Annotated in this window: 49 protein-coding genes, 11 tRNA genes, 3 rRNA genes and 2 other annotated features (2 of these 65 only partly in view); of the genes, 60 read left to right on the top strand and 3 right to left on the bottom strand. The window is 47.1% G+C overall.

The features are described 5' to 3' along the window. The 53 genes from cobA to yajC all read left to right on the top strand — a co-directional run. Positions 1-710, top strand: partial view of a uroporphyrinogen-III C-methyltransferase gene (gene cobA / locus ACM1ND_RS20605; RefSeq protein WP_023989963.1) — the end only. It extends 847 nt beyond the left edge of the window; only the last 710 of its 1,557 coding nucleotides appear in the window; the start codon falls outside the window, past its left edge; it ends in the stop codon at positions 708-710. Between the two features lie 47 nt (positions 711-757). After that, positions 758-1,756 carry a porphobilinogen synthase gene (hemB, locus tag ACM1ND_RS20600; protein ID WP_023989962.1) on the top strand — a complete coding sequence of 333 codons (999 nt, stop codon included), beginning with the start codon at positions 758-760 and terminating at the stop codon, positions 1,754-1,756. Between the two features lie 30 nt (positions 1,757-1,786). Continuing rightward, complete coding sequence (hemL, locus tag ACM1ND_RS20595; protein ID WP_034095084.1) at positions 1,787-3,091, top strand: glutamate-1-semialdehyde 2,1-aminomutase; 1,305 nt, start codon at positions 1,787-1,789, stop codon at positions 3,089-3,091. Continuing rightward, complete coding sequence (locus tag ACM1ND_RS20590; protein WP_023989960.1) at positions 3,088-4,002, top strand: RluA family pseudouridine synthase; 915 nt, start codon at positions 3,088-3,090, stop codon at positions 4,000-4,002. Before hemL ends, ACM1ND_RS20590 begins: the two co-directional genes overlap by 4 nt. Positions 4,003-4,128: 126 nt before the next feature. Then, complete coding sequence (locus ACM1ND_RS20585) at positions 4,129-5,457, top strand: LysM peptidoglycan-binding domain-containing protein (RefSeq protein ID WP_076160839.1); 1,329 nt, start codon at positions 4,129-4,131, stop codon at positions 5,455-5,457. 71 nt (positions 5,458-5,528) lie between these two features. Then, positions 5,529-5,813, top strand: a binding site (T-box leader). A 53-nt stretch (positions 5,814-5,866) separates the two neighbouring features. Continuing rightward, on the top strand, positions 5,867-8,533 hold the full coding sequence (locus ACM1ND_RS20580) for a valine--tRNA ligase (RefSeq protein WP_076160842.1): 2,667 nt from the start codon (positions 5,867-5,869) through the stop codon (positions 8,531-8,533). 36 nt (positions 8,534-8,569) lie between these two features. After that, positions 8,570-9,946: a bifunctional folylpolyglutamate synthase/dihydrofolate synthase gene (locus ACM1ND_RS20575; RefSeq protein WP_023989957.1), complete on the top strand. Its 1,377-nt coding sequence runs from the start codon at positions 8,570-8,572 to the stop codon at positions 9,944-9,946. Positions 9,947-9,952: 6 nt separating this feature from the next. Then, complete coding sequence (gene murC, locus ACM1ND_RS20570) at positions 9,953-11,332, top strand: UDP-N-acetylmuramate--L-alanine ligase (protein WP_013311605.1); 1,380 nt, start codon at positions 9,953-9,955, stop codon at positions 11,330-11,332. Positions 11,333-11,499: 167 nt separating this feature from the next. Then, entirely contained in the window at positions 11,500-12,720 is a 1,221-nt protein-coding gene (locus tag ACM1ND_RS20565) for an SPOR domain-containing protein (RefSeq protein ID WP_023989956.1), read from the top strand. Positions 12,721-12,841: 121 nt separating this feature from the next. Then, entirely contained in the window at positions 12,842-13,084 is a 243-nt protein-coding gene (locus tag ACM1ND_RS20560) for a DUF4321 domain-containing protein (RefSeq protein ID WP_023989955.1), read from the top strand. 22 nt (positions 13,085-13,106) lie between these two features. Continuing rightward, positions 13,107-13,715, top strand: a complete 609-nt coding sequence (locus tag ACM1ND_RS20555) for a Maf family protein (protein WP_023989954.1) — start codon at positions 13,107-13,109, stop codon at positions 13,713-13,715. A gap of 13 nt (positions 13,716-13,728) precedes the next feature. Further along, positions 13,729-14,421: a RadC family protein gene (gene radC, locus ACM1ND_RS20550; RefSeq protein ID WP_025722728.1), complete on the top strand. Its 693-nt coding sequence runs from the start codon at positions 13,729-13,731 to the stop codon at positions 14,419-14,421. A gap of 105 nt (positions 14,422-14,526) precedes the next feature. Further along, positions 14,527-15,561 carry a rod shape-determining protein gene (locus tag ACM1ND_RS20545; protein WP_013311600.1) on the top strand — a complete coding sequence of 345 codons (1,035 nt, stop codon included), beginning with the start codon at positions 14,527-14,529 and terminating at the stop codon, positions 15,559-15,561. A gap of 55 nt (positions 15,562-15,616) precedes the next feature. Beyond that, positions 15,617-16,438: a rod shape-determining protein MreC gene (gene mreC / locus ACM1ND_RS20540; protein WP_023989952.1), complete on the top strand. Its 822-nt coding sequence runs from the start codon at positions 15,617-15,619 to the stop codon at positions 16,436-16,438. Beyond that, complete coding sequence (mreD, locus tag ACM1ND_RS20535) at positions 16,438-16,968, top strand: rod shape-determining protein MreD (protein WP_023989951.1); 531 nt, start codon at positions 16,438-16,440, stop codon at positions 16,966-16,968. Before mreC ends, mreD begins: the two co-directional genes overlap by 1 nt. Positions 16,969-17,050: 82 nt before the next feature. After that, entirely contained in the window at positions 17,051-17,713 is a 663-nt protein-coding gene (minC, locus tag ACM1ND_RS20530) for a septum site-determining protein MinC (RefSeq protein ID WP_013311597.1), read from the top strand. A gap of 3 nt (positions 17,714-17,716) precedes the next feature. Then, positions 17,717-18,514: a septum site-determining protein MinD gene (gene minD / locus ACM1ND_RS20525; protein WP_013311596.1), complete on the top strand. Its 798-nt coding sequence runs from the start codon at positions 17,717-17,719 to the stop codon at positions 18,512-18,514. 340 nt (positions 18,515-18,854) lie between these two features. Continuing rightward, the gene (locus ACM1ND_RS20520) at positions 18,855-19,700 is read left to right on the top strand and encodes a peptidoglycan DD-metalloendopeptidase family protein (RefSeq protein ID WP_418026520.1); all 846 of its coding nucleotides are present in this window, start codon (positions 18,855-18,857) and stop codon (positions 19,698-19,700) included. Further along, the gene (locus ACM1ND_RS20515; RefSeq protein WP_023989949.1) at positions 19,693-20,571 is read left to right on the top strand and encodes a M50 family metallopeptidase; all 879 of its coding nucleotides are present in this window, start codon (positions 19,693-19,695) and stop codon (positions 20,569-20,571) included. The genes ACM1ND_RS20520 and ACM1ND_RS20515 overlap by 8 nt, the downstream gene beginning before the upstream one ends. Positions 20,572-20,619: 48 nt before the next feature. Then, the gene (locus ACM1ND_RS20510) at positions 20,620-21,804 is read left to right on the top strand and encodes an Rne/Rng family ribonuclease (protein ID WP_023989948.1); all 1,185 of its coding nucleotides are present in this window, start codon (positions 20,620-20,622) and stop codon (positions 21,802-21,804) included. A gap of 98 nt (positions 21,805-21,902) precedes the next feature. Then, positions 21,903-21,990: a sequence feature (ribosomal protein L21 leader region), on the top strand. 13 nt (positions 21,991-22,003) lie between these two features. Continuing rightward, positions 22,004-22,315: a 50S ribosomal protein L21 gene (rplU, locus tag ACM1ND_RS20505; protein ID WP_013311592.1), complete on the top strand. Its 312-nt coding sequence runs from the start codon at positions 22,004-22,006 to the stop codon at positions 22,313-22,315. Between the two features lie 13 nt (positions 22,316-22,328). Beyond that, on the top strand, positions 22,329-22,667 hold the full coding sequence (locus tag ACM1ND_RS20500; protein ID WP_013311591.1) for a ribosomal-processing cysteine protease Prp: 339 nt from the start codon (positions 22,329-22,331) through the stop codon (positions 22,665-22,667). Positions 22,668-22,672: 5 nt separating this feature from the next. Further along, the gene (rpmA, locus tag ACM1ND_RS20495; protein WP_013311590.1) at positions 22,673-22,990 is read left to right on the top strand and encodes a 50S ribosomal protein L27; all 318 of its coding nucleotides are present in this window, start codon (positions 22,673-22,675) and stop codon (positions 22,988-22,990) included. Positions 22,991-23,135: 145 nt separating this feature from the next. Then, positions 23,136-23,873 carry a Spo0B domain-containing protein gene (locus ACM1ND_RS20490; RefSeq protein ID WP_418028043.1) on the top strand — a complete coding sequence of 246 codons (738 nt, stop codon included), beginning with the start codon at positions 23,136-23,138 and terminating at the stop codon, positions 23,871-23,873. Positions 23,874-23,886: 13 nt separating this feature from the next. Beyond that, positions 23,887-25,197, top strand: a complete 1,311-nt coding sequence (gene obgE, locus ACM1ND_RS20485; protein WP_418026519.1) for a GTPase ObgE — start codon at positions 23,887-23,889, stop codon at positions 25,195-25,197. Positions 25,198-25,354: 157 nt separating this feature from the next. Next, positions 25,355-25,792, top strand: a complete 438-nt coding sequence (locus ACM1ND_RS20480) for an ACT domain-containing protein (RefSeq protein ID WP_013311587.1) — start codon at positions 25,355-25,357, stop codon at positions 25,790-25,792. Positions 25,793-25,835: 43 nt separating this feature from the next. After that, positions 25,836-27,122, top strand: a complete 1,287-nt coding sequence (locus tag ACM1ND_RS20475) for a homoserine dehydrogenase (RefSeq protein WP_023989944.1) — start codon at positions 25,836-25,838, stop codon at positions 27,120-27,122. 27 nt (positions 27,123-27,149) lie between these two features. Further along, positions 27,150-28,118, top strand: coding sequence for a homoserine kinase (gene thrB, locus ACM1ND_RS20470; protein WP_053325963.1), 969 nt, complete (start codon positions 27,150-27,152; stop codon positions 28,116-28,118). Continuing rightward, on the top strand, positions 28,115-29,014 hold the full coding sequence (gene pheA / locus ACM1ND_RS20465; protein ID WP_023989942.1) for a prephenate dehydratase: 900 nt from the start codon (positions 28,115-28,117) through the stop codon (positions 29,012-29,014). The genes thrB and pheA overlap by 4 nt, the downstream gene beginning before the upstream one ends. 17 nt (positions 29,015-29,031) lie before the next feature. Then, on the top strand, positions 29,032-29,916 hold the full coding sequence (gene ilvE / locus ACM1ND_RS20460; RefSeq protein ID WP_023989941.1) for a branched-chain-amino-acid transaminase: 885 nt from the start codon (positions 29,032-29,034) through the stop codon (positions 29,914-29,916). A 159-nt stretch (positions 29,917-30,075) separates the two neighbouring features. Further along, entirely contained in the window at positions 30,076-31,686 is a 1,611-nt protein-coding gene (locus tag ACM1ND_RS20455) for a LysM peptidoglycan-binding domain-containing protein (protein ID WP_023989940.1), read from the top strand. 489 nt (positions 31,687-32,175) lie between these two features. Next, a 16S ribosomal RNA gene (locus ACM1ND_RS20450) occupies positions 32,176-33,731 on the top strand. Positions 33,732-34,093: 362 nt separating this feature from the next. Then, positions 34,094-37,018 (top strand): 23S ribosomal RNA (locus ACM1ND_RS20445). 151 nt (positions 37,019-37,169) lie between these two features. Continuing rightward, positions 37,170-37,286, top strand: a 5S ribosomal RNA gene (gene rrf, locus ACM1ND_RS20440). Together the 16S, 23S and 5S rRNA genes with 11 tRNA genes alongside form the textbook arrangement of a ribosomal RNA operon. 19 nt (positions 37,287-37,305) lie before the next feature. Then, positions 37,306-37,381, top strand: a tRNA-Asn gene (locus ACM1ND_RS20435). A gap of 3 nt (positions 37,382-37,384) precedes the next feature. Next, positions 37,385-37,476 (top strand) — tRNA-Ser (locus ACM1ND_RS20430). 17 nt (positions 37,477-37,493) lie between these two features. Beyond that, positions 37,494-37,565: transfer RNA gene (locus tag ACM1ND_RS20425), tRNA-Glu, on the top strand. A gap of 10 nt (positions 37,566-37,575) precedes the next feature. After that, a tRNA-Val gene (locus ACM1ND_RS20420) sits at positions 37,576-37,651 on the top strand. A 29-nt stretch (positions 37,652-37,680) separates the two neighbouring features. After that, a tRNA-Met gene (locus ACM1ND_RS20415) sits at positions 37,681-37,757 on the top strand. A gap of 26 nt (positions 37,758-37,783) precedes the next feature. Then, positions 37,784-37,860, top strand: a tRNA-Asp gene (locus ACM1ND_RS20410). A 28-nt stretch (positions 37,861-37,888) separates the two neighbouring features. Further along, a tRNA-Lys gene (locus ACM1ND_RS20405) sits at positions 37,889-37,964 on the top strand. Between the two features lie 35 nt (positions 37,965-37,999). Next, a tRNA-Gly gene (locus ACM1ND_RS20400) sits at positions 38,000-38,074 on the top strand. Between the two features lie 5 nt (positions 38,075-38,079). Next, positions 38,080-38,156, top strand: a tRNA-Arg gene (locus tag ACM1ND_RS20395). A gap of 12 nt (positions 38,157-38,168) precedes the next feature. Continuing rightward, a tRNA-Leu gene (locus tag ACM1ND_RS20390) sits at positions 38,169-38,248 on the top strand. 7 nt (positions 38,249-38,255) lie between these two features. Next, positions 38,256-38,329: transfer RNA gene (locus ACM1ND_RS20385), tRNA-Pro, on the top strand. Between the two features lie 114 nt (positions 38,330-38,443). Next, on the top strand, positions 38,444-39,148 hold the full coding sequence (locus ACM1ND_RS20380; RefSeq protein ID WP_071642557.1) for a BofC C-terminal domain-containing protein: 705 nt from the start codon (positions 38,444-38,446) through the stop codon (positions 39,146-39,148). 230 nt (positions 39,149-39,378) lie between these two features. Further along, positions 39,379-39,882 carry a crossover junction endodeoxyribonuclease RuvC gene (gene ruvC / locus ACM1ND_RS20375; protein ID WP_013311580.1) on the top strand — a complete coding sequence of 168 codons (504 nt, stop codon included), beginning with the start codon at positions 39,379-39,381 and terminating at the stop codon, positions 39,880-39,882. Further along, positions 39,879-40,493 carry a Holliday junction branch migration protein RuvA gene (gene ruvA / locus ACM1ND_RS20370; protein ID WP_023989938.1) on the top strand — a complete coding sequence of 205 codons (615 nt, stop codon included), beginning with the start codon at positions 39,879-39,881 and terminating at the stop codon, positions 40,491-40,493. Before ruvC ends, ruvA begins: the two co-directional genes overlap by 4 nt. Positions 40,494-40,543: 50 nt before the next feature. Then, on the top strand, positions 40,544-41,551 hold the full coding sequence (gene ruvB / locus ACM1ND_RS20365; RefSeq protein WP_075154643.1) for a Holliday junction branch migration DNA helicase RuvB: 1,008 nt from the start codon (positions 40,544-40,546) through the stop codon (positions 41,549-41,551). Positions 41,552-41,779: 228 nt separating this feature from the next. Continuing rightward, complete coding sequence (locus tag ACM1ND_RS20360; RefSeq protein ID WP_075154642.1) at positions 41,780-43,873, top strand: SpoIID/LytB domain-containing protein; 2,094 nt, start codon at positions 41,780-41,782, stop codon at positions 43,871-43,873. Positions 43,874-43,880: 7 nt separating this feature from the next. Beyond that, positions 43,881-44,909, top strand: coding sequence for a tRNA preQ1(34) S-adenosylmethionine ribosyltransferase-isomerase QueA (queA, locus tag ACM1ND_RS20355; RefSeq protein WP_028542424.1), 1,029 nt, complete (start codon positions 43,881-43,883; stop codon positions 44,907-44,909). Positions 44,910-44,929: 20 nt separating this feature from the next. Continuing rightward, a complete protein-coding gene (gene tgt, locus ACM1ND_RS20350; protein WP_013311575.1) occupies positions 44,930-46,069 on the top strand; it encodes a tRNA guanosine(34) transglycosylase Tgt in 1,140 nt (379 codons plus the stop codon). 34 nt (positions 46,070-46,103) lie between these two features. After that, the gene (gene yajC, locus ACM1ND_RS20345; protein ID WP_075154641.1) at positions 46,104-46,439 is read left to right on the top strand and encodes a preprotein translocase subunit YajC; all 336 of its coding nucleotides are present in this window, start codon (positions 46,104-46,106) and stop codon (positions 46,437-46,439) included. 88 nt (positions 46,440-46,527) lie between these two features. On the opposite strand, the gene ACM1ND_RS20340 is transcribed toward yajC, so the two are convergent. After that, a complete protein-coding gene (locus ACM1ND_RS20340) occupies positions 46,528-46,917 on the bottom strand; it encodes a TIGR04086 family membrane protein (RefSeq protein ID WP_075154640.1) in 390 nt (129 codons plus the stop codon). A gap of 206 nt (positions 46,918-47,123) precedes the next feature. On the opposite strand from ACM1ND_RS20340, the gene ACM1ND_RS20335 reads away from it, so the two are divergent. Further along, entirely contained in the window at positions 47,124-47,900 is a 777-nt protein-coding gene (locus tag ACM1ND_RS20335) for a DUF421 domain-containing protein (protein WP_075154639.1), read from the top strand. A 5-nt stretch (positions 47,901-47,905) separates the two neighbouring features. On the opposite strand, the gene spoVB is transcribed toward ACM1ND_RS20335, so the two are convergent. Then, entirely contained in the window at positions 47,906-49,480 is a 1,575-nt protein-coding gene (gene spoVB / locus ACM1ND_RS20330) for a stage V sporulation protein B (protein ID WP_023989931.1), read from the bottom strand. 307 nt (positions 49,481-49,787) lie between these two features. On the opposite strand from spoVB, the gene ACM1ND_RS20325 reads away from it, so the two are divergent. From ACM1ND_RS20325 to ACM1ND_RS20300, 6 genes are all read left to right on the top strand, one after another. After that, the gene (locus ACM1ND_RS20325) at positions 49,788-50,045 is read left to right on the top strand and encodes a post-transcriptional regulator (RefSeq protein ID WP_013311570.1); all 258 of its coding nucleotides are present in this window, start codon (positions 49,788-49,790) and stop codon (positions 50,043-50,045) included. Positions 50,046-50,135: 90 nt separating this feature from the next. Beyond that, positions 50,136-51,392, top strand: coding sequence for a protein translocase subunit SecD (gene secD, locus ACM1ND_RS20320; protein ID WP_023989930.1), 1,257 nt, complete (start codon positions 50,136-50,138; stop codon positions 51,390-51,392). Beyond that, the gene (secF, locus tag ACM1ND_RS20315; protein WP_023989929.1) at positions 51,382-52,299 is read left to right on the top strand and encodes a protein translocase subunit SecF; all 918 of its coding nucleotides are present in this window, start codon (positions 51,382-51,384) and stop codon (positions 52,297-52,299) included. The genes secD and secF overlap by 11 nt, the downstream gene beginning before the upstream one ends. 199 nt (positions 52,300-52,498) lie before the next feature. Next, a complete protein-coding gene (locus ACM1ND_RS20310; RefSeq protein WP_075154638.1) occupies positions 52,499-53,455 on the top strand; it encodes a cation diffusion facilitator family transporter in 957 nt (318 codons plus the stop codon). Positions 53,456-53,487: 32 nt separating this feature from the next. Then, positions 53,488-55,884 (top strand): single-stranded-DNA-specific exonuclease RecJ, encoded by a 2,397-nt coding sequence (recJ, locus tag ACM1ND_RS20305; protein ID WP_053325960.1) that lies wholly within the window; start codon positions 53,488-53,490, stop codon positions 55,882-55,884. A 69-nt stretch (positions 55,885-55,953) separates the two neighbouring features. Further along, positions 55,954-56,466, top strand: coding sequence for an adenine phosphoribosyltransferase (locus ACM1ND_RS20300; RefSeq protein ID WP_028542428.1), 513 nt, complete (start codon positions 55,954-55,956; stop codon positions 56,464-56,466). Positions 56,467-56,947: 481 nt separating this feature from the next. On the opposite strand, the gene uraA is transcribed toward ACM1ND_RS20300, so the two are convergent. Further along, on the bottom strand, positions 56,948-57,671 hold the 3' portion of the coding sequence (uraA, locus tag ACM1ND_RS20295; protein ID WP_075154637.1) for a uracil permease. 587 nt of this gene lie beyond the right edge of the window; the window shows 724 of its 1,311 coding nt (coding positions 588-1,311); its start codon lies beyond the right edge, outside the window — the gene reads right to left on this strand; the stop codon is at positions 56,948-56,950.

Here is a 57,671-nt window from a genome sequence, read left to right as displayed (position 1 = left end):
CAGTTATTCAGACTGTCGCCCCTTCGGACGAGCCAACCAAACAGGAAATTAAAGAGGCATTTGCACGACTGCCTGAATATGATTGGGTGTTTTTTACCAGCGTTAATGGAGTGGAATACTTTTTCACGCACTTAAAGGAACAGGGCAAGGACGTACGCGCGTTGTTCAAAGCGCGTATTGCCGCAGTCGGACCGGCTACAGCAGCCGCGCTTCGGACGCACGGAATTGCGGCAGAACAGATCGAAGGCCCTTTTCAGGCAGAGGGCTTGCTCGAAGGGTTTGAGCAGGATTTGCAGGCAGGGCAGAATGTATTTCTCCCAAGGGGTGATCTAGCTCGGTCGTGGCTGCCAGAAAAGCTGAGGGAGATGGGCCTTCATGTGACCGAGGCTGATTTGTATCAAACGGTGCTGGCAGCCAACACACAGGATGACGAGCTCCTCAAGCTGCTTGAGGAACGTGCCATTCACGCGATTACGTTTACGAGTTCCTCAACCGTCACCTTTTTTCTGGAAGCGCTCAGACAAATGGGGATCCATGATCCGTTGTCGCTGCTGGAGGGAGTTACGATTGCTGTGATCGGTCCTTTGACCGGTGAGACAGCTACCCAAGCCGGTTTGACTGTGAGTTTTATGTCAGAGAAGGCAACCATTGAAAGTCTGATTCAATCGTTATGTGACTGGAAACGATCAAGTACTCTTATGACATTATAATTTTTTGTTTTTGCTAATGAATGTATAAAAAATGGAGGTTTGTATTCATGAGTGTTCCTTTTACTAGACATCGTCGTTTGCGCCAGTCAGCTGCAATCCGCAGTATGGTGCGTGAGACGGTATTGAATCCCGCTGATTTTATCCAACCGATTTACGTAACATTTGGCACTGGAGTGAAACAGGAAATTAGCTCTATGCCAGGTGTATACCGTTTTTCTCTGGATCGGCTGGAGGAAGAACTGAAAGAGATTAGTGAGCTTGGCATTCCCGCCGTGCTCCTGTTTGGCATACCGGAAACAAAAGACAGTGTAGGGACTTCGGCTTTTGTGGACGATGGTATTGTTCAGGAAGCAACTCGTTTGATCAAGTCTCGTTATCCCGAACTGCTGGTTGTGGCTGATACTTGTTTGTGTGAGTTTACGGACCATGGACACTGCGGTATGGTACACATGCATGAGCATGATGGTGAGGTATGCGGTGAAGTATTGAATGATGAATCTCTGAAGGTGCTGGTACGTACAGCCGTTTCTCAGGCCAGAGCTGGTGCGGATATTATCGCGCCATCTAATATGATGGACGGTTTTGTACAGGCGATTCGGCAGGGGCTGGATCTAGAAGGCTTTTCACATATTCCGATTATGTCGTATTCCGTCAAATATGCGTCTGCTTTTTATGGTCCTTTCCGGGAAGCTGCTGATTCTGCACCGCAGTTTGGTGACCGTAAATCCTATCAGATGGATCCTGCTAATGCACGTGAAGCATTGCGAGAAGCGGAATCTGATGTGCTGGAGGGTGCGGATATGCTGATGGTGAAGCCTTCTCTTTCTTACCTGGACGTGATGCGCACGATTAAGGATCAATTTGATCTGCCTATGGTGGCTTACAACGTTAGTGGTGAATATGCCATGGTCAAGGCAGCAGCTCTTCAAGGCTGGATTGATGAAAAAGCAATGGTGCTAGAGATTTTGACAAGCATGAAGCGTGCGGGTGCAGATATGATTATTACCTATTCGGCCAAGGATGCGGCAAGATGGTTGAAGCAATAAGTCTATTTTCAGAAGATAGGAGTGGTCAGATTGATCGATGAACAACGAACAGTGCGCAAGGATACGAACTCCAAAGTAGCCTTCGATGAGGCAAAACAATACATTCCGGGTGGCGTAAACAGCCCGGTACGGGCTTTTAAATCTGTTGGGATTACACCTGTATATATCGACCATGGCGAAGGATCGCGCGTATATGATATTGATGGTCAATCCTATTTAGACTATGTATGTTCATGGGGACCGCTTATTATGGGGCATGCACATCCCGAAGTGGTTAAAGCTTTACAGGCTGCTGTTGTAAAAGGAACCAGCTTCGGCGCACCAACGTTAGCAGAAACTGAAATGGCCAAGCTCGTTTGTGAACGTGTTCCTTCCATGGATATTGTACGTATGGTTAACTCCGGAACTGAGGCGACTATGAGTGCGATTCGACTCGCACGCGGATTTACGAGCCGTAGTAAAATTCTTAAATTTGAGGGATCATATCACGGTCATGCGGACAGCTTGCTGATTAAAGCAGGCTCTGGTGTTGCGACCTTAGGCTTGCCCGATAGTCCGGGTGTACCTGAAGTCGTGGCCACCCATACAATCACCGTCCCTTATAATGATTTGGCTTCGGTGAAGCTAGCTTTAGAGAAATTTGGCGAAGAGATTGCCGCAATTATTGTCGAGCCAGTAGCAGGCAATATGGGCGTTGTACCGCCACAGCCTGGATTTTTGGAAGGTTTGCGTGAGGTAACCCAGCAGTACGGAAGTCTGCTGATTTTTGATGAAGTAATGACTGGATTCCGGGTTGGACTTCATTCGGCTCAAGGTCGCTTTGGTGTGACGCCGGATCTTACCTGTCTGGGTAAAGTGATTGGTGGTGGACTCCCTGTAGGTGCTTACGGCGGACGTCGCGATATTCTGGAGCAGATTGCTCCATCGGGACCAATATATCAAGCGGGTACGCTTAGCGGAAATCCGCTGGCTATGGCAGCAGGTTATTCGACACTTAAATTGCTGACGCCAGAAGTATACGATCGTCTGGAAGAGCGGGCAGCAAGGCTTCAAGCCGGATTCGAACGTAATGCGAGCGAGCTGGGTATCCCTGTCACGATCAATCGCGTGGGTTCTATGGTTTGTCCATTTTTTACAGAAGAAAAGGTTGTCAATTTTGACACAGCTAAAACGAGTAATCAGGACCACTTCCGCCGTTACTTTACTGAAATGGTGAATGAGGGAGTTAGTGTGGCACCATCTCAATTTGAGGGTATGTTTGTGTCGGGCGTGCATACGGTAGAGGATATTGATGCTACCATTGAGGCGAACTATCGCGCGCTCAAACGTCTATGAGCTGGCAAGGTGGCTGGAAAAGAAGAGGACCGTGGCTGGAAGTCACGCCAGGACGGGAAGTCACAGACGGGGAAAAAAACAGCGCTGATGCTGTAGATCAGTGGTTGCTGAATCGTTTGGAATTACCGGAAAAGCTGTGGCGCAGACTGCGTCATGAAAAAGAGATTGAACTTACAGGGGACCGGCTGCGGCTGGCCCTTTTTCCTGTAATGAACTTTGGCATCACCCCTCGTTGGTATGATTTGAAGGTACTGTATGAAGATGATTTTTGCCTGGTAGTGCATAAACCAGCAGGTATGGCAGTACATCCGGACGGCGCTGTGCAGGATGGTCCGCTGACGTTGGATCATGCTGTCGCATCCTACTATGAGATGAATGGCATACATGCGGCGGTACGGCATGTACATCGTCTGGATGTGGATACGACGGGCCCAGTGCTGTATGCCAAAAATGAATTTGCGTTGCTCAAGCTGGACGAGCAAATGAGAGCTAAGGATATCGGCCGCAGGTATGTAGCTTTGGTACGAGGGAAAGTACCTCCATCGCTGCGAACGTTGGATTGGCCTATTGGCAAGGACAGGCATCATAAGCAGCGCCGCCGTGTATCTCCGACTGGGCAGAAGGCGGTTACCCATATTGAACTTGGGGAAGTATGGGGAAGCGGTTCAAGTGCAGTGAGTCTCGTATATCTGACGCTGGAGACAGGCCGGACGCACCAGATTCGCGTACATCTTAGTCATGCTGGCTACCCGTTGCTTGGGGATGTATTATACGGGGGGCGGGCTACTGATTTTGGCAGGCAGGCGCTGCACGGAGAGCGTCTTATCTTCTGTCATCCGCTGAGTGGCGAAACGATTACCGTGGAGGATGCTTGGCCGGATGATTTTCAAAAGCTGCACAAACAGCTATAAAAGATGGCATGCCTTCTATTTTGGCGCATATACTTGAACCTAGAAACGGTTTGCAATATGGAGTTTCCGTGCGCCTGACCAGAAGTCAGAGGATGTGCGGAGACTGCCCAAAGGAGGATGCCATCCTTGAACAAACAACAGAATGATCAGCCGCAAGGCTTGCGTTTTGATATTTATGAACGCATTCATTTGACGGAGGAAGCTGCCGGGATTGCTGAGTTGGAGGAAATTGAGCTTCTGCCACGCATTCAGGTTGTAACCCACGGCGACCATGCCGCTTTGCGAGGGCATTTGCTGCTGGAGGGCGTGTACCGCACACCTGAACAGATCACGAGCGAGCTTCATCATTTGATCCCTGTGGAAATTACCATTCCGCTAAACCGCGTAGGGAGATTGGAAGATATCTCTGTCGAGATTGAAAATTTTGATGTGGACCTGCTTTCTTTACGTAGTCTAAATATTACAGGCGTTCTTTCTTTGCATGGCGTGGAAAGCTCGCACGCGGAGGAGACGGCGGTTTGGCTGGATGAGGAATTTACCGTAGTGCATGCACCTGAGCATCCGGTTCAATCCCTTTCCGCCGATGGAGAGCATCATGCAGAGGCCTATTCTACCAATGACTCGTCCTCCGATTACGTTACAGATCCTGAAACTTCCTACAGAGTGCCAGCACAACAGGAGTCCGTTTCTTGGGAACAGCCGTCTAAGGACCATGAGGAACAGAAGTCATTGTCGGAACAGCAAGCTTATGAGTCGGCAGTAGATCCTAACCGATTCTATGAGCCTTGGACGGGTAAAGCAGTTGAAGACAGCTCTCCAGAGGTCAAGCATGAGCATGGGTCTCCGGAAGTGTGGGGATTTCAGCAAGAGGAAGCATGGACAGGGGGGAATGAACCTAAAGTATCTTCCGCATCTCCCAATGCAGTATATGACCCTTTGTTGAATGAACCGCATCCTGCCACGGAGTCCGAGGTCTATCTGGAGCCACAGTTGGAGGAGAGTCAAGTAGATAACTTCGACTTCAGGCCTGAAGCGTCAGAACAGGTGAACCACGAGGCCCATGACACCTTTACTGAGGATAAGCCAGAGATGCGTGTGGCGCTTAACAGTAAAAAGGATGAAGGGGCAGACGAGCCAGACCCGGTTGTCTACTCATCATTGCTCCAATCCAGCCGTTCGGTGAAGGAAGCCGAATACCAGCAGCAATTGGAGCAGGAGCCGCAGGATCAGGACCAGAAAGCCGAAGAAGAGCGGGAGAATGCCAAGTGGAAGAACCTTTTTTTTCATACACAAGATGAAACACCTTTTCGCAAGGTGCGCTTATGCATTGTACAGCGCGAGGATACACTGGAAACCATAGCTGACCGTTATCAGCTCAGCACACGCGAGCTTCAACTGTATAACAGATTGGCGGAGCATCATGTGGAAGAAGGACAGGTATTGTACATCCCTTGATCCGGTTGCTGAAAAATGCACAGCGGGTGTTGACTATAGTCAATGGGAAATGTATGATGTGGTATAGTTATTGAAAGACTGAGATCGGGAAGAGTAGGCAGCAAGCCCTTCAGAGAGTGGAATTGCAGCGCTGTGAGGTTCCGCAGGAAGCTACTGGCCGAAGTCACCCGGGAGTCGCCTGTTTGAACGGTTCCTCATTTAATTCCTACGGAAGATAAGAGGTTCACGGTAGAATAAGGCCGGTCCGCAACCGTTATCTGCATAAAGTGTCACACCATGTGTAATGGATCAGTGGATACATACACTAGGGGTGAAACAAAGGTGGTACCGCGAGAGAACAGCCTTTCGTCCTTTGAGGATGAAGGGCTTTTTTTATTTGCCAATTGAAAAATCATGGAGGTATCCTGATATGTCAGAACAAGACAACAAGACAACCTTGGAAATGCCAACAACGTACGATCCAAAATCAGCAGAACAAAAATGGTACAAAACGTGGATGGAAAAGGGCTATTTCCGCGCCGGGCAACATCCAGAGGCAGAGCCTTTTACAATCGTTATTCCACCACCGAATGTTACAGGTATGTTGCATATTGGACATGCTCTTGACTTTACTTTGCAGGATATTATTATTCGCGCCAAGCGGATGCAGGGTTATGATGCCTTGTGGCTGCCAGGGGCAGACCATGCGGGTATTGCTACCCAAACAAAGGTAGAACAAAAGCTGCGTGAAGAAGGCCTGACACGTTATGATTTGGGCCGCGAGAAGTTTTTGGAGAAAGTGTGGGAGTGGAAGGAACTTTATCTGGATAACATTCACAATCAATGGGAAAAAATGGGTTTCTCTCTAGATTATTCTCGTGAGCGTTTTACGCTGGATGAGGGACTGTCCCAAGCGGTACGCGAGGTATTCGTTACACTGTACAAGAAGGGTCTGATTTATCGCGGTAAACGCATCATTAACTGGGACCCCGCTGCACGTACTGCATTATCGGACATTGAGGTGGAATACAAAGAGGTGAACGGAAATCTGTATCACCTGCAATATCCACTGAAAGACGGTAGCGGATTTATTACGGTAGCTACTACACGTCCTGAAACGATGCTGGGCGATACAGCAGTAGCTGTACACCCGGAAGATGAACGCTACAAGCAAATGATTGGCAAAACGCTTGTGCTCCCAATCATCGGACGGGAAATTCCGGTCATTGCGGATGACTACGTTGATAAAGATTTCGGTAGCGGCGCGGTTAAAATTACACCGGCTCACGACCCGAATGACTTTGAAATGGGACAACGTCACCAGCTGCCACAAATTACGGTGATGGATGAAACGGGAACGATGAATGCCGAAGCAGGCAAATATCAGGGCCTTGATCGTAGCGATTGCCGTAAGCAAATCGTCGCTGATCTGAAAGAGCAAGGCGTACTGATTCGTATTGAAGAGCACGTACACCAAGTAGGCCACAGTGAGCGTACAGGTGTAGTTGTAGAACCTTATCTGTCCACACAATGGTTTGTGGAAATGAAGCCTCTGGCAGCTAAAGCGATTGAAGTGCAGAAGGCTGGCAACGGGGTAAACTTTGTACCGGATCGCTTTGAACGTACTTATCTGCATTGGATTGAAAATGTGCGTGACTGGTGTATTTCCCGTCAATTATGGTGGGGACACCGTATTCCGGCATGGTACGATGAGGAAACCGGAGAAGTTATTGTATCGGCGGCGGACCCTACAACTTTGCCTGAGTACGCTGGCAGAAAGCTAAAACAGGATGAGGATGTGCTGGATACTTGGTTCAGCTCGGCTTTGTGGCCATTTTCGACACTGGGCTGGCCTGAGCAGACAGAGGACCTCAAACGCTACTATCCGACTAATGTCTTGGTTACAGGCTATGACATTATTTATTTCTGGGTATCGCGTATGATTTTTACCGCGCTGGAGTTTACGGAAGAGATTCCGTTCAAGGACGTACTTATGCACGGGTTGGTTCGTGATGCGGACGGTAGAAAAATGTCCAAATCCCTCGGCAACGGTGTTGATCCGCTCGACGTGATTGACCAATATGGTACCGATGCCATGCGTTATATGATTTCCACCAGTAGCACGCCTGGGCAAGACCTTCGTTTCCGCTGGGAGCGGGTGGAGCAGGCCCGTAACTTTGCCAATAAAATCTGGAATGCGTCACGCTTTGCGCTGATGAATCTGGAAGGCGTCACTTCGGCAGATATAGACATTACTGGTGACTTGAGCACCGCTGATCGTTGGATCCTGCATCGTCTAAACGAAACTTCACGCGACATCACGCGTCTAATAGATGCTTATGAATTTGGCGAGACAGGCCGCCTTCTGTATAACTTTATTTGGGATGATTTGTGCGACTGGTACATTGAGTTTGCGAAGCTTTCCCTATATGGCGACAATGCAGAGGCGAAAAAGAAAACGCAATCCGTACTTGCATATGTATTGGATCGGACGCTGCGCATGATTCATCCGTTCATGCCGTTTATCTCTGAGGAAATATGGCAGCATCTCCCGCATGAGGGAGAAACGATTACACTGGCCGCTTGGCCTGTTTATGATCCGGCTTTTGAGGATAAGGATGCAGTCGCTGAAATGAATTTGCTGATCGACGTAATTCGCGCTGTACGCAATATCCGCGCTGAAGTCAACGTGCCGATGAGTAAGAAAATTGAATTACTCATAAAACCCGGCGATCAAGCCGTTCTCGATATCATTAACCGCAATGGGGAATATGTACGTAGATTCTGTAATACGTCTGAATTCGACGCAGGATTAGAATTCACCGTTCCAGATAAAGCGATGACATCTATAGTTAGCGGCGCAGAGCTATACCTGCCGCTGGCCGGACTGCTTGATATTGCCCAGGAAATTAGCAGACTGGAAAAAGAACTTCAGCATTTGAACAGTGAAGTGGAGCGCGTGGAGAAAAAGTTATCTAACCAAGGCTTTGTGGCGAAGGCACCAGCTAAAGTCATCGAGGAAGAAAAGGCCAAGCAAGCCGATTACTCAGATAAGCGCGCTAAAGTTATCGCACGTATTGAAGAACTCAAGGGATAATTTCACTCACAATAAAATGACCTGAAGGTGAAGAGGATGTCAGATACGATCAGGGGCGGAGATACGGCTCCTTTACAAAGCTATGATGAAGCAGTGGAATGGATTAACGGCTTGATTCCGTTTGGCATCAGACCCGGATTGGAACGAATTGAACAGCTAATGAGTAAGTTGGGTGATCCGCAACGACATCTGAAGTTTGTGCATATTGCGGGAACCAACGGTAAAGGCTCGACTTGTGCCTTTCTGACCTCTGTGCTACTGAAATGTGGGTACGATGTCGGAACTTTTACATCTCCGTACATCACCCGATTTACGAACCGTTTTCAATTCAATGGGACCGATATTCCCGATGAAACGCTGGTTTTGCTTGCCAATCGCTTGTATCCGTTGGTGAAAGAAATCGCAGATAGTGAATTGGGATCACCTACGATGTTTGAGGTATCGACAGCGTTGGCTATTTTATACTATGCTACGGTATCTTTCCCAGATGTTGTGGTATGGGAGACAGGTCTCGGGGGAAGGATGGATGTAACTAATATCGTGAGTCCAATCGTCTCGGTTATTACGAATGTCGGCTATGATCATACGGATATTTTGGGAGATACGCTCGAACAGATTGCAAGGGAAAAGGCTGGTATCATCAAACCGGGTGTACCTGTCGTCAGTTGTGTTTCCCAACCCGAGGCTATTCAGGTCATACGTGAAACGGCGGCAAAGCAAGGAGCTACCTTGTACCTGGCAGGAGAACAGTTTACGTATGAACGGCTAAATGGGGATGAAACAGCTCAGACCTTTTCATTCGCGGGGCCCTTCCGACATATGGAAATTGACATCACGTTGTTAGGCGAGCACCAATGTTCTAATGCGGCAGGAGCTATGATGGCACTTGAGGTCCTACGTCAGTATATGGCTTTTGTGTTGGATGATGCAGAACTGCTGGAGGGCTTTAGGCAAACTGCCTGGGCAGGGCGTCTCGAACAAGTCAGTACCTCGCCGAGGATTGTCCTTGATGGAGCTCATAATCCAGAAGGAGCACAGACGCTGGCCAAGAGTCTTCCTCAAGTGTATTCGTACAAAAAATTGGTTTTAATGATGGGGATGCTGTCAAACAAGCATCATGAAGCATACTTGCAGCATATACTGCCACTAGTGGATACGCTTATCCTGACCGAGCCCGATTTTCGCCGCAAAATGAATGCCGCTGAATTGGCTCATCTCGTGGAGAAGCTGCGGCCGTCTTATGCCAAAACGGATTTAAAAATAATTGTAGAAGGTGACTGGAAAAAGGCTCTTGGCCTGCTTCAGTCACATACGGAAGCGGAAGATCTGGGGGTGGTGTCCGGCACGCTGTACCTTATTGCGGATGTACGGGCTACCCTTATGTATCAAACCGATTCGGAAAAAGGTTGGTGAAATTTGTTGATTACTTCGGAACATGTTCATTTTATCGGTATCGGCGGATACGGGATGAGCGCGATTGCTCGGGTCATGCTGGAGATGGGTTATACCGTGACTGGCTCAGATGTGGCATCACAAGAGCTGACAGAAAAACTGGCGGCAAAAGGCGCAAAAATATATATTGGACACACGCCTGAGCATATTGCAGGCGCGGATATCGTCGTCTATTCAACAGCATTGTCACGTGACAATGTGGAGCGGGTGGCAGCGGAGGAATTGAATATTCCAACTCTGCACCGTTCGCAGATGCTGGCTCGCTTGCTTAACGAACGTAAGGGAATAGCTGTTGCGGGTGCGCACGGTAAAACGACAACCTCTTCCATGATCGCTCTGGTTATGGAGAGATGTAACGTTGATCCAACGTATATTATTGGCGGCGAAATCACGAATTTGGGAACGAATGCCAAAGCAGGTAAAAGCGAGTTTGTCGTTGCTGAGGCGGATGAGAGTGATGGTTCTTTCCTGCAATATCATCCTTGGCAAGGCATCGTAACCAATATTGAAGCGGATCATTTGGAAAATTACGATGGCGACTTTAATCGTCTGAAAAGTGCCTATGTACAGTTTTTGAGTCAAATTCGACCGGATGGGGCGGCTATTGTATGCGCAGATGATCAGAACATCCGGGAAATGCTGCCTCAACTCCAGACTCGGGTCATTACTTATGGAGTGGAGCATGAAGCGGATTATATGGCGACAGATATCCAATTAGGTGACCGTCGATTAAGCTTCACTATGAGCCGCAAGGGAACAGCACTCGGAACGATCGAACTATCAGTGCCGGGTAAACATAACATGTATAATGCGATGGCGACTGTGATTTCATGTTTGGAAGCAGGGATTCCATTCGATCAAATCGCTGCGACAATTGTGGAATTTCACGGCGCGAAGCGTCGTTTTCAAGTACTAGGTGAAAGCAATGACATACTGATTATTGATGACTATGCGCATCACCCAACAGAGATTGAGGCTACGATTAGCGCAGCGAGAGCGACTGGCAAACGTATTATTGCTGTATTCCAGCCGCAACGCTATAGCCGCACCTTTTTCCTGCTCGATGCGTTCAGCCGCGCGTTTAGCGAGGCTAGTGAAGTCATAATTACCGATATTTATTCACCAGCGGGAGAAAAACAGATTGAAGGCGTGCATTCTTCCAAGCTCGTGGATTTAATCGTCCAAAACAGCAATGCGAATGCAATCTATTTGCCGACCAAAGAAGCTGTGATCGAGGAGTTGAAAGATCGCTTACAGCCGGGTGATCTTGTGCTGACGATGGGAGCGGGAGATATCTGGAAAGCAGGTGACGCGTTAGCGCGCCATCTTCGCGGACAGCAAGTGTAATACGTATAAAAATGAGCTGTTACGCCAATGAATTACATTTATTCGAGGGTATTCCGAACACGACTGTGTTTCGGGATACCCTTTTTTTGTAATGCTGGGGCATATATTCTTAGCTTGACTCATACAACAGACTATGAGGAAGTATGGGACAAGGAGGGAGTGCATCCATGAACAAGACCAAGATGACATTCCGGTTCGACCAACAGTTGCCGGAGACAAGCCGGGAGGATAAGCTACAGGTGCTTCCGTACAAAAACGAGTCGATTACGAACGAACAGCGTGAAACTGATAACTCGCATAAAGGAACGGAACGGAACAGAGGAATGAAGAAAAATACTGTAGCTACGCAAGAATCAGAGATCAACGAGCCTGAGGATCTGAACAAACGCATTTCAAGTCGGCGTTTTGCTCCAACATTAAGAGTACAAGAGGGATGGGATGACCCCTTTGGTCGTTCGGCGGCTTCCTGGTCAGATGCGGAAGTTCTACCAGATAGCCTGGAAGAGGATGAGGAAGCTTATCATTCTGTCCAAGAGTACAGAAAGCGTCCGCCCCACCCTTCAAGATGGAAACTGGTTGGCTCTGTAGCCAGCGCGCTGGTGACCGGAGGCATGTTTGGATATATTATGTTGTTACTGTTTAACGGAGGAGGCATGGTCCCGGGATCAGATCCTTCAGTAGAGGAGGCAGTACCGGTCTTTAAAGAATCTGTTGGTGTGGATGCAATATCTGCAAAAGAGAATTCTGTCCCTGTCACTGTCATAGAGGCTCAGGTACCTCCACAAACCTACTATTTGCTGCAATATGGGGTTTTCAGCACTCCAGAACGGGCCTTACAAGCAAAAGAAGAACTGTTGAAGGCAGGCATTGCAGCAGGAGGGGATACCGAGGACCAAAACCGGGTATATGCAGGAATATCGCCGGATAGGGAGCAAGCCAAGTTGCTCAGCAATCAGTTGAAAACACAAGGAGTCGATTTGTATGTTCGTGAGCTTGAATTGCCTGGATTCGAAAAAGCAGCTTACGGAGGCGAAGGTGATAAACTCACTAGCTTTTTTCAGTTAAGCAGTTCATTGGTGGGTAAGTTGAGCGGACTTTCCTCAACCTTGCTCGGAGAAGGAGGTCCGAATACGGTGCCAGCCTCCGACATGAAGGAGCTGAACGACCTGCATCAGCAGTGGACACAAAATATCACTGCACTTCCCACTGGGCTTTCGAAGGAAGCGGCTGTCTCCGCAACCTCACTTGAAAAGGCGATGAACAGTGCGATCTCTGCAATTGGGGAATATAACAAGAACACAGCCAAGGAACACATTTGGGAGATTCAATCCTCCATGATGGAATATGTTTTGCGTGAGAGGGAATTTATCCAATTCATAAAACAATAAGCTAACCATATTTTCCGGCAAGGAACTGGAAATAGTTCCCCATGCCGGATTTCTGTTTGTATTGCAGTACAAATCACCGTATAATAATGAAGGTGTCAAAAAATGGCGAGGGAAGATCAGGATGAAAAAAAATGTAGGAATGCTTATACTGTTTTTGTTGCTCGGTTGGCTCTTGGGTGCATGGATTGCCAAAGCCCTTCAATCGATCAAGTTCCTTTCCTTTCTGACCCACCCCACTAGGATATCTTGGTCGCCGAGAGCGGACCTGGATATTATCAGCTACAACATAACGATAAATTTTGAATTGAGCCTGCTTAGTCTGATCGGCATCATTGCCGCGTTCTGGCTGTACCGCAGGCTCTAACTGATGAAAAGGAGCTTCCCTTATGGACGGGAAAATTACGCCCCGCATTATTCTGGCATCGACTTCACCAAGAAGGAAGGAATTGCTCGCATTTTTGAGATTCCCCTTTGAGGTGGTGCCGAGTCATGCGGATGAGAGCACGCCTGAGAGCTGGACGCCTCAGCAAATCGTGGAGACCCTTGCGGCACGCAAAGCCGAAGCGGTCGTGAACACTGCCGCTCAGTCGAAGGAAGCCGGACTGGTGATTGGCAGTGATACCATTGTCGTGCTGGATGGTTCGGTATTGGGCAAGCCTGCCGACCATGCGGACGCGGTTCGCATGCTGACTGCATTGCAGGGAAGGACACACCGTGTGTACACCGGGGTAGCCTGCATACATACCGGAACCGGCGAAATGCTTGTCAGACATCGCCAAACGGAGGTTACAATGAAGCCTCTGAGTCAAGAGCAAATTGTGTCATACGTGAATACTGGTGAACCGTCTGACAAAGCAGGAGCGTATGGCATTCAAGGCATGGGTGCTACGCTGGTGGAATCTATTCAGGGTTGTTATTTTAACGTCGTAGGATTGCCGCTTTCCTTGCTGTCGGACATGCTGTCCGATTTTGGAGTGAATGTGTTGCGTCCATAAAGGGGATAAACATATGCTGGAGTCGCCAATACTGATGCTTCGCGACCTCCCCCATGAAGAACGACCAAGAGAGCGCATGATGACATATGGGGCGGATGCCTTAAGCAACGCGGAGTTGCTGGCAATATTGCTGCGTACAGGAACGCAAAATGAGTCTTCGGTGCATTTAGCGCAGCGTATTTTGCAGCAGGCAGGAAATTTGCGTCAACTGGTGGATATGAGCTTGAGCGAGTTGACCCAGATTAAGGGCATTGGGGATGCTAAAGCGATACAGCTAAAAGCGGGTATCGAACTGGGGCGTCGATTAGCATTGTCTCGCCATTTGGAGACCCCGGTGATTAGTTGCCCGCGGGATGTGGCTGATCTGCTGTTTGAGCAGCTTCGTTATTTGCAGAAAGAGCATTTTGTATGCTTGTTCCTTAACACTAAAAATCATGTCATTGCTCAGGAAACACTATCTATGGGTAGCCTGAATTCTGCCATCGTGCATCCTCGTGAAGTATTTCGGGCAGCAATCAAATGCAGCAGTGCTTCAATCATTTGCGCTCATAACCATCCGAGCGGTGATCCGAAGCCAAGCCCGGAGGATGTCCAGTTGACTCGCCGCCTGATGGAAGCGGGCAACATCGTGGGTATCGACGTGCTTGATCATATTGTGATCGGGGACGGGACCTTTGTAAGTTTGAAGGAACAAGGTCTAATATAATATAATATTTAAATCAAACATTTAAACACGACCGGATAATCCGGCCTGAATAAACCGTTTATACATGGATAACAGATTTCAGGGAAGAGAAAAGGAGATTACATCATGCTGGGTGGCTTTACAAAAGATTTGGGAATAGACTTGGGGACGGCAAACACGCTTGTATACGTAAGAGGTAAAGGAATTGTGGTTCGTGAACCATCTGTAGTCGCTTTGCGTACAGATACAAAAACCATTGAGGCTGTTGGTGAATCTGCGAAAAAAATGATCGGTCGCACACCGGGAAATATACGTGCGATTCGTCCGATGAAGGACGGTGTCATTGCTGATTTTGATACGACAGCAACGATGATCAAATATTTTATCCGTCAGGCGCAAGCACAACGCTCTTTGTTTCCGCGCCATCCGAACGTGATGGTTTGTGTGCCTTCAGGCATTACTGCGGTGGAGCAGCGTGCTGTTGAAGATGCGACGAAGCAAGCAGGCGCAAGAGAGGCATATACGATAGAGGAGCCGTTTGCAGCAGCAATTGGCGCTGATCTTCCTGTATGGGAGCCTACAGGCAGTATGGTTGTCGATATCGGTGGAGGTACAACCGAAGTGGCAGTCATTTCCCTGGGCGGGATTGTAACAAGCCGCTCCGTGCGTGTGGCTGGCGATGAAATGGACGAGTCCATCATCCAATACGTGAAGCGCCAATACAATCTGATGATTGGTGAACGGACTTCAGAGCAACTGAAAATGGAAGTTGGTTCAGCTATGCCATTAGAGCAAGTGGAAACCTCAGAAATCCGCGGACGTGATCTGGTAACAGGTTTGCCGAAGACGATTACGATTACATCTGATGAAATTAGCGAAGCGTTATCGGATACAGTCAATGCAATCGTGGATGCGGTCAAAGTAACACTGGAAAAATGCCCTCCCGAGTTGGCAGCGGACATCATGGATAGAGGAATCGTACTTACTGGTGGTGGAGCACTTCTGCGTAATCTGGACAAGCTGTTGGCAGGTGAAACCGGAATGCCGGTGATCGTAGCGGAAAATCCTCTGGATTGTGTGGCAATCGGTACAGGCAGAGCGCTGGAAAATATTCATTTGTTCAAATCGCGCAGCAGTTCTGCCGTCCGTTCCAAACGTTGAATCGGGGGTGTAGGAACTGTTTAAGCTGTTTGGCAATAAAAGACTATTTGTTCTATTGATCGGAATCGTTCTGTTTATTGCCCTTATGGGGATTACACTTGGACAGAGAAATTCCTTAACCTGGCCCGAGAAGTTCGCCAGAGATTCAATTGGCTTTGTGCAAGGTATCTTTTACAGGCCCGCTTCAGCAATAGCGGGCTTCTTTGAAGATATCGGAAATATGCGCAGCATCTACGAAGAAAATGAACGGTTAAAAATTGCTGTAGCAAAGCTGACTCGTGACCAGATTCAGACCCATAATTATGTTGAAACAAATGCCAGACTGCAGAATGAACTGAAGTTCACCCAAACGCAAAAGGCGAAGAATAATTATGATTATCGTGTTGCTCAAGTGAACAGTGTCAGCAATGATTCCAAAACGCTTGTGATCGATATTGGTGAGAAGGACGGAGCGAAGGTTGGTCAGGAAGTCAGTTCGCTTGAAGGATTTGTAGGAGTCATTAGTCAAACGGGGAATTTTACGTCCACCGTTACACTGTTGACTACATTGGATCCTAAAAATCCGAATTCTTATGCCATTGCAGCGACAGTCTTGGGCAAGGAAAATCAATCGTTTGGTATGATTGAAAGCTATGATCCGGGTACGAACAGATTTCAAATGACTCGCATTGAGGAAAAAGATCCAATCGCAAAGGGTGATCAGATTATTACGTCTGGCGCAGGCGGGAAATTCCGCAAAAACCTAATGATTGGAACGGTAGAGAAGATTCAGGTTGGAGAGTTTGGCAAAACACGGACAGCGATTATTAAACCGGCAGCCAGCTTTGTGGATTGGAAAGAATTGCTCATCCTCTACACTCCTGAGGTACCGGAATAATGAAGATGCGCGGTCAGGTTCTAATACTGCTGCTGTTTGTACTGTTTATAGCTGAAGGGACGATTCTTCCATGGCTTCTTCCGGATAGTTGGCATTCAAGAATGGTTCCGAATTTTGTGTATGTCGTGATCTTGTTTGTGTCTGTGTATTACAGCCGTCATACAGCATTGGTGCTAGGTATTGTTTTTGGACTTATTCATGATGTAGTGTTCTACGGGTTTATCATTGGACCTTATTCTTTTGCAATGGGGTTGTCTGCATACTTATTGGGGCTTGTTTTTACAGCTCGACGTGCGCAGATGCCCATTATGATGGCAGCCGTGTTGATTGGTAGTTTCCTGCTGGATTCTATGCTATTTGCTATTGATCAGTTGTTCCAGCTGAATCATCAGACTTTCAATTGGGCACTTGCTCAGTATATGATTCCTGATTTATTTATCCATTTTCTGTTCGCCCTCATCATTTATGTCCCAGTTCGCAAGCAATTGCAGCGTTTGGGTACCCGTGTGAAAAAGGAAGAGGCTGTCTAGGTCTTTTTACACACATTTTGTCCGGGTTAGCAGGGATTTGACGTCCCGGGGACGAAATGATTGAGATAGGAGGGACAGGCTAATGGCGGTGAAATCGAATCATGTCACGATTAAAGGCATCAAAGATGGCCTGGTATTCCTGCTGGACGATCAATGCGAGTTTGAGGATTTGCTGGGTGAGCTGCGTTTTAAGCTGGAGCACAGTCATCAAAATATTTTAACAGGCCCGATCATTCATGTGGATATTAAGCTGGGAAGCCGAGAAGTGACAGAGGAACAGAAGGAAAGTATTCTGGAGATTTTGAAGCAGAAGGGGAATCTGCTCATCAGGTCTGTAGAATCACCTGGACTGCCTGTGGAAGTGCAGGGAAAGCCCCCTATTCACACGGTGACAGGGATTATCCGTTCTGGTCAAGTGCTTCATCACAATGGGAACCTACTCTTTTTGGGAGATGTAAACCCGGGTGGAATTATAACATGTACTGGTGATATTTATGTCCTCGGCGCTTTGCGAGGCATGGCGCATGCAGGGATGGAGGGAAATAGTGAAGCGATTATTGCGGCTTCCTATTTTGCACCGACACAGCTGCGAATTTCCGAAATGATCAGCCGTCCACCAGACGAATGGGAGACACGTGAATCCGGTATGGAATTTGCGTATCTCAAGGATGGCGCTATGCAAATAGATAAAATGAGCAATATTGTGCGTCTGGGCCGCGATTTTAACGTGTTCAAAGGGGTGTAGCACATGGGAGAGGCTATCGTCGTCACTTCAGGAAAAGGCGGCGTCGGCAAAACGACGACGTCAGCCAATATAGGAACAGCGCTTGCACTGCTCGGCAAAAAGGTATGTTTGGTTGATACGGATATCGGTTTGCGTAATCTAGACGTTGTGATGGGTCTGGAAAACCGGATTATTTACGACCTTGTTGATGTAGCGGAAGGTCGTTGCCGTTTAAATCAGGCACTGGTTAAGGACAAGCGTTTTGAGGAGCTGTATATGCTGCCAGCCGCTCAAACCAAGGACAAGAGTGCTGTTACGCCGGAGCAGGTTAAGGATATTATTTTGGAGCTTAAAAAGGATTTTGAATATATATTGATCGACTGCCCTGCGGGTATTGAACAAGGCTTTAAAAATGCCATTGCCGGAGCGGATCAGGCCATTGTTGTGACCACTCCGGAAAATGCAGCCGTACGCGATGCAGACCGGGTAATTGGTTTACTGGAAAGCTCACATGTGATATCACCCAAGTTGGTGGTTAACCGCATTCGCAATAGCATGGTTAAATCCGGAGATATGCTGGATATTGACGGGATTTTACAAGTGCTTAGCATAGACCTTATTGGGATTGTGCCGGATGATGAAATGGTAATTAAAGCAGCTAATACAGGGGAGCCTACCGTTATGAATCCAGATTCACAGGCTGCGATTGCTTACCGTAACATTGCGAGACGGATTTTGGGCGATACAGTGCCCCTCATGCAGCTGGACCAGAAGAAAAGCGTGATGACACGCTTTAAGAAGTTTTTTGGTATGGGTGGATGAGGAAAACCGGAAGTTATGACTGGTAAATTGCTTCTACACTTCCTACGTGATTTTCCATTGGTTCTAAGGTAGGAGCTGTAGTAGTATTCATTTGTAATACTAGACACTTAAATAAGTAGTAATCTTATTTAAGTGTTTTTGGTTTGTTTTTTTAATTTCCATAATACAGTTTCTCAAAATTTAGGGTCACTACATAAATATCATAAATACAAAACATAACCGGTGCACGAGCGCCGGTTTTTTTTGATTTTTAGGTGCGTATTCCCGAACCGGACAACATAAGTTGAAGCCCGTCCTCATAAGATGTATCAAACATACCTCGCTGAGGGGGCTGAACAGGATGAATAAAAATTCCGGAATCAAGCAGCGCAGAGAAGAACGTATACAGCAGCTAATCGCGGGAAGCAAAGCGGAGACGTATCCCTCTGGCATATATCAGAACAGGCACGGGGATAAAGATATGAAGTCGATGCCTATAGTCAGTGCCAACTCGCCCAGAGACCCAGAAACTGAGTGGAAAAATGAGCGGCAACGCTGGCAGCAATCTTTTGGGACGAATCGTGGTCCGTCTTTTTGGACTTCCTTTTGGCGAAGATCAGTCATAGCAACGGTGTTATTTGGAATGGTATGGGGAATGTTTCGTTGGGATATTCCCTATGCAGTGAATTTGAGAATGTTTATTGCGGATGCCTTGAATAAGGATATGGATTTTGCAGCCGTCGGACAATGGTATGAAACTTATTTTGACGGAGCTCCTTCCTTTTTGCCGATTTTTGGCGAGGAGCATGAAACGCACAAGGTTGACGCAAGTCGAAAGGGATCTCCACCGATCGAAGGCAACATAACACAGCCTTTTGTACTGAGCCTTAAAGGAGTAGAAATTACGCCGAATGTTACCGACAACGGGGCAATCGCTGTTAAAAGTATAGATGCAGGACGAGTATTAGACATATTAAATCATCCCAAAAGCGGGATTTCGGTTACAGTTCGACACACTGGCGGTATCACAGCAACTTACGGAAGGCTTTCCCGCTCTACCTTAAAAGTGAACGACTGGGTTCAGGAGGGAGATGAGATCGGTGTACTGCCAGCAGGTCACAGTGGCAGCGAGGCGGCAACTTTGTTTTTGGCAGTTCAGAGAGGGGATCAATACATTGACCCGTCGGAAGTGGTAGCCCTTGATTAATGTCCGAGGGGTGACCTTATCATTACATCCACTGTTTGTATTGGTTATGCTGACCTCTATATTAACTGGACATTTTATCGAGATCATAACTTTATTTACATTGGTGTTTATTCATGAGCTAGGTCATGCGACAGCTGCTTCGTTGTTGGGCGCGCGGGTGCTTTCCATACAGATGTTACCCTTTGGAGGAGTGGCGGTCATTGAGGATCAGGGGAAGCTCAATGCGTGGAAGGAGATTGTCATTGCGCTAGCGGGGCCTCTGCAAAACGGAATCATGATCATCATCCTTTTGTGGTTCAGAAATGTGAGTGGGCTGGAGTATGATTATGTAAATTATATAATTCAGGGGAATGCAGTTATTGCACTGTTTAATTTGCTGCCCATTTTACCACTTGATGGTGGAAAAATATTACAGTCATTGATTAGCTTATCTTGTTCTTATCACCGCACATTAGTGTGGACTTTTAGAGCCAGTATCGTAACGAGTCTGCTATTTTGTATGTATGGTATTTCACCGTTGTTAAGGCAAAATGGACCTATGCATTTAAATCTGCTGGCGGTAGGGATTTTTTTGCTTTATTCTAATATTGTGGATTATCGGAATATCCCTTACCGTTTTATACGGTTTTTGCTGGGGAGGGACGAGCTTTTTTACCGCGAAGTAGCTAAGGGGAGTATTGCCTTACCTATTGTATCCCTGCCAGTGAAACATTTGGAGCCTATTTTGCGTCTTTTCAGAAGAGATCGGTATCATATGGTTTATGTTATGAATGAACAGGGACGGATTGTAGCCGTACTGCCGGAGCAACGTCTTATTCGCTCTTATTTTGCGACACGCCCGCCAGATGGTGGAGAACCCAAGCCCAAATAATGTTTTATGAGTTAAGGAAGAGGCTGTATCCAGAGAGGTTGAAAAACCATGAAGCAAATGATTGTACAATGCCAGCAGCAGATGACCCAAATGGCGCTGTTGGAAGAGGGACGATTGGTTGAATATGCGGCTGAACTACCGCGAAAACGGGGAATTCTAGGTTCTTTTTTCAAAGCGAGGGTGGTCAATGTGCTACCAGGTATGCAAGCCGCCTTTGTTGACATTGGACAGCGAAAGAATGCCTTTTTGTATGTAGATGACGTACTTCATGCTCATTTGGACAAGCAGCCGGAGGTAAAGCCATCCATTTCAGAAGTGTTAAAGGTGGGGCAGGAAATTGTAGTGCAGGTATTAAAAGAGGCTGTTGGTAGCAAGGGAGCCAGGGTCACCACTCATTTTTCACTTCCGGGTCGCTGGATCGTATATATGCCCCGTGCTGATTATGTGGCCGTATCCAAGAAGATCGAACGTGAGGGCGAACGTACCCGTTTGAAAGCAATGGGAGAGCAGCTACGCACAAGTGAGGAAGGACTCATAATCCGTACCGTTTCGGAAGACATGAGTATAGAGGCGATTGAAAATGATTTAAATCAACTGCGTAAGCAGTGGGCGGCTATTCAGCGTAAAGCTGGTGAACACTCGGCTCCGTGCGAATTACATCGGGATTTAAGTATCGTTCAGCGATTGATTAGGGATGTGTTTACACCTGAACAGGATGAACTGGTTATTGACAGTGAAGAGCAAGCAAAGGACGCAGAAATAATGCTGCAACAGATTGGTCCTGCGAAAGCTCATGTAAGTATATTTCGTGGTGCAGAAGAAACAATTTTTAAAGCTTATGGCATTCATGAGCAGCTGGAACGCGATTTTGCGCGAAAGGTATGGTTGCAGGGCGGCGGTTATATTGTCATTGATCATACGGAGGCATTAACCGTCATTGATGTGAATACGGGGAAGTTTACGGGAGGCAGTAATCTGGAAGAGACGGTGACCCAGACTAACATTGAAGCAGCCGAAGAGATTGCCCGCCTGGTACGTGTGCGTGATATTGGTGGTATCATCATCATTGATTTTATTGACATGGAACAAGAGGAGAATCGTCGGGAAGTATCCTCTGTGCTGGAAGCAAGATTGAAGAAGGATCGGACTAAATCTTATGTTGTCGGTTGGACGCGGTTAGGTTTGCTGGAAATGACCCGTAAAAAAGTGCGTGAGGAAAAGACGCTCGTGTAGAGCGGTGCGTAATCAAAAATCATTTTAAAACTAAAGGTTGAATGTGTAGAAAGCTTGTGCTACAATCATTTAGTATGTGTGATGCGTAAGATTGGCTGCACATGCTGTAACCGCTCCAATCAGGTACTGAAGTGCAGTATCCTAAGGGAATCTGTCACCTGCTATTAGGCGAGTCTGAGACATAAGGAGGTGCAAGCAAATGTACGCAATTATCGAAACAGGTGGTAAGCAATACAAAGTTCAAGAGGGCGACGTATTGTTCATCGAGAAGTTGGAAGCTAATGATGGTGAAACTGTAACGTTTGATCGTGTTCTGGCAGTGTCCGGCGACAATGGCTTGACAGCAGGTACACCGCTTCTTTCTGGAGCTTCTGTAACAGCTAAAGTTGAGAAGCATGGTCAAGGTCAAAAGGTCATCGTATACAAATACAAACCTAAAAAGAACTACCATGTGAAGCAAGGTCATCGTCAACCGTACACGAAAGTGACGATTGAAAAAATCCAAGCGTAAGAGGGTGCGATAAGTGATTATCGTGCGTATTACACGACTGGAGGATGGCAGCATACAGGGGTTTTCCGTTAAAGGGCATGCGAATTTCGCTAAATCTGGCGAGGATATCGTATGTGCTGGCGTTTCAGCGGTAACGGTAGGAACTGTCAATTCGATTGGAGCTCTTACGGACGTTGAGATGGAAACGGAAATGGAAAACGGCTTTTTAAGCGCGTATCTTTCTCCTGAAAGTTATCATGATGCGAACGCACAGGTTCAACTGTTGCTGGAGTCCATGGTGATTATGCTGACAAGTATTGCTGAATCATACGGTAAGTATATTCAAATAGAAAATAATCAAAGAAGGAGGTAGACATCATGTTGAAATTGACATTGGATCTTCAATTATTCGCATCGAAAAAAGGTGTAGGTTCCACAAAAAACGGACGTGACAGTAGATCGAAACGTCTTGGAGTGAAACGTGCTGACGGTCAAGCAGTTACCGGCGGTAGCATCCTGGTTCGTCAACGCGGAACGAAAATTCACCCGGGCACGAACGTGGGCATCGGTAAGGACGACACTCTGTTCGCGAAAGTGGACGGCGTTGTGAAGTTCGAACGTTGGGGCCGTGATCGCAAAAAGGTGAGCATCTACCCGATCGACGTTGCTCCAGTAGCAGCTACTGTAGAAGCTTAATAGCGGCTTAGACACGCTGAAAAGCCTCCGGCACTTTTGTCGGAGGCTTTTTTGCATGATGGTAATGAACTGGAAAGTTAGTCTGTGCTATACTGGATTAAGGTTCTTTAATAATCCATTTAATTTCGCAGAACGGAGAGAAGCCATGTTCCAGCGGATAAGAGCGCCTTATCTGGCGTTGGGTTCCATTCTGATTCCTTTGGTTTTTTCACTGCTCTATCCTGAAGTATTAACGATTATCTTATTAGCAGTATGGTCTGTAGTTGCTGCATGCTTTGGTATGTGGTATACGCAAAGACAGGTCGATTATGAGCGGAAAGCTGCTTTGCGTTCTTTTGAGCGTACAGCGATTTCAATGCTTAACCATCATCGGCATGACTGGATGAATGACTTGCAAGTGCTTTATGGATATATTCGTATGAATAAGCATGATAAATCTGTTGCTTATGTGGAAACAATAAAAGGGCGCGTGGCGGAAGACAGTAAAATATCTAAGTTGGGTATTCCCTCACTGGTGTTTTATTTGCAGTCTTTTCGCGTGAACGCCGGTAATTTACAGTTGTCGGTACAGGTTGAGGAGCAGTTAAAGTTAGACGCTGTCATGTCTCCCGAAGACGGCGAGTCGCTTGCCTCGGCCGTCATAGAAACGGTGCGTGCGTATCAATATGGCGGGGGCCGGTCGTCCTGGGGAGAAGTGCGCAGATTGACACTTTTTTTCGGTATGGATCAGAATGATGTTATCGTCCGTTTTGAAGGAAGTGACATACCTGCGGATTTGAATATCCTGAAGCGGGTCAGATCCGTACTCGGAAGTGAACGCATTCGAACAGAGAAGCTCCCTACGGGCGAAATGCTTCAAATTCGGATGCAGTGCCAGACATAAGGAAGGTGTAACCATGTTTGTAGATAAAGCGAAGATTTTTGTTAAAGGCGGTGACGGTGGGGACGGATTAATTGCGTTTCGCCGTGAGAAATACGTTCCTGAAGGTGGCCCAGGTGGTGGTGACGGAGGGAACGGTGGAGACGTAATTTTCCGTGTAGATGAGGGTTTGCGTACCTTGATGGATTTTCGGTACCAACGTCATTTTAAAGCCCAACGTGGAGTGAAAGGTCGTAACAAAAGCCAACACGGAGCCAATGCGGAGCACATGATCGTACGTATACCACCGGGAACGGTCATCATAGATGATGATACTGGTGAAGTAGTAGCAGATATGACACGTCATGGTCAACAAGTCGTCGTAGCTAAAGGAGGACGCGGAGGACGCGGGAACATCCGTTTTGCTACACCGAATAATCCAGCGCCTGAGTTGGCTGAGAACGGCGCAGAGGGACAAGAACGTTATATCACGCTTGAGTTAAAAGTAATGGCTGACGTAGGTTTGGTCGGGTTCCCTAGTGTAGGGAAGTCTACCTTGTTGTCGGTTGTATCTTCCGCAAAACCGAAAATTGGGGCATACCACTTTACAACGATTACTCCGAATTTGGGCGTTGTGGATGTGGGTGATCATCGTAACTTTGTGATGGCGGATTTGCCTGGTTTGATTGAAGGAGCTCATGAAGGTATTGGGCTGGGACATGAATTTCTGCGGCACATTGAGCGGACGCGTATTATTATCCATGTCGTGGATATGGCGGGCTCCGAAGGACGTGATCCGTTTGAAGATTGGACTAAAATTAACGACGAATTGAAGCAATATAATGCAACATTGGCTGAGCGTCCACAAATTGTGGCGGCCAATAAAATGGATATGCCGGAGGCGGAAGAAAACCTGACTCACTTCAAAGAGCAGATTGCTTCTATACGTCCTGATCTTGAAATCATGCCTATTTCCTCACTGACACGTCAAGGTGTGAAGGAACTGCTCTACCGGGCTGCTGATTTGCTGGATCAAATACCGGACGAGCCGGTTGTTGAGGAAGTAGCAGAAGTCAATGAACGTAAGGTATTTAAGCTGGATACAGCAGAAGACAATGGCTTTACAATTGTGCGTGAAAACGACACATTCGTGGTGCAGAGCCCTAAAATTGAGCGCATGATGAAGCGCATGCAGTTGAACTCGCATGATGCCATTTTGAAATTAGCAAGAACGTTACGCCATATGGGTGTGGATGCTGAGTTACGCAAGCGTGGCGCCAAAGATGGTACATCTGTACGCATTGCTGATTTCGAGTTCGAATTTGTTGAAGGCAGCAGCTACTACTAAATTTCAAATAAAGGTCTAAAACCTGAACGGTTACTGTACTATAGGAAACTCTATAGAAGGCAGTAGCCGTTTTTTGCATTGTTTGCTTGCCGATTTTCAAGAGTTTCGATATAATGTCCTCTATACAAAAACATAAGTCTTTGAGGAGAGGACGTTCTTGAAAGAGCGCTATTACTTGGTACGGGAAGATATTTTGCCTGAAGCAATTGTTAAGACCATACAGGTAAAACTGCTGCTGGCTTCAGGAGATGTTAAAACCGTGCATGATGCCGTGGAGCAAGTTGGGCTAAGCCGAAGCGCCTTTTATAAATATAAGGATGGCATACATTTGGTTAACCAGCTGGAGCGTGAGCGAATTGTCAATATCTCTATTGATTTAGAGCATCAATCCGGAATGTTGTCCAGGGTGCTTGGCAGAGTGGCTGATTTCGGAGGCAATGTGCTGACGATCCAGCAAAGTATTCCACTGCAAGGCAGAGCCAACGTAGTCATCTCCGTAGAAATGTCCAGACTCAGTGAAGAGTTGGGTGTTCTACTGGAGGGCTTGGAAGATATCTCTGGAGTTAAACGTGTTCGCCTGATTGGGCAAGGTTAAGGCGATTCAGTTCATTAGACATAAGTTCGCGGGAGGGGAATGGATGAAACCGGTCAAAGTAGGATTGTTAGGTTTGGGGACGGTTGGAACGGGAGTCGTTCGAATCGTAGAAGGCAATCAGGAAGACTTGAGCAGACAAGTCGGTTCACCGATCATCATTGAAAAAATAGCTGTAAAAAACATAGAAAAATATCGTTCCATTGAAGTGGAGACAGCCAAGCTTACTGAGGACCCATGGGAAGTTATTCGGGACCCTGAAATTGATGTAATTATTGAAGTCATGGGCGGCGTTGATCAGACGAAGGAGTACATTCTTGAAGCGCTGGAGCGGGGGAAACACATCGTAACAGCAAATAAGGACTTAATGGCTTTGCACGGTTCTGAAGTATTAGCAAAGGCGCAGGAAAAGCAGTGTGATATTTTTTATGAAGCTAGTGTAGCAGGTGGTATCCCGATCATTCGTACATTAATTGAAGGCTTCTCCTCCGATCGCATTACCCGCATTATGGGGATTGTGAACGGTACGACAAACTTTATTTTAACAAAAATGAGTCAGGAAGGGGCCTCGTACGAGGAAGTTCTCAAGGAAGCGCAGGAGCTTGGGTATGCTGAATCGGATCCGACCTCAGACGTGGAAGGACTGGATGCAGCTCGTAAAATGGCAATTCTCGGCACGCTTGGTTTCCGCTCTAATGTAGAGCTCAAGGATGTAAGTGTCAGCGGCATTTCAAAGGTAACCAGTGAAGATATTGCTTTTGCTAAAAAACTAGGATATGAAATGAAATTGCTCGGGATTGCAGAGCGCCAAGGTGATGAATTTACGATTAACGTTCAGCCGACTATGGTACGCAAGCAGCATCCATTGGCTTCGGTGAACGGGGTATTCAATGCGGTGTATGTGCATGGTGAAGCAGTGGGTGAAACCATGTTTTATGGTGCGGGTGCAGGTGAAATGCCGACGGCAACATCGGTTGTAGCCGATTTAGTAGCTGTAGTGAAAAATCTCAAACTTGGTGTCAATGGGCTTAAAGCCATCGTTCCTTACAATCCCAAAAAAATTAGTAACGATGAAGATGTGTATTTCAAAAACTTCGTGCTTCTGCATGTGGATGATAAAGCAGGGGTGTTGGCACGGATTACGCAAGTATTTGCTGAATTTGATGTCAGTCTGGCATCTGTTGTGCAGCAACCGAATGAGGTTAACCCCGATGCTGAAATTATTATCGTGACTCATTTAGCCAGTAAAGCGAGTATGAAAAAGGTTTTGGAGCATTTTGAAACTTTGGACGTCATCCGTCGCATCAAGAGCGTATATCGAGTAGAGGGATAGTCAATAAAAGCAGGAGGAATTGTCTGTATGACCGTTTTAAAAACAGCAAGAGTGCGTGTGCCTGCGAGTACGGCCAACTTGGGTCCCGGCTTTGATACATTGGGCATGGCATTGTCCTTATATGCATGGATTGAAATGAAGGAGGCCGAACAGACGGCTTTTCATTTATACGGAAATGAAATGAATGGTGTTCCCCAAGATAAAACTAATCTGATTTTCAAGGTAGCACAAATGGTTTTTCGGGAAGCAGGTGTATCTGTTCCTGAGCTCGATATTTCGATGTACTCGGATATTCCACTTACTCGTGGTTTGGGCAGTAGTGCTTCTGCCATTGTGGGCGCCTTGGTCGCTGCCAATACGTTGATTGGCTCACCTCTGCCGGATTCCAAACTGTTCGATATGGCAAGCGCCATTGAAAAACATCCGGATAATGTTGGAGCTTCCCTGTTTGGTGGTATTATTACAGCGATGTGGGATGGCGAGAATGCTAGGCATTTACGACTTGAACCGGATGCTAATCTGGAGGTTATGGTAGTTATTCCAGATTTTCAGCTATCCACGTCGAAAGCCAGAGAGGTTCTACCCGCGCATGTATCATTGAAGGATGCCGTATATAATATAAGTCATGCTTCCATGCTAGTAGCAGCATTGGCGTCGGGAAGAACCGATTTAATTGCCGAAGCGATGCGTGATCAGCTTCATCAGCCTTACCGTGCGGCGCTTGTGCCGGGTATGACAGAGATCCTGCAGGATGCGCACCATTATGGTGCCTTGGGTGTGGCTCTCAGTGGGGCTGGACCGACGCTGCTGGCATTGACGGATCAACGGGTGAATCGGAAAGCGGAGCTGGAGCAGTATTTAACGGATACCATGAACAAAGAGGGGATCACTGCTTCTGTTTTAAAATTGCGCCCTGAGAGTGAAGGAGTTAAAGTATATACAGAAGGGAATACACTCCCTTTTATGGATATGATTAAAGGGGAACTTATGATATGAAACGAATTGCACTTCTTCCTGAGGGGACCGTTTCTCATGAAGCGATTAAGTATTTGTTAGGAGATACGCCCCATGAATTACTGTTTTACAAGCATATTGCGGACGTATTTCAGGCAGTAGACAAGGGACAGGCAGACTATAGTGTAATTCCCATTGAAAATACGATTGATGGCTCTGTAAGTCTGCATATGGATTGGCTTGTACATGAAGTAGACATTCAAATGCAGGCGGAATGGGTATATCCTTCAATTCAAAATCTTATTGGACATCGTAGTGAGTTTACGAAGGATTTGGACAAGCTGGATTTGAGCAAAGTGGTCAAAATTATGTCTCATCCTGTAGCGCTTCCCCAGTGTAAAGAATTCATACAGGCTTCCGCTCCTCAGGCCGAGCTGGAGGGTGCAGGAAGTACGGCAGAAGCCGTCGAAATTGTTAAACATAACCCCGGTAAAGGCTGGACCGCTCTCGGAACCAAGCTCGCGGCTGCCAAACACGGATTGGATATTTTGGCCAGCAAAGTAACGGATCACGATAACAACTTTACCCGCTTTGTCTTGATCGGCCATCAACCTATAAGTCTCCCGGGTACACCTGAAGGTCAGCGAACCAGTATTTTGGTCACGCCACCGCAGGATTTCCCGGGAGCGCTGCATCAGGTTTTATCCGCATTTGCATGGCGCAGGTTAAATCTGTCCCGTATTGAATCGCGTCCGACCAAAAAGCAATTGGGGAATTATTATTTTTACATTGAAGTTTTGGAATCTCTGCATTCCGTTCTGCTTCCGGCAGCCTTTGCAGAGATTGAGGCTTTGGGATGCCATGTACGTATTCTTGGCTCTTATCCAAGTTACAAGTATGTTGAAGCAGCGATCGAACCTATTTTAAAGGAACATTAATCGGAGGTGTGGTTTTAATGGCAGAACAATGGATCTATCTGGATGGGCAGCATGTGACTAAGGAAAACGCAAAGGTTTCCGTATATGATCATGGATTCTTGTACGGAGACGGTATATTTGAGGGCATTCGTATCTATAACGGGAATATTTTTAAATGTAAGGAGCACTTGGAGCGTCTGTATGATTCTGCGAAATCCATTCAGTTAAACATTCCGTTGTCTCCTGATGAGATGTTGGAAGCAATGGCTGAAACGATTCGTCTTAACGAAATGCGTAACGGATATATCCGTCTGATTGTATCCCGAGGTGCAGGAAATCTAGGTTTAGATCCTCTTCGTTGTGCGAAGGCGAGTGTCATCATTATCGTGGAACAGCTCGCCATTTACCCGGAAGAAGCTTACTTGACTGGCCTGAAGACAATTTCTGTCTCTCAGCGTCGCAACATCCCAGATGCTTTGAATCCGAAGATTAAATCATTGAACTATCTCAACAATATCCTCGTGAAGATCCAGTCTAACTATGCTGGTGTAGGTGAGGCTATTATGCTCAATTCCCAAGGGTATGTGACAGAAGGCTCTGCGGACAACATTTTCATTGTCAAAAATGGAGTGTTATATACACCTCCTTGCTATTTGGGAGCGCTTGAAGGGATTACTCGTAATGCTATTATCGATTTGTGTACTAAGCTTGGATACCCCCTTAAGGAACAACCTTTTACACTGCATGATGTATATGTTGCGGACGAGGTGTTTTTTACAGGAACTGCGGCAGAAGTTATTGCAGCTTATGAAGTGGATGGTCGTACGATCGGCTCCGGTGTTGCTGGCCCAGTGACTTTGGAGCTCCTGGCTGAGTTCCGGAAGATCGTGGATAAGGATGGCTACAAAGTGTGGCAGGACTAAAATAAAACCGAATCCTTTTAGCTGAATGCTCGTGAGAGTATTCGGTTGAGAGGATTTTTTTGTTTGTATGGGGTCATTCGCCCGGGAGGTGCATAGGATGTAATAACAGAAGCCGGGCGTTTATCCCGCCCGAACGAAAGTCTAGGAGGTTTGTGACCTGTGAAAATACACATCGTCAAAAAAGGTGACACTCTGTACTTGCTGGCACAGAAGTATAATGTGACGCTGGAGAAAGTTATTGCCGCCAATCCCCAATTGGCAGACCCTAATCAGTTGAGCATCGGCGAGAAAATTAAAATTCCAACAGACCCTGTTACGATGGAAACACAGCCGTCAACGGTATATCAACACAAGGTTAAGCAAGGAGATTCATTGTGGAAGTTGTCCAAGGCGTGGAATGTACCGCTTAAGCTAATTATTGATGCCAATTCCCAGCTTAAAAACCCGAACGCACTTCTGGTTGGAGAAACAGTTAATATTCCACACTACAAAGAAGAGGCGTCTGATTTTACTGAGAATAAAAAAAATACCGCAGTCAAAGAAGAGATGACACAGCCTAAACCTGAATCCCCAACCAAGCAAGAACTTACCCAGCCCAAGGCGGAGTTGACGCAGCCTAAGCAGGAGAATATGCCTAGCCCTAAAGAAGAGATGACACAGCCAAAAGAAACAGTGAATCCTCCTAAGCTTCCTGAATTAAAACTGCCTGAAGTTCCTATGGCACCCGTAAATCCTGCTCCACCTCAAATGCAGCCCATAGTTACTCCACCTGCTCCACCTCAAATGCAACCTATAGTTACCCAACCGATTGCATCTAAGCCACAGCTTCCTACAACTGTTGTGAAGCAACCTGTAGTAGAAAAATTTTGCGGCTGCACAAAATCGGAGCCGATGGTAAATTCCGAGTGGTCGATACAACAGCCGACATTTGATTATAGCCCACAAATAAATGCAATGCCGAACTCGTGGTATCCGGGGATTGGGTCTCCACAAACTTTGGGGAATGCGCCTATAAATACCTCCTTAGCAGAATATGCTTCTCCTACTGTAGTTTCTGATCAGGGCTATCATCATGAATGTGAGCATCCATGGTGCTGGGGGCCTATGCAGACATCACCCATAAATGCCCATCCAACACCTTATCCTGCCTATTCAGATTGCTGCGCCCCCGGATATTATCCGAGTCATGAGGCGTCTGAAAATGCATCCTACCCTGTCTATCCTCCATTTATCCATCAAGGGCATCCACAGCAGTATCCAGAGAGTACAGTCCAGGGCAGTCAATGGAGCCAGGCGTGGGGAGGACCTCAATATGGTTTGCCTGCGGGTGGAAACGTGTCCAACTATAGCCAGCTACAAGGACAACAATCTGCGAATTCCCCTTATCATCCGTTTGCGCATGGGAATGCACCTATGTATCCATTAGAGGGATATACAACCCCCTATATGTTTATGCCAGACTGTGGATGCCGGGAAGAGAACGTCCAGTCGGCACCAGCAATTCCAGGAACGCAGGAGATGGGTAACAATCTGACTATTGCATCCCAAAATGAAGTTGTTTCTTCTTCTAAACCAAAGGATCGTAGCGTGCGTAAAGGTAAATCAAAAGACGGTTCTGGCAGTACATCCAAAGAAGAGACGTCCAAAGCCAAGGTTTCCAGTAAAAATGCTAGCAATAAGAAGCAAAAATCCCATAATTCAAGTGGAGGAGAACCCCGTTCCTCATCCTATAATGCTCGTTCGCGTAAAAATCCATGGATTAAGGACTGACGTGGCTAAATGTAAAAAGAGAGGGACCTCCTAGTAGTGTCCGGTTTTACTATTCATTAAGAGAAAGAAATGAATGTTAAAGAGACTGTTATTCTGCTTGTGGGAATAATGGTCTCTTTATTTAAATGCAGTGATTTAAAGATGAAAAAAGAATTCAAAAAAAGGTGTTGCTATTTAGCGTATTTATGTGGTATATTCTTATAGCTGTCTTTTACAAGATAGTTAGCAACACGAAAACAAAGCAGAATTGATTAAAAAATTCTCTTGAAAAAAAGTGTTGCAAAGACGTAGAAAACATGATATATTATTTAAGTCGCCGCTGAGATGCGGTGGTGAAACAAAGTGAGACATTATGCAGGTTTGATCTTTGAAAACTGAACAACGAGTGAGTAAAATGATTTTGTTCGCAAAATCAAACAAGAGATATTTTATCTCGTCAGTTTCAAAATGAGCTTATCGCTCTTTCTATAAACCGACTTCGGTTGGTCTTTAATGGAGAGTTTGATCCTGGCTCAGGACGAACGCTGGCGGCGTGCCTAATACATGCAAGTCGAGCGGGGTTGTTTAGAAGCTTGCTTCTAAACAACCTAGCGGCGGACGGGTGAGTAACACGTAGGCAACCTGCCCACAAGACAGGGATAACTACCGGAAACGGTAGCTAATACCCGATACATCCTTTTCCTGCATGGGAGAAGGAGGAAAGACGGAGCAATCTGTCACTTGTGGATGGGCCTGCGGCGCATTAGCTAGTTGGTGGGGTAAAGGCCTACCAAGGCGACGATGCGTAGCCGACCTGAGAGGGTGATCGGCCACACTGGGACTGAGACACGGCCCAGACTCCTACGGGAGGCAGCAGTAGGGAATCTTCCGCAATGGGCGAAAGCCTGACGGAGCAACGCCGCGTGAGTGATGAAGGTTTTCGGATCGTAAAGCTCTGTTGCCAGGGAAGAACGTCTTGTAGAGTAACTGCTACAAGAGTGACGGTACCTGAGAAGAAAGCCCCGGCTAACTACGTGCCAGCAGCCGCGGTAATACGTAGGGGGCAAGCGTTGTCCGGAATTATTGGGCGTAAAGCGCGCGCAGGCGGCTCTTTAAGTCTGGTGTTTAATCCCGAGGCTCAACTTCGGGTCGCACTGGAAACTGGGGAGCTTGAGTGCAGAAGAGGAGAGTGGAATTCCACGTGTAGCGGTGAAATGCGTAGATATGTGGAGGAACACCAGTGGCGAAGGCGACTCTCTGGGCTGTAACTGACGCTGAGGCGCGAAAGCGTGGGGAGCAAACAGGATTAGATACCCTGGTAGTCCACGCCGTAAACGATGAATGCTAGGTGTTAGGGGTTTCGATACCCTTGGTGCCGAAGTTAACACATTAAGCATTCCGCCTGGGGAGTACGGTCGCAAGACTGAAACTCAAAGGAATTGACGGGGACCCGCACAAGCAGTGGAGTATGTGGTTTAATTCGAAGCAACGCGAAGAACCTTACCAGGTCTTGACATCCCTCTGACCGGTCTAGAGATAGGCCTTTCCTTCGGGACAGAGGAGACAGGTGGTGCATGGTTGTCGTCAGCTCGTGTCGTGAGATGTTGGGTTAAGTCCCGCAACGAGCGCAACCCTTATGCTTAGTTGCCAGCAGGTCAAGCTGGGCACTCTAAGCAGACTGCCGGTGACAAACCGGAGGAAGGTGGGGATGACGTCAAATCATCATGCCCCTTATGACCTGGGCTACACACGTACTACAATGGCCGGTACAACGGGAAGCGAAATCGCGAGGTGGAGCCAATCCTAGAAAAGCCGGTCTCAGTTCGGATTGTAGGCTGCAACTCGCCTACATGAAGTCGGAATTGCTAGTAATCGCGGATCAGCATGCCGCGGTGAATACGTTCCCGGGTCTTGTACACACCGCCCGTCACACCACGAGAGTTTACAACACCCGAAGTCGGTGGGGTAACCCGCAAGGGAGCCAGCCGCCGAAGGTGGGGTAGATGATTGGGGTGAAGTCGTAACAAGGTAGCCGTATCGGAAGGTGCGGCTGGATCACCTCCTTTCTATGGAGAATCGTTTCCTGCAACGGAAACATTCAAATATGAAGCGTAAGCTTCAAAACTCAGGTTTAGGCCTGTTACTCACTCGTTGCTCAGTTTTGAGAGCTCAAACTCTCAAGCTTCGACGAATGTTTCATTCACACATCCGTGTGGAACCGAAATATTCATCGGGTTTCGCTTCGAAGAAGCGAATTGCACCTTGAAAACTGGATACCGAAACGAAATTGCGTTTTAGAATATTCCTTTAAGCTGATCTTGTGTAAGCAAGTGAAATAAAGGTAGCAGGTAAGGAAAGATCTTTTGCCTTTGGCAAAAATTATTCTTTATCGAACATCGACCTTTTCTTTCTTTGAAAGAAAAGTCTAGGTTAAGCTACAAAGAGCACACGGAGGATGCCTAGGCGCCAGGAGCCGACGAAGGACGTGGCGAACAACGATAAGGCCTCGGGGAGCTGTAAGCAAGCTTTGATCCGGGGATGTCCGAATGGGGAAACCCGGCTGTCTTCATCGACAGTCACTTTCTGCTGAATACATAGGCAGAATAGAGGCAGACCAGGGGAACTGAAACATCTAAGTACCCTGAGGAAGAGAAAACAATAGTGATTCCGTCAGTAGCGGCGAGCGAACGCGGATTAGCCCAAACCAAGGAGCTTGCTCCTTGGGGTTGTGGGACGTCTTACATGGAGTTACAAAGGAACCGGTTAGATGAAGAGGTCTGGAAAGGCCCGCCAGAGAAGGTAAAAGCCCTGTAGTTCAAAACTTGTTCTCTCCGAGACGGATCCCGAGTAGTGCGGGGCACGTGAAACCCCGTATGAATCCGGCAGGACCATCTGCCAAGGCTAAATACTCCCTGGCGACCGATAGTGAAGCAGTACCGTGAGGGAAAGGTGAAAAGCACCCCGGAAGGGGAGTGAAATAGATCCTGAAACCGTGTGCTTACAAGAAGTCAGAGCCCGATCTATGGGTGATGGCGTGCCTTTTGTAGAATGAACCGGCGAGTTACGTTCCCGTGCAAGGTTAAGGTGAAGAGCTGAAGCCGCAGCGAAAGCGAGTCTGAATAGGGCGAATGAGTACGTGGACGTAGACCCGAAACCGGGTGATCTACCCCTGTCCAGGGTGAAGGTGCGGTAACACGCACTGGAGGCCCGAACCCACGCATGTTGAAAAATGCGGGGATGAGGTGGGGGTAGCGGAGAAATTCCAATCGAACCCGGAGATAGCTGGTTCTCCCCGAAATAGCTTTAGGGCTAGCCTCGGAAATAGAATCGTGGAGGTAGAGCACTGATTGGGTGCGGGGCCCGCAAGGGTTACCAAGCTCAGTCAAACTCCGAATGCCATAGATTTAGTTCCGGGAGTCAGACAGTGAGTGCTAAGATCCATTGTCGAAAGGGAAACAGCCCAGACCATCAGCTAAGGTCCCCAAGTGTGTGTTAAGTGGGAAAGGATGTGGAGTTGCACAGACAACCAGGATGTTGGCTTAGAAGCAGCCACCATTGAAAGAGTGCGTAATAGCTCACTGGTCGAGTGACTCTGCGCCGAAAATGTAACGGGGCTAAACACACCACCGAAGCTATGGCTTGATGCAATGCATCAGGGGTAGGGGAGCGTTGAATGCGGGTTGAAGGTGTACCGTAAGGAGCGCTGGACTGCATTCAAGTGAGAATGCCGGTATGAGTAACGAAAAGATCTGTGAGAATCAGATCCGCCGAAAGCCTAAGGGTTCCTGAGGAAGGTTCGTCCGCTCAGGGTAAGTCGGGACCTAAGGCGAGGCCGATAGGCGTAGTCGAAGGACAACAGGTCGAAATTCCTGTACCACCGTAATCCGTTATGAGCAATGGGGTGACGCAGTAGGGTAGTGACGCGGACTGATGGATGTCCGTCTAAGCAGTGAGGCTGGTGTGTAGGCAAATCCGCACATCGTAAGGCTGGGCTGTGATGGGGAGCGAAAATTGTAGTAGCGAAGGTCATGATCTCAGACTGCCAAGAAAAGCCTCTAGCCAGGAGAAGGTGCCCGTACCGCAAACCGACACAGGTAGGCGAGAAGAGAATTCTAAGGCGCGCGGAAGAACTCTCGTTAAGGAACTCGGCAAAATGACCCCGTAACTTCGGGAGAAGGGGTGCCTCGGTAGGGTGAATAGCCCGAGGGGGCCGCAGTGAAAAGGCCCAAGCGACTGTTTAGCAAAAACACAGGTCTGTGCGAAGCCGCAAGGCGAAGTATACGGGCTGACGCCTGCCCGGTGCTGGAAGGTTAAGGGGAGTGGTAAGCCTTCGGGCGAAGCTATGAACCGAAGCCCCAGTAAACGGCGGCCGTAACTATAACGGTCCTAAGGTAGCGAAATTCCTTGTCAGGTAAATTCTGACCCGCACGAATGGCGTAACGACTTGGGCGCTGTCTCAACGAGAGATCCGGTGAAATTTTAATACCTGTGAAGATGCAGGTTACCCGCGACAAGACGGAAAGACCCCATGGAGCTTTACTGCAGCTTGATATTGAATTTGGGTACGATCTGTACAGGATAGGTGGGAGCCGTTGAACCTTGAGCGCCAGCTTGAGAGGAGGCATCCTTGGGATACCACCCTGATCGTATCTAGGTTCTAACTTGGTACCGTGATCCGGTGCGAGGACAGTGTCAGGTGGGCAGTTTGACTGGGGCGGTCGCCTCCTAAAGAGTAACGGAGGCGCCCCAAGGTTCCCTCAGAATGGTTGGAAATCATTCGAAGAGTGCAAAGGCAGAAGGGAGCTTGACTGCGAGACCTACAAGTCGAGCAGGGACGAAAGTCGGGCTTAGTGATCCGGTGGTACCGCATGGAAGGGCCATCGCTCAACGGATAAAAGCTACCCTGGGGATAACAGGCTTATCTCCCCCAAGAGTCCACATCGACGGGGAGGTTTGGCACCTCGATGTCGGCTCATCGCATCCTGGGGCTGAAGTAGGTCCCAAGGGTTGGGCTGTTCGCCCATTAAAGCGGTACGCGAGCTGGGTTCAGAACGTCGTGAGACAGTTCGGTCCCTATCTGTCGTGGGCGTAGGAAATTTGAGAGGAGCTGTCCTTAGTACGAGAGGACCGGGATGGACGTACCGCTGGTGTACCAGTTGTTCCGCCAGGAGCACCGCTGGGTAGCTATGTACGGAAGGGATAAGCGCTGAAAGCATCTAAGCGTGAAGCCCCCCTCAAGATGAGATTTCCCAGTATGTAAGACCCCTTGAAGACGACGAGGTAGATAGGTTGGGGGTGGAAGTGCAGTAATGCATGGAGCTGACCAATACTAATCGGTCGAGGGCTTATCCTAAGAATAAAACGCAATGAGTTTCGGATCCAGTTTTCAGGGTGTAACCTTGAAGGTATGTACAAGTGACATACGACAAGCGCATGGCTATTCATTCACACGATAAGTGATGAAGCGAATAACCGTACGATAGAATTTGCATAGCAAATTCATGTTTGGTGGCGATAGCGGAGGGGTTCCACACGTACCCATCCCGAACACGACCGTTAAGCCCTCCAGCGCCGATGGTACTTGGACCGCAGGGTCCTGGGAGAGTAGGACGTCGCCAAGCAGAGCTTTATGATTAATATTCCCTGATAGCTCAGTTGGTAGAGCACTCGACTGTTAATCGAGTTGTCACAGGTTCGAGTCCTGTTCGGGGAGCCATATGGAGAGGTGTCCGAGTTGGCCGAAGGAGCACGATTGGAAATCGTGTAGGCGCCAAAAGCGTCTCGAGGGTTCGAATCCCTCTCTCTCCGCCATAATTATTTTATTGTATGGCCCGTTGGTCAAGGGGTTAAGACACCTCCCTTTCACGGAGGTAACAGGGGTTCGAATCCCCTACGGGTCATAAGTAGTATGGAGGCTTAGCTCAGCTGGGAGAGCATCTGCCTTACAAGCAGAGGGTCGGGGGTTCGAGCCCCTCAGCCTCCACCATTTATTTAAATAGCAGTCCCTAATATTATCGCGGGGTGGAGCAGTTCGGTAGCTCGTCGGGCTCATAACCCGAAGGTCGCAGGTTCAAATCCTGCCCCCGCAACCAATTAACTTTTGAATGTAAACTGCTATGGAACTGTGGTGTAGAGGCCTAACATGCCTGCCTGTCACGCAGGAGATCGCGGGTTCGAATCCCGTCAGTTCCGCCATTTTCACAAAGTTATATTACCCTGTTGGGAGCCATTAGCTCAGTTGGTAGAGCACCTGACTTTTAATCAGGGTGTCGAAGGTTCGAGTCCTTCATGGCTCACCATTCATGAACTTATATGTCATGGATATAATGATATTGCGGACGTGGCTCAGCGGTAGAGCATCGCCTTGCCAAGGCGAGGGTCGCGGGTTCGATTCCCGTCGTCCGCTCCATATTTGCGCCCTTAGCTCAGCTGGATAGAGCGTTTGACTACGAATCAAAAGGCCGGGAGTTCGAATCTCTCAGGGCGCGCCATTAACTTCATAAGCCGGTGTGGCGGAATTGGCAGACGCGCGCGACTCAAAATCGTGAGGGAAACCGTGGAGGTTCGAGTCCTCTCACCGGCATCTATTTCGGGATGTAGCTCAGCTTGGTAGAGCACCTGGTTTGGGACCAGGGGGTCGCATGTTCAAATCGTGTCATCCCGATTCAAAAGGAAAGTCGCTGGAAGCAGCGGCTTTTTTGTTATATTCATATCTTTTTGTATAAATCAGTAATCGTCAGGTCACACTAACACAAAAAGTGGGACGGAAGGGATTACTGTGAAGCGATTAAGTTGGAAAAAACAGATGAAACGGCGCTGGAAACAGTGGAGAAGAACAGTGTGGGCTTGTAGCATTTTTGGTGCGGCTTGTTTGCTGGCAGGGTTGGGTATTCTGTTTTCGAATTATTTGCAGGCTATGTTGTCACAGCCACTCGCTACTACCGTCATGGCAGAGGAGAGCGTGGAGGAGGCTTCACATCTGAGTCCAACTGAAGATCACTCCTCACAGACGCAACTATTGCAAAGTATTCGTGCTTCCGGTATAAGCAGGAAGACCCGTCTATTAACCACCTACGTGTGTGGTACGGAAACACTTTCCTTGGGAACACTAAGTTCACAGCAGCTAGAGACCTTACTGAAGCAACATCCCGATTGGAAGGGGCGACTTAATACCAAAGGAGAGGTGTGGCTGGAGCGCAGGGTGGAAGACTTGTCAGAGTCATGCAAAGAGCGTGGATACATGGGTTTGAGCACTGACGGCCAGCTTACATTGTATGAAGGGCTACCTAAAAGAGAAAAAGTTATCCGCACTTTTTTTCAATTGGATGTGGGTTCCATGGAGACGGCCTTGCCAGAAGGGGTGTATAAACAACTTCAGCAGGGGATCCGTGTACAGGATATAAATGAGTATAACAGTGTAATCTCCACTTTTAGTGACTTTGCCGTGGAGCGAACACAAAGGGTATTAAAGCAGCACTATTGATTACAACTACGGAGACGTTAGGCATTGCCCATGAGGTGAGGCTTGAAGCGTCTCTTTTTATGTTTTTACTCACGTTTAAATTTTTTCCTCTATTAGATACAAAGTTTTGTTATAATGAAAAGAACGACACATATGTTCGCTTTATATGGTATTTGGCCATGATTATATTAAGGATAACGTCTGGCTATTGTTTAGTTAAGCCATGTTTGAGCGATAGGGGAGAGATTTTTTTGCGTTTTTTAGGAATTGATCCGGGCATTGCCATTGTGGGCTTCGGATTTGTAGACAAGATTGGCAGCAAGGTGGTTCCTGTACAGTATGGCTGCATCCAGACGGAGGCCCATACACCGGAAGAAGAAAGGCTGCTTCATGTGTATGAAGGCATGTTGCAATTAATAGATAAATATAAGCCTGATGCGGTAGCACTGGAAAAGCTCTTTTTTAATCGCAACGTTACAACCGCTATGTCTGTAAGTCAGGCACGTGGGGTGCTGGTACTAGCTGCAAAACAACGTAATTTGCCTATAGGTGAATACACGCCGATGCAGGTAAAGCAGGCTATTGTAGGGTATGGTAAGGCTGAGAAGAAACAGGTACAAGAAATGGTTAGAATGTTTCTAAAGCTTCAAGTTGTGCCCAAACCGGACGATGTAGCGGATGCTTTGGCGGTGGCTATTTGTCATGCGCATTCTTATGGACTAAATTCAAAATTAAATGAGGTATTGCGAAAATGATAGATTTCTTGCGTGGTTCTGTGGCCCATTTGGAAAATGAATATGTCGTTTTAGATGTGCAGGGTGTAGGGTACCGGGTATTTTGTCCGAATCCTTACGCGTTCGCCAAAACTGAAGGTTCAGTGGTCATTTACATTCACCATCATGTAAGGGAAGATGCTATTTTACTGTTCGGTTTTGCGACTCGTGAGGAGCAGCAGCTGTTCCGTAAACTGATTGATGTATCTGGTATTGGACCGCGTGTTGCGCTTGGTATTTTAGGAGGCGGTACGCCTGCTCATGTGGTAACGGCGATTTATCAGGAGAATATCACATTTCTCACCAAGTTACCGGGGATCGGTAAAAAAACGGCACAACGTATGATTCTGGATTTGAAAGATAAGCTCGACGGTATTGGCTCGTTGGGGATGGCAACCGGATTGTTTGCTGAGCCTGTCGTAGAAGAAGGCGAAGGTTCATATTGGGGCGAGGCCCGTGAGGCGCTCAAGGCGCTGGGTTACACTGATGCTGAGTTGGATAAGGTATGGAGCAGAATGAAGAAAGATGCGAAACCTGATGAATCTGCTGATATTTTGATGAAGCGGGCTTTGCAACTGTTGTTTGCCGGATAGGACGCTGATGTCCGTTAGCAAATGTCTGGTGAAAAGAGGAGCGATGGAATATGGATGACCGGATTATTTCCGCCAATTTGATGATGGAAGACCAGACGGCGGAGCTAAGCCTTCGCCCCCGTTATCTAAATGAATATATCGGGCAAAATCAGGTTAAGGAAAATCTGAAAGTATATATTGAAGCGGCCAAAATGCGTAAAGAAGCGTTGGACCATGTACTGTTGTACGGACCGCCGGGGTTGGGTAAAACAACTCTTGCTAACATTATCGCCAATGAGTTGGGGGTTAATCTGCGTACAACTTCAGGTCCTGCAATTGAAAGACCGGGAGATTTGGCAGCATTGCTGACCAATCTTCAAGAGGGTGATGTTTTGTTCATTGATGAGATTCATCGCCTTCATCGTACGGTGGAAGAAGTCATGTATCCTGCAATGGAGGATTTTGCGCTGGACATTATGATTGGTAAAGGCCCGAGTGCACGCTCGGTCCGTCTGGATTTGCCACCCTTTACCCTTATAGGGGCCACTACGCGCGCTGGGCTGCTCTCTGCGCCATTGCGTGATCGGTTTGGTGTTATTAGTCGATTAGAGTTTTATACGACAGACGAGCTGGCTTACATCGTGTCCAGGAACGCGGATATTATGGAGATTGAAATTGTCGGGGATGCGGCAGAGGAAATCGCATTGCGTTCACGGGGGACACCGCGTATTGCCAACCGACTGTTAAAAAGGGTGCGTGATTTTGCCCAGGTTGCCGGAGACGGTATTATTCATTCTGAGTTAGCTGCAGAGGCGCTAAAGAGGCTTCAAATAGATCCACTCGGGCTTGATGAAATTGATCATAAAATGCTTAAGGCCATGATTCATTCATTCCGAGGCGGACCTGTAGGATTGGACACAATTGCTGCAACTATTGGTGAAGAGAGTCAGACAATTGAGGATGTGTATGAACCCTATTTGTTACAAATTGGCCTTTTACAAAGAACACCTCGGGGACGAACAGTGACTCCGGCGGCATATGCCCACCTTGCAATCCCAATGCCAACGGATCCACGGTGATTAGGAAACATGATGCACTTTTAAAAAAATCATTGCATGGTTATACGCAAGTATGGTGAATACGATATCGGCTGACGGGTGATTAAGGGAAGTGAGAGTGTAAGTAAGATTCGAGCGGGTTCATATTTTGGTTTATTCCGCCGATGTATTTAAAGGGACAGACAAGGGTCGAGATCCCGATAAATTACGCAATATAAGTGCTAGACAGCTAGATTGGGGGAGCCAGAAATGAGTGGAGAAGCATTTAACCGAAAAAGTATTTTCGGTGCATGGATGGGCCGGGCCAAACGAGCAGCAGCGATTATGGTATTAGCTACAGTGTGCATACCTTGGTCTTCGGGCGTTCACGCTGCTGCCGCCCAAGAGGATATTCGTGTAGTGATTTTTGCGGATCTAGGTAGCAAATATAAAGCGACAGTTCCCGCTGTAACCTTGAAATCATCAGGAGGTCTGAGTGTTGGACAGAACAGTGGAGGCAGTTTTCAAACTTGGATGGGACTGCCAGACAGTACGGTTCGTTTTAGTGTAGACAGCTATCGGGTGAAGGTACTTGAAGGGAATGAAGCAGCGGCGATAAAAGCGGCCCAAGCCCTGCAAAAGACTAATGATAAACCTACGGTTTTTATCGGTTCAAAAAATGGTAGCTCTGTGTATCAAGTGTACGCGGGAATATATGCTAGTGAACAGTCTGCGCAGGCTGCTGTACAGCGGATTTCCTCCGCAACCGGAGCGCAGCCCGAGGTTAAGGGAAACAAGCATTGGTCCACAGGAAGCTACGGAAGCGAGCAGGAAGCTAATCTCGTTCGAACGACAATTGCTGCGGCAGGCTTTGATGCTTTTACTGTGATTCAATCAAGAGGCCAGTATGCTGTATGGGTTGGAGAAGAAAGTAATGACAGCAAGCTGTCGGCTTTGAAAACAGAGCTGGAGAGCAAGCAACCAAGACTCACGCTGTCTAAAGTTAATGCTACTCAAACCGGCCTCATTATAAGACAGGAAGCAGGAGTCACGACCGGCTCGCAGGTGATGTCTCATTACATGCTAAGTGGTTCTGATAATAGCAAGGTAATTGTCAACGGCGGTAATAATGGAATACAAGTGATGGAAAGATCACAGCGTACATATCGCGGCGAGATGGAGATCGGCATGACGTCAGGCCAGCTGGCGCTTGTGAACGAAGTTCCTTTGGAGCAGTATTTGTATTCCGTGGTAGGAGCAGAGGTCTATTCCTCATGGCCAGATGAAGCGCTCAAGGCTCAAGCGGTAGCGGCTCGTAGCTACGCGCTTGCCCAAGGCAATCGGTTTCAGATCGGCAATGTAGTAGATGGTACGTTAAGCCAGGCTTACAACGGTAAGAGCTCGGAACATGCCAATGTCAATGAGGCTGTAGATGCAACAGCTGGTGAAGTCATTAAAAGTGGCGGCAAAGTGGTCGAAGCTGTATTTTCATCTAATGCGGGCGGTGTGACAGCAGATGCTTCCGAAGTGTGGAACAGTGGTGGCGAAGCCTTTGCCAGCGTAGACAGCTCGGGGGATACTTCGGCACAAAAAGGAGCACAGGAATGGTATCATGTACTTCTCTCCAGTGGCAAGACAGGTTATATTCGTGAGGATAATGCTAAGGAACTGGAGGGTGTCACAGAAGCGGGGTTAGACAAAATCACCGTCACTGCGGAAAATACAAATGTGCGTCCTATTCCCCAAATCCAATCGACAGTTACACCAATAGCCAAGGCGCAGCCGGGCGAAGAGATAATTGTATTAGAAAAGGTGCCTCAGTCCGGAGACTATGCATGGGTGCGGGGGCCCTTTACCTCAGCTCAGCTTGCTAAATCCCTGCAAGGGAAAGTCACGGGCACAGTGCCTTCCTCTATTAATCACCTTGATGTCACCAAACGTGGTCCATCAGGGCGAGTGTTGGAGGTTGAAGCGGACGGATCCCCTTTGAAAGTGAAATATCCAGATATGTTTCGCTCAGCGATGGGCGGACTCCCAAGCACACTGTTTGATATTGCGAGTACCGGAAGTTATACTGTATTAGGCGCTGATGGGGCTACTTCTCATGTAAGTGGTACACAAGGCACTCAAATCCTGTCCGCATCTGGCAGTAGTACTTCAAGTGGTAACGGGGTGATCGTCATGAATGAAGATCGTCATGCACGGGTCATTGACAAAACACAAAGCTTTATTTTTACAGGTAAAGGAAATGGTCATGGTTTGGGCTTATCCCAATGGGGTGCCAACGGTTTGGCCGAGCAGGGGTATGATTACAAGAAAATTTTGCAACACTATTACAAAAATGTGGATATAGTTAAGGACTGACCAATATATGAATGTAAACGACTACGATTTTGAACTGCCTGAAACATTAATTGCACAGACACCTTTGCTTGATCGGAGTGCTTCTAGATTACTGACGTTAAACAAAAATAATGGTGAAGTGGGTCATCATACGTTTTCGGATATTGTGCAGTATCTTCAACCAGGGGATACGCTGGTGTTAAACGATACGAGAGTGATTCCTGCACGCTTGTTTGGCATCAAGGAAGACACGGGAGCTAAGGCTGAGGTTTTGCTGCTTAAGCAACTGCAAGGGGATCGATGGGAAGCACTGGTGAAACCCGGTAAAAAGCTGAAAAAGGGTGCTGTTATCGTTTTCGGTGATGAGCTGAAAGCAGTAATTGAGGAAGAAGGAGATATGGGCGGAAGGGTACTTTCATTTTCATATGACGGTATTTTCCAGGAGATCTTGGACCGTCTGGGGCAGATGCCGCTTCCGCCGTATATCAAGGAACAACTGGATGACCGCGAGCGTTATCAGACAGTTTATGCTCGGCATGAAGGTTCTGCTGCGGCTCCAACGGCAGGGCTGCACTTTACAGAAGAATTGCTGGACCAGATTAAAAAGAAGGGCGTTACCGTTGCCTTTATCACACTTCATGTTGGCTTAGGGACGTTCAGACCGATGTCTGTGGATACGATTGAAGAACATGTGATGCATGAAGAATACTATTCATTGTCACAGGAAACAGCGGATGTACTCAATGAAACCAAGGCGCGCGGCGGAAGAGTCGTGGCGGTGGGGACGACCAGTTGCCGAACGCTGGAAACGGTGGGCAATAAATTCCTAGATGGAGTATTAGAGGCCAGTAGTGGCTGGACACAGATTTTTATTTATCCAGGCTATGAATTCCGTGTGGTGGATGCGATGATTACGAATTTTCATTTGCCTAAATCCACCTTGGTTATGCTGGTCAGCGCACTGGCGGGCAGGGAAAATATTATGCATGCTTACCAGGAGGCGATTGACCGACAATATCGGTTTTTCAGCTTCGGGGACGCAATGTTCATTTATTAATTAAGGATGGTAGAGAAAATATGGCACCAGCAATAAGATACGAACATATTAAAACCTGCAAGCAATCGGGAGCCCGTCTTGGGCGTGTACACACACCTCATGGAGTTATTGAGACACCAACCTTTATGCCTGTGGGAACTCAAGCTACTGTTAAAACGATGAGTCCTGAGGAACTGAAAGCGATGGATGCTCAAATTATTTTGAGTAACACGTACCATTTGTTTCTTCGTCCTGGCCACGATATTATTCGTGAAGCAGGTGGACTGCACAAGTTTATGAATTGGGATCGCCCTATTTTAACGGACAGCGGTGGATTCCAGGTGTTTTCCTTAAGTGAAATGCGCAAGATTTCAGAGGAGGGTGTTCATTTTCGCTCTCATTTAAATGGAGATAAGAAGTTTCTTTCGCCTGAAGTGGCGATGGAAATACAAAACTCGCTTGGCTCAGATATTATGATGGCCTTCGATGAATGCCCGCCATTTCCGGCTGAATATGAGTATGTGAAAAAGTCACTGGAACGTACCAGCCGTTGGGCTGAGCGTTGTTTGGAGGCACACGCGCGTCCTCATGATCAAGGTCTGTTTGCCATTGTTCAAGGAGGCATGCATGAAGATCTGCGTAAGCAAAGCGCTGCGGATTTGACTTCCATGGATTTCCCGGGGTATGCTATTGGTGGACTGAGCGTAGGTGAACCGAAGCATTTGATGTATGAAGTGCTAGATTACACGCTGCCTCTGCTTCCCACCAACAAGCCAAGATATTTGATGGGTGTAGGTTCTCCAGATGCCTTGATTGAAGGCGCTATCCGTGGTGTGGATATGTTTGATTGTGTACTTCCAACGCGAATTGCTCGCAACGGGACAACGATGACCAGCCAAGGTCGTCTTGTCGTTCGCAATGCCCAATATGCAAGTGATTTTGGCCCGCTCGATCCCGCTTGTGATTGTTATACCTGTCGCAATTATTCACGTGCTTACTTGCGGCATTTGATTAAAGCGGATGAAACCTTCGGGCTCCGACTGACAACGTATCATAACTTGCATTTCTTAATACAATTGATGCGTAATGTCAGACAAGCGATTATGGATGACAGGCTGCTTGATTTCCGAGATGAATTTTTTGAGCAGTACGGTCTTCATGATAATGATAAAGGCTTTTAAGTTTTAGGGAGAGTATACGAAAGGGGGATTTAACATGTTTCATTTTGCTACAGCCGCTGCTGCACCCGGTGGAACTGGCGGACTTTTTCAAATGATCTGGCCACTGGCTCTGATGTTTGTAATCTTCTATTTCTTGCTGATTCGCCCGAATCAGAAAAAACAAAAGCAGCGTCAAACGATGCTTCAAGCTTTGAAAAAGGGAGATAAAGTAATTACGATCGGAGGTCTTCACGGTACAATTGTGGAGATTACGGATGATGTAGTAGTTTTGCGTGTGAATGATGTCACGAAGCTGACCTTTGACCGCAGTGCAATTAGTAATGCGATTGCAAAAGACACGGTATCTGAGGAAGTTGTTTCCAAATCGTAAAATGCTTCTGACCGTTATGCAAAAACCGAGCCTTTGAGGAGGCTCGGTTTTTTTGTGTTGTTTTATTACATGGATACAAACATTTTGATTACTTGCTGAGATTAATGCCAAACATCCCACCACCTGCACCTATGACAAACGCGAAACCTAAGTGTAACAGGTCCTTGCCGTTCATGCCCGCATCCAATGCTAGAAAACCGACCAGCAAAACGATTAGTCCATACAGGATGCCTGTAATACCGCCTTGATACCAGCCTTTGTTTGTGGATCTTTTACCGGCGACGAAGCCGCCAGATAGCATGGCGAATGCGTGGACGATATACGTATACAATGATAAGTCCTGTTCCTGCATCTGTGTCAGCCACAAGAGTAGTGAAAGAATCAATGCGCCAAGCAGCATCCATGCAAAAGCATAAAATAAGCCGGATAAAATGGGATGGGCCAGACGAAACGAACACCAGCGGCGAATGAGCTCCATTGATAATTCCTCCTGTACCAAGGTTTGAACTATTATCATTCTATGGCCAAGCCTCCCTGCTTAGTACCAAGTCGCAAGCAGTCTTTCTCTTTATTTCAATAATTTAGCCTTTTGTTTTTTGTATGAGCCAAGTGAGGAACGGTCAGAATACGTGTACAATGAACGACTAATGTCTTATTGCAAGTACAGGGGAGGAGGCGAACATATTGAGTCACGATATTTTTGCTCATATTTTTCGGACGCTGCTCATGTATTTTATTGTATATCTGGTGATGCGCTTGATGGGTAAAAGGGAGATCGGCAAATTGTCTGTTTTCGATCTCGTCATATCGATTATGATTGCAGAAATTGCTGTATTCAGCCTGGAGGATATAAAACGTCCACTTTATGAAGGGCTGATTCCTTTAGGAGTGCTGTTAATTTTGCAAATCGGGATTTCATTTTTTAGTCTGAAAAGTCGGCGACTGCGCTTACTATTTGATGGTAGGCCCAGTGTATTGTACTCCAATGGACAATTAAACAAGGACGAAATGGTGAAACAACGTTACAATTTAGATGACTTGCTGTTACAACTTCGTGAACAAAATATAGAAAGTCTGGACGAAGTCGAATATGTTATTTTGGAAACGACAGGTAAGCTAACGGTTATAGGTAAGGATGATAGCGATGGAGTGGAACACGAAAAAATGAAGCAAGAATTAAACGGAACAGATTTGATAAACAAAGAGCAACAGGTGAATAAAGTCCATCCTTCTCCACAAATCGGTGGAAAGTTTAGATATGAGGGACTGCCTATTCCATTAATCATGGATGGCAAGGTGCTGGATCGAAATTTGGAACGGATGGATATGAACCGTTTTTGGCTTAAAAATCAGATTCAAGCAAAGGGACACAAAGATTTTAAGGATGTTTTTTTATGCTCGGTTAACCATAGAGGTGATGTGTATATTACACCACCGGCCTATGGAAAATCTTCGGATTAGATTTCTTATGCTTTAAACCATCTTCTCAGGATTGGAATGCGTGTAAGGTTGTCCCAATCAATCATTTTGATCAAGGTCATTAGGAAAAGGTACAGTATAATTCCCAAACCTGCGGCAAAAATAAACTGAAGCCACATTTGGTTGAACATCGTTAGATGTCTGTAGGTATATAATACTGCTGCTGCCATGATGATCATACCTATCCCGGTCTTCCAGAAATCGAGCAAACGTACGCGGAAGCGAAGCAGTCTGCTGACACTGAAGCCATGAAGGAGTGTAACAATGGCGCTGTTAATACAAATGGCGATGACAGCTCCGTAGATACCGTACTGAGGTTGAGAAGCAAGCCAGACGATTAGCGCAATTTTGATAACGGCTCCGATAAAGGTATTTAATAACGCACTTCCAGGACGGTCTAATGCCTGAAGTGCTGCCTGAAGCGGGGCCTGAATGTACATAAAAAGAGCAAAAGGTGCCATGAGCTTAAGCATGCCTGCAATATCGCCATTATTATAGAGTAGCAGACACAGAGGTTCTGCCAAAACATACATGATTACGGCAAAGGGGGCTCCTGCAACCAAAGCGAGCCGAAGCGATTGATGTAGACGTTTGTGAATGGCTGTAATATGCCCCTTGGCTGCTGCTTCGGATAACGAAGGAACGAGTGAAACTGCTAGCGAACTGGTAAGAACCCCAGGTAGTAATAATACAGGAATGACCATGCCCTGCATGGCTCCATATTGTGCGGTTGCCACGCCAGTTGCAATGCCTGCTACGGCGAGGCTACGCATGCACAAGATAGATTCGAGCAAATAGGATAAGGAACCAACAAGCCTTCCAGCAGTAACGGGAACGGATATAGACATAAGACGTGACAAAACGGATGATTGCTCGGGTTGAACCTCAGAGGAGGGGATAGGCGACTTCGGCTGAAGGATGCGATCTTTTCGATGGTTACACACGTATTGCCATAGCAGCACAATCATGCCAATGAATTCGCCCGCCAGAGCACCGAGCATGGCACCTGCAGCAGCGTAGGCTACCCCATGAGGAAGTAACAAGTAAGCAAACCAAATGACACAAAAAATGCGCATAACGGTCTCCGCAATGGAGGAGGTGGCAGAAGGAATCATATTTTGCTTTCCCTGAAAATAGCCCCTATAAGCTGAGGAAACAGCTACAATGACTATCATTGGGCTCATGCTCACGAATGTATAATACACGCGGCTGTCGGTCAGGAGATGGCTTGTGATCCAAGGCGCGAACACAAGACAGAGCACCATGGCGATCAGACTGAGTGTAATGGTGAAGCGCAGGCTGGTGTGCAAAATACGCCGCGACATTTCGGGCTGTCCCGCCGTTTCGGCTTCGGCTACTAGCTTGGCTACCGCAAGAGGGATTCCCCCTGTAATAAGCGTCACCAGAACGATAAAAAAGGGATACCCCTGTTGGTACAAGCCAACTCCTTCGGGGCCGATGATACGCGGGAGTGCGATTCGGGGAATAAAACCTAGTATCCGGTTGATAATTCCTGCTGCCAATAAAATAATTGCTCCATGGATGAATGTCTGCTTTTTCAATCGCAACTCCCTCTTCCCCAAAATGTAATTCTGCGTCTATACATTACTTTAGAAGATATGCTGGACCTGTCCATCTTCATGACAAGCTTTTCCGTTCAGAAACAAAGTGATTTAGACAACAAGAGGGAGAGTGGTGAATTCTGCTATTGACGAGCGAAATGAATGCATATATTGTTGATTTAAGGCTATTTTCAACGAAAAGAAGGGTTTTCCAGGATCAGGACAGAAATGTTCTACAAAGCAGTCAATAACCCCGCTAATTGCTGATCTGCGGAACCGGTAGTCGCTGGGAGGAGGAACGGCCATCGTGGGTATGGAAGAGCTGGATGAGCAGGATTGGGATGACGCAATTGAGATGCTCTGTCAAAGTAAGGCGGACGAGTTGATTCTCGTAGGCTATGAGCATGTCACAAGTAAGGATGTGTGGAATTGCGTCAGCCATAAATATGAAAAGGAGGGTATCCCTCCGCTGCACAAGCTCGTTAACGATATACTTTCCCTTAAAGCGACGAGCTTTATGAACTATTTGACTATGTCCGCATTACGGGGCTCCACTTTCGAATAGAAGGGGGTCTTTTTTTGCGTTCAAATTGACTGCTTTTTGAGGGGTAGCTATAATAGGAATATTGAGAATGAAAGGGGAACATGGGACGGAATGAAGAGAATTCTAAGTTTCATCGTGGTCGTGCTCATAACTACTGGTGTTATGATCGGGACAAGCCCGGGCCTACTGAACAGTTTAAAATTAGGCCTCGATTTAAAGGGAGGCTTTGAGATTTTATATGAAGCCCAGCCTTTGGAAGCCGGGCAGAGTGTAACCAGACAGTCTCTTATACAAACAGCTCAAAGTCTGGAGAGACGGATTAATGCGCTCGGTACGACTGAGCCGGAAGTAACAACAGAGGGAAGCAACCGAATTCGCGTGCGGCTTGCTGGTGTCACTAATGAGGCAGAAGTCCGCTCCATGCTGAAAAAGCCTGCAGAATTAACGTTCCGCAGTGCAACGGCAGCAGATGCTAAAAAGCCAGGCCAATACAGCAAAATTGAGCTCCGCGGTAATGATTTTGTGGAGAATGGCGCTGTTGTAGGCTATGACCAGCTGAATCAACCTGAGATTAGTATCAAAGTGAAGGACAAAGCTAAATTTGCAGAAATCACAAAGCGACTTCTGAATAAAGAATTAGCTATTTTCCTGGATCAGGAATTGCTGTCTGCACCTACAGTACGTGGGGAATTAACGGACGGTAGCGCGTCAATCACAGGTAGCTACACTCGTGATGAAGCGAATAAACTGGCGGATACGATTAATCTGGGTGCCCTTCCGCTCAAACTGACGGAAAAATATTCTCAGAGTGTAGGTGCTACGCTGGGTCAATTGTCACTGGATCAGACGATTCGTGCTGGGTTGATCGGCTCAATCATTATTCTGGTATTTATGATTGCGATGTTCCGTATACCAGGATTAGTGGCCAGTTTTTGTCTCATCGTTCATACTTGGCTGGTGCTTGCGATCTTCTACTTGGGTGGATTCGTGCTCACGCTCCCAGGTATCGCCGCCTTCGTGCTCGGGATCGGGATGGCAGTCGATGCCAATATTATTACGTATGAACGGATTAAAGAAGAAATCAAGACGGGCAAAACGATTCGTTCTTCCGTTATCGCAGGTAGTAAGGCTTCGTTCCGTACCGTTATGGATGCCAATATTACGACAATTATAGCGGCAGCGGTTATGTTTGGTCTCGGAACAGGCTCCGTTAGAGGTTTCGCTCTGGTGCTTATCGTTGATATTGTCACCAGTATCTTGACGAATATCTTCTTCTCCCGCTTCTTGCTCAATCTGCTGGTTAAAGCGGATGCTGTGAAGAAGCCCAAGTATTTTGGTGTGAAGGAGAGTGATATTAGTGCGCTTTAATTGGGACTATAAATATATCAAGATGAGCAAGTGGTTTTACACGTTCTCGATTATTATCACACTGCTTGGTATTCTGAGCTTGTCGATATTCGGCTTGAATTACGGGGTAGACTTTCGTTCTGGTTCCAATGTGGATGTCAATTTGACTAAAGTCGTTACACAGGAACAGATTCAAACTTTGCTGGACAAGCAGAAGATCGGTAAAGAGGTGGATTATACACCGGGGAAAGAGCGTTTCGGCATTCGCTTCTCACAGGTTTTGACGGATCAGCAAGTGAATGACTTTAAGACTTCCTTTAATAAAGAGCTTGATCCAAAGGCTTCCTTTGAGGTCAATACAGTAGATACGGAAATGGCACAAGAACTGGAGCGGAATGCAATATGGGCGATTTTGCTAGCATGTGTAGCCATCGCGGTCTATATTTCGATCCGGTTTGAATGGCGGTTTGCCATTGCAGCCATCGTTTCGTTGTTGCATGATGCCTTCCTCGTTATCAGTATTTTCTCGATTTTCCGGCTTGAGGTGGATTTGACCTTTATTACGGCAATTCTGACGATTGTTGGTTTCTCCATTAATGACACCGTCGTTATTTTTGACCGTATTCGGGAAAATCTACGATTTGCGAAGAAGAAGTCCAGAGACGACTTAGAACAGGTAGTTGATCACAGTATTGCGCAGACAATGACTCGTTCACTTGCAACCGTGTTTACGGTGTTTATTGCCTCCGTATGTTTGTTCATATTTGGCGGCGAATCGATCCGTATGTTCTCACTTGCAATGGTCATTGGTTTGTTGTTTGGTGCTTATTCCTCCATTTTCATTGCCAGCCCGCTGTGGGTGGCATTGAAAGGAAAACAAAAATCCCCGACAGCTGGCGGGGGCGCGGTCAAAACTGCAAAGTCTTAAGTTACGCAAATACCAGTAGTATAAATTAAAGAGAAAGCCGCGTCTGCTTGGGCGCGGTTTTCTAAGGTTTTGAGATTTACCTTGAGTAAGGCACAGTAGTGGCACTTAAATGTGAATGGTTTTTGGTTTTGAGAAATTCGGTTATTTTAGAATGAGCTTTATTGGGAAAGGGTTAGTTCAGGATTGAGGGGGAAACGTTGTGAATAGCGAACGCAGCCGATCATTGGAAACTGCGGCGTTGAGCGGGATTATAGGTAATCTCGCGCTGGCTGTTCTAAAGGGAACCGTCGGTTATGCTGCAAACAGCAAGGCGTTGTTGGGGGATGCACTGCACACGGCTGCGGATAGTGCTTCCCGTTTGCAGGAGCTTCTGTTTTCCAAGGGTGCTACAGGGCACGGAATGCTGGCACGGTTGCGGAACGGTGAAAAGGTTCGGACGGTCATATCTGTGGTGCTGGCTATTTTAGTGCTGATGAGCGGTCTTCAGCTAGCTATCTCGGCGGTTCGTTTATTAAGCAGTTCGGAACCGCAGGCTCCCAGTCTGTATGCATTAATTACCGTATTTATTGCGTTGGTGTTGAGAGAAGCGCTATTTCAGTTTCAATATCGCTACTCGATTAAACATGGTCATAAAGCGGAAGCAGATCGGTACGCTAACCATGAACGTTACTCGCTGTATGCATCGTTGATTGCATTGATCGGCATGATCGGTGCAATGACTGGCGAAGCAATGGAATGGCCTGCATTATTATATCTTGATCCAACCGCAGCTTTGCTGGTAGCCTGTCTGGTGCTGCGTAAAGGATATTTGATGGTAATGAATACCGCTTACCAGGTTCCTGCACAGCCCTTGCAGGAGGAAGACTCCCGACGCTTTATGGAGACGATTCAACGGGTGTATGGTATTGTAACGGTTGAACACTTACATGCCCAGGAAACAGGCCATTTCATAACAGTGGATGTAACGATAAGTGTGAACCCGCGGATTACGGTACAGGAAGCGCAGGAAATTGCCGATCGAGCAAAAAATTTACTGTTAGCCCGTTTTCCACAGGTGACCCATGTACAAATGCAGTTCATTTCTTATCAAGCCGGGTATCCTTACAAATCCAATCATGAACTGCCAGATAATGATGTGTCGTCTTTGCTTCAATAGGGCAGACGACTATGAAAGAAAGGTGAATAGGATTGCTTCATTCGCAGTACAGATGGAAGACCCCAGAGGCTAACCTGGAAGCGGCTCAGCTGTTGACAGAAGAACTGGGGATTTCACCATTGTTGTCCCGGCTTTTAGTGAACCGGGGCGTCACTACCGCCGGGGAAGCAAACCGCTTTTTGTACGGAAGTGTGGACGATGTACACGACCCTTTTCTGCTTCTTGGTATGAAAGAAGCCGTGCCGAGAATTCGCCAGGCTCTGGAACGTGGCGAGCATATATTAATCTATGGCGATTATGATGCGGACGGCGTATCCAGTACATCATTGATGATTCAGCTCATGCGTTTTCTGAAGGCTTCTTATGATATTTATATTCCCCATCGTTCTAATGAGGGATATGGTCTGCATAATCATGCCCTTGATTGGGCTCATCAGCAGGGAGTTACGCTGGTCATTACGGTAGATACGGGAATTAGTGCAGTAGAGCAAATTATTTATGCAACTTCCTTGGGGATAGATGTTATTGTGACGGATCATCATGAGCCGCCTGCTGTACTTCCCGAGGCATATACTTTGATTAATCCGAAGCTACCCGGTTGCCCATACCCATTTAAAGGTCTTGCAGGTGTTGGTGTTGCCCTGAAGCTCGCCCAGGCGCTGTTGGGTGAGGTGCCGGAGGAATGGTTTGAAATCGCCGCTATCGGCACGGTAGCCGATCTGATGCCACTACATGGTGAAAATCGGACGATGGTACGCAGAGGGATTCAATCCATGAGAAACTCTGCATTTCCGGGTATTCGTGCGTTGCTCCATGTAGCGGGCGTGGATATATCTACAGTGACTTCAGTCAACATCGCATTTGCATTGGCTCCGCGGATTAATGCCAGCGGGCGCTTGGATCATGCGGGACGAGCAGTTTCTCTGCTGACGACAGAAAAAGAGGAAGAAGCAGATCAACTTGCGCATGCGCTGGACCTGCTCAATCGTGAGCGTCAACAGGTGGTCGAACGTATTGTGGAGCAAGCCGAGCAACAATTGGCATCCAAACTGAATGGAGGCAAGCTACCGTCAGTTATTGTGTTGGCTGGTGAAGGCTGGAATGTCGGCGTTGTCGGAATTGTGGCATCCAAGCTATTGGATCGTTATTATCGACCGACCATTATTCTTGGTATAGATGCTGAGACAGGCATGTGCAAAGGTTCTGCCCGTTCTATTCCTGCATTGGATATTTACAGTGCTCTTACGGACAGCCATGAGCTTATGGAGCATTTTGGGGGTCATCCTTCGGCTGCTGGTATGACGCTGTCCCGTGACAATCTGGAATTGTTTGAAGAGCAGCTGAACCGCTATGCGGGTTCCATTCTGACACCAGAAGATCTCATTCCTGTAGCTGAAGCTGATATGGTCTGTCGTTTGGACGAGGTATCTTTGCAAGTGGTTGAAGAACTGGAGTTGCTTCAGCCTTTTGGTATGGGGAATCCTTCTCCACGATTCGTATTACAGGGACTGCAATTGCGTGAAGCTCGTAAAATGGGACGTGAGAAAAATCATGTGAAGCTCTTGCTGGAGCAGAACGGTTTATCGCTGGACGCGATTGCCTTCCGTCGTGGCGATTTGGCTGATTTTTTACAGCAACAAACGGAGATAGATCTGCTGGGTGAATTGTCAATTAATGAATGGAACGGTAAAAGGTCTCTCCAGCTAATGATGCAGGACATTCGAGTGCAGGAGCCGCAAATTTTTGATTATCGTGGAGTGTCGGACCCTTTTGCCGAATTAGAGCGGGGACTCAAGATCTTTCATCCACGCATAGAGGAAAGAAAGAAAGACGTTGCGGTGTTGATCCACCCGTCATCTAGGCTTCGTCCCTCGGGCTCCGTGGATGCTGAATCCTTATGGTTGTACGATAAAGATGGCAGCGTTATTCCCAGTGATGGTCAAAGAGATGCACAGCACTCTGTAAAGTCGCTGTTCGTACTAGAGCCGCCGGATACACCGGATCAGTTTCAGGCATTATGGTCTACCTTTGAGAATGTAGAGAACGTATTTCTCCTTCATTCGGTCAGTGAGCGTGGCGGTCGACTCGTAAGCCCCGACAGAGAGCTGTTCAAGCGTATTTACGTTGTGCTTTCCCGAATGGGGACACAGCCTATTGATGAAAAAGCAATGCTGCCTGCTCTTAGCCGACAGTGCTCCTGTTCAGTACGCATGTTATCCAAAGTGTTGGACATCTTCGAAGAACTTGAGTTTATGACGCGTACAGATGGTCAATTCTGTTTTGTATCCAATCCGCCTAAGCGGGATTTAACAGCTTCTCCACGATATCAGGAATTGTATAATATGGCTGAGATGGAGAAGTACTTGTTGGATGCGGACACTACCCAGATGACGAGCTGGATTATGTCGCTTATGAAGGGTGCGTCTTGAGATACTATTTCGCAATTTATGTTGTAAAATGTATATACTAATTTGAAGTTTACAGTAGGAGGAACTAAGTTGGACTACAAAGAATATATTCGGGTGATTTCCGATTTTCCACAACCAGGGATTAGTTTTAAGGACATTACGACCCTGATGAAAAATGGTGAACTATACCGCAAGGCTATCAACGATATGAAGGAACTGGTATCGGATTTGAAAATTGATTTGATTGCAGGGCCAGAAGCACGTGGGTTCGTTGTTGGTGCTCCTTTGGCTTATGCGCTTGGTGTTGGTTTTATTCCCATCCGTAAAAGTGGCAAGCTCCCTGGGGAAACCATTGAGGAAGCATACGGTTTGGAGTATGGTAAAGATACGCTGGCGATGCATAAGGATGCTATAGAACCAGGCCAAAATGTTTTGATTGCTGATGACCTGCTTGCTACAGGTGGAACTATTGCTACATCCGTGAACTTGGTACGCCAGCTTGGTGGTAATGTGGCAGGGGCTGCTTTTCTTATCGAGCTGTCTGACTTAAACGGTCGGGCGAAACTGACTGATGTAGATGTATTCACCCTGATTACGTATTAAGTATTTTGAAACCCGGGTTTCCCGGGAAATAATTATGTGCGGATCGCCTAAATAGTCCGATGGAACATCTCTTTATCTAAAGAGTTGCTCCATCGGACTATTTTGTTTCTTTGTTGGAAAATAGGTCTGAAAAAATTTCGTAAATGTCTATGAACAATAAAAAAAGGAGCAGAGGTGGTCATAAGGAGCATAGTGGTCATACTGATTTCAATCAGTTTTTGTTTTATTTTTTGCTAAGCAGAAGCTAGATACGGAAATAAGTCAAAAATGCTGCTCGTTGCTTATCGAGGGTTAAAGCAGTTATTGCAACTGACTTGGATGGGGTGCTCTGAAGATGGATGAAGGAGTATCTATTTTAAAAAGGCCGTGCATAAAAAAACGCCGACACCATGGGAGACGGATCTTTACACGCTTATCTTAAAAGCTCAAGCGTATTGATCCGTGACTCATGGAGCAGCGTTTTAAAGTTTAAAAACAGATATCAATCTGGTGTTTTCTCGGTTAAAGGTTCCTGCGATTTATCGTTGGACCAGCCGAGCACGTCAATCAGCTTGAAGAACAAGCTGAGGATGATGCCGATGATTGTAGCCAATGCCATACCTTTCAAGGTTACAGCGCCCCAAGTGAGCGTAGTACCGCTGATTCCTACAACAAGCACGATGGTCGCAAGCAGCATGTTGGTTGGCTTGGCGAAATCAACCTTTTGCTCAACGAAGATTCTTAGACCGGAGGCAGCGATGACACCGAATAATAGTAAGGATACGCCACCCATAACTGGAGCTGGAATATTAGAAACAATCGCTGAGAACGTGCCTGAGAAGGACAGCAAGATGGCAATGACAGCCGCTCCGCCAATGACCCATACAGAGTACACTTTAGTTAATGCCATGACACCAATATTTTCACCATAAGTCGTATTAGGTGTAGAACCGACAAAACCGGAAATGACGGTGGAAATACCGTTACCCAGCAGTGAGCGATGGAGACCAGGATCTTTGGACAACTCGCGCCCGACAATGTTGCTAGTCACAAGTAAGTGACCAATATGCTCTACGATGACAACCAGAGCAACAGGAAGAATCGTCAGCATAGCAGAGGTATTAAAAACGGGAGTGGTAATTGCAGGATGTCCGAAAAAAGGAGCGTCTGCAATGGCCTGTGTATTGACCATGCCCATAAAATAAGCAAGCACATAGCCCACTACG

The organism is Paenibacillus sp. JJ1722, from assembly GCF_048282685.1.
Lineage (GTDB): Bacteria > Bacillota > Bacilli > Paenibacillales > Paenibacillaceae > Paenibacillus > Paenibacillus polymyxa_B.
The sequence above is the reverse complement of the archived record's forward strand: the minus strand, read 5'-3'. Positions and strand labels throughout refer to the sequence as shown.

Bases quoted from the DNA above. Each gene is read 5' to 3' on its own strand.
- ACM1ND_RS20575 (WP_023989957.1), top strand. From the start codon at position 8,570: ATGTCAGATACGATCAGGGGCGGAGATACGGCTCCTTTACAAAGCTAT.
- hemB (WP_023989962.1), top strand. From the start codon at position 758: ATGAGTGTTCCTTTTACTAGACATCGTCGTTTGCGCCAGTCAGCTGCA.
- radC (WP_025722728.1), top strand. From the start codon at position 13,729: ATGCTGGAGTCGCCAATACTGATGCTTCGCGACCTCCCCCATGAAGAA.
- ACM1ND_RS20560 (WP_023989955.1), top strand. From the start codon at position 12,842: ATGAAAAAAAATGTAGGAATGCTTATACTGTTTTTGTTGCTCGGTTGG.
- rpmA (WP_013311590.1), top strand. From the start codon at position 22,673: ATGTTGAAATTGACATTGGATCTTCAATTATTCGCATCGAAAAAAGGT.
- secD (WP_023989930.1), top strand. From the start codon at position 50,136: ATGAAGAGAATTCTAAGTTTCATCGTGGTCGTGCTCATAACTACTGGT.
- pheA (WP_023989942.1), top strand. From the start codon at position 28,115: ATGAAACGAATTGCACTTCTTCCTGAGGGGACCGTTTCTCATGAAGCG.
- ACM1ND_RS20580 (WP_076160842.1), top strand. From the start codon at position 5,867: ATGTCAGAACAAGACAACAAGACAACCTTGGAAATGCCAACAACGTAC.
- ACM1ND_RS20590 (WP_023989960.1), top strand. From the start codon at position 3,088: ATGAGCTGGCAAGGTGGCTGGAAAAGAAGAGGACCGTGGCTGGAAGTC.
- ACM1ND_RS20475 (WP_023989944.1), top strand. From the start codon at position 25,836: ATGAAACCGGTCAAAGTAGGATTGTTAGGTTTGGGGACGGTTGGAACG.
- ACM1ND_RS20510 (WP_023989948.1), top strand. From the start codon at position 20,620: ATGAAGCAAATGATTGTACAATGCCAGCAGCAGATGACCCAAATGGCG.
- thrB (WP_053325963.1), top strand. From the start codon at position 27,150: ATGACCGTTTTAAAAACAGCAAGAGTGCGTGTGCCTGCGAGTACGGCC.
- ACM1ND_RS20340 (WP_075154640.1), bottom strand. From the start codon at position 46,917: ATGGAGCTCATTCGCCGCTGGTGTTCGTTTCGTCTGGCCCATCCCATT.
- ACM1ND_RS20490 (WP_418028043.1), top strand. From the start codon at position 23,136: ATGTTCCAGCGGATAAGAGCGCCTTATCTGGCGTTGGGTTCCATTCTG.
- minD (WP_013311596.1), top strand. From the start codon at position 17,717: ATGGGAGAGGCTATCGTCGTCACTTCAGGAAAAGGCGGCGTCGGCAAA.
- yajC (WP_075154641.1), top strand. From the start codon at position 46,104: ATGTTTCATTTTGCTACAGCCGCTGCTGCACCCGGTGGAACTGGCGGA.
- ilvE (WP_023989941.1), top strand. From the start codon at position 29,032: ATGGCAGAACAATGGATCTATCTGGATGGGCAGCATGTGACTAAGGAA.
- ruvB (WP_075154643.1), top strand. From the start codon at position 40,544: ATGGATGACCGGATTATTTCCGCCAATTTGATGATGGAAGACCAGACG.
- queA (WP_028542424.1), top strand. From the start codon at position 43,881: ATGAATGTAAACGACTACGATTTTGAACTGCCTGAAACATTAATTGCA.
- rplU (WP_013311592.1), top strand. From the start codon at position 22,004: ATGTACGCAATTATCGAAACAGGTGGTAAGCAATACAAAGTTCAAGAG.
- ACM1ND_RS20565 (WP_023989956.1), top strand. From the start codon at position 11,500: ATGAACAAGACCAAGATGACATTCCGGTTCGACCAACAGTTGCCGGAG.
- tgt (WP_013311575.1), top strand. From the start codon at position 44,930: ATGGCACCAGCAATAAGATACGAACATATTAAAACCTGCAAGCAATCG.
- ACM1ND_RS20520 (WP_418026520.1), top strand. From the start codon at position 18,855: ATGAATAAAAATTCCGGAATCAAGCAGCGCAGAGAAGAACGTATACAG.
- obgE (WP_418026519.1), top strand. From the start codon at position 23,887: ATGTTTGTAGATAAAGCGAAGATTTTTGTTAAAGGCGGTGACGGTGGG.
- minC (WP_013311597.1), top strand. From the start codon at position 17,051: ATGGCGGTGAAATCGAATCATGTCACGATTAAAGGCATCAAAGATGGC.
- ruvA (WP_023989938.1), top strand. From the start codon at position 39,879: ATGATAGATTTCTTGCGTGGTTCTGTGGCCCATTTGGAAAATGAATAT.
- mreD (WP_023989951.1), top strand. From the start codon at position 16,438: ATGAAGATGCGCGGTCAGGTTCTAATACTGCTGCTGTTTGTACTGTTT.
- ACM1ND_RS20555 (WP_023989954.1), top strand. From the start codon at position 13,107: ATGGACGGGAAAATTACGCCCCGCATTATTCTGGCATCGACTTCACCA.
- ACM1ND_RS20360 (WP_075154642.1), top strand. From the start codon at position 41,780: ATGAGTGGAGAAGCATTTAACCGAAAAAGTATTTTCGGTGCATGGATG.
- ACM1ND_RS20545 (WP_013311600.1), top strand. From the start codon at position 14,527: ATGCTGGGTGGCTTTACAAAAGATTTGGGAATAGACTTGGGGACGGCA.